Annotated in this window: 47 protein-coding genes and 2 pseudogenes; 19 read left to right on the top strand and 30 right to left on the bottom strand. The window is 38.3% G+C overall.

Translation table 11 applies throughout. The annotated features are described in order from the left end of the window. Positions 1-261 precede the first annotated feature (261 nt). Positions 262-516 carry a hypothetical protein gene (locus tag HL290_RS18725; RefSeq protein WP_227602322.1) on the bottom strand — a complete coding sequence of 85 codons (255 nt, stop codon included), beginning with the start codon at positions 514-516 and terminating at the stop codon, positions 262-264. Positions 517-674: 158 nt separating this feature from the next. Then, positions 675-1907 carry a tyrosine--tRNA ligase gene (gene tyrS, locus HL290_RS17815; RefSeq protein ID WP_017387717.1) on the bottom strand — a complete coding sequence of 411 codons (1233 nt, stop codon included), beginning with the start codon at positions 1905-1907 and terminating at the stop codon, positions 675-677. A gap of 61 nt (positions 1908-1968) precedes the next feature. On the opposite strand from tyrS, the gene HL290_RS17810 reads away from it, so the two are divergent. Beyond that, complete coding sequence (locus HL290_RS17810) at positions 1969-3096, top strand: anhydro-N-acetylmuramic acid kinase (protein WP_004640222.1); 1128 nt, start codon at positions 1969-1971, stop codon at positions 3094-3096. Between the two features lie 128 nt (positions 3097-3224). Further along, positions 3225-4067 carry an alpha/beta fold hydrolase gene (locus HL290_RS17805; RefSeq protein ID WP_198497159.1) on the top strand — a complete coding sequence of 281 codons (843 nt, stop codon included), beginning with the start codon at positions 3225-3227 and terminating at the stop codon, positions 4065-4067. 59 nt (positions 4068-4126) lie between these two features. Here the strand turns inward: HL290_RS17805 and erpA are convergent, their stop codons facing one another. The 4 genes from erpA to HL290_RS17785 form a co-directional block, all read right to left on the bottom strand. Continuing rightward, the gene (gene erpA, locus HL290_RS17800; RefSeq protein WP_003656048.1) at positions 4127-4462 is read right to left on the bottom strand and encodes an iron-sulfur cluster insertion protein ErpA; all 336 of its coding nucleotides are present in this window, start codon (positions 4460-4462) and stop codon (positions 4127-4129) included. Positions 4463-4586: 124 nt separating this feature from the next. Next, complete coding sequence (locus tag HL290_RS17795; protein ID WP_198497158.1) at positions 4587-5591, bottom strand: putative solute-binding protein; 1005 nt, start codon at positions 5589-5591, stop codon at positions 4587-4589. A 351-nt stretch (positions 5592-5942) separates the two neighbouring features. Then, a complete protein-coding gene (locus HL290_RS17790; protein ID WP_003656045.1) occupies positions 5943-6950 on the bottom strand; it encodes a putative solute-binding protein in 1008 nt (335 codons plus the stop codon). 254 nt (positions 6951-7204) lie between these two features. Continuing rightward, on the bottom strand, positions 7205-8209 hold the full coding sequence (locus HL290_RS17785) for a putative solute-binding protein (protein WP_198497157.1): 1005 nt from the start codon (positions 8207-8209) through the stop codon (positions 7205-7207). A 253-nt stretch (positions 8210-8462) separates the two neighbouring features. On the opposite strand from HL290_RS17785, the gene HL290_RS17780 reads away from it, so the two are divergent. Then, positions 8463-10391: an ATP-binding cassette domain-containing protein gene (locus HL290_RS17780; protein ID WP_005045347.1), complete on the top strand. Its 1929-nt coding sequence runs from the start codon at positions 8463-8465 to the stop codon at positions 10389-10391. Positions 10392-10441: 50 nt separating this feature from the next. Here the strand turns inward: HL290_RS17780 and HL290_RS17775 are convergent, their stop codons facing one another. The 6 genes from HL290_RS17775 to dnaA form a co-directional block, all read right to left on the bottom strand. Continuing rightward, entirely contained in the window at positions 10442-11368 is a 927-nt protein-coding gene (locus HL290_RS17775; RefSeq protein WP_198497156.1) for a hypothetical protein, read from the bottom strand. A 126-nt stretch (positions 11369-11494) separates the two neighbouring features. Further along, positions 11495-11887, bottom strand: coding sequence for a cytochrome b562 (gene cybC / locus HL290_RS17770; RefSeq protein ID WP_198497155.1), 393 nt, complete (start codon positions 11885-11887; stop codon positions 11495-11497). A gap of 37 nt (positions 11888-11924) precedes the next feature. Continuing rightward, on the bottom strand, positions 11925-14393 hold the full coding sequence (gene gyrB / locus HL290_RS17765; RefSeq protein ID WP_003656037.1) for a DNA topoisomerase (ATP-hydrolyzing) subunit B: 2469 nt from the start codon (positions 14391-14393) through the stop codon (positions 11925-11927). Between the two features lie 52 nt (positions 14394-14445). After that, on the bottom strand, positions 14446-15528 hold the full coding sequence (gene recF, locus HL290_RS17760; protein WP_198497154.1) for a DNA replication/repair protein RecF: 1083 nt from the start codon (positions 15526-15528) through the stop codon (positions 14446-14448). Positions 15529-15542: 14 nt separating this feature from the next. Beyond that, positions 15543-16691, bottom strand: a complete 1149-nt coding sequence (gene dnaN / locus HL290_RS17755; protein WP_005045339.1) for a DNA polymerase III subunit beta — start codon at positions 16689-16691, stop codon at positions 15543-15545. A 97-nt stretch (positions 16692-16788) separates the two neighbouring features. Beyond that, entirely contained in the window at positions 16789-18195 is a 1407-nt protein-coding gene (gene dnaA, locus HL290_RS17750) for a chromosomal replication initiator protein DnaA (RefSeq protein ID WP_004640242.1), read from the bottom strand. Between the two features lie 682 nt (positions 18196-18877). Here dnaA and rpmH point away from each other — a divergent pair. The 5 genes from rpmH to mnmE all read left to right on the top strand — a co-directional run bounded on the left by rpmH (position 18878) and on the right by mnmE (position 22978). Next, positions 18878-19012: a 50S ribosomal protein L34 gene (rpmH, locus tag HL290_RS17745; RefSeq protein ID WP_000831329.1), complete on the top strand. Its 135-nt coding sequence runs from the start codon at positions 18878-18880 to the stop codon at positions 19010-19012. A 30-nt stretch (positions 19013-19042) separates the two neighbouring features. Next, complete coding sequence (rnpA, locus tag HL290_RS17740; RefSeq protein WP_004640245.1) at positions 19043-19435, top strand: ribonuclease P protein component; 393 nt, start codon at positions 19043-19045, stop codon at positions 19433-19435. A 10-nt stretch (positions 19436-19445) separates the two neighbouring features. Further along, positions 19446-19766 carry a membrane protein insertion efficiency factor YidD gene (gene yidD / locus HL290_RS17735; RefSeq protein WP_151745251.1) on the top strand — a complete coding sequence of 107 codons (321 nt, stop codon included), beginning with the start codon at positions 19446-19448 and terminating at the stop codon, positions 19764-19766. Between the two features lie 5 nt (positions 19767-19771). Further along, positions 19772-21532 (top strand): membrane protein insertase YidC, encoded by a 1761-nt coding sequence (yidC, locus tag HL290_RS17730; protein WP_017391213.1) that lies wholly within the window; start codon positions 19772-19774, stop codon positions 21530-21532. A gap of 90 nt (positions 21533-21622) precedes the next feature. Next, the gene (mnmE, locus tag HL290_RS17725) at positions 21623-22978 is read left to right on the top strand and encodes a tRNA uridine-5-carboxymethylaminomethyl(34) synthesis GTPase MnmE (RefSeq protein ID WP_056484364.1); all 1356 of its coding nucleotides are present in this window, start codon (positions 21623-21625) and stop codon (positions 22976-22978) included. A 48-nt stretch (positions 22979-23026) separates the two neighbouring features. On the opposite strand, the gene HL290_RS17720 is transcribed toward mnmE, so the two are convergent. Further along, positions 23027-23290, bottom strand: coding sequence for a metal/formaldehyde-sensitive transcriptional repressor (locus HL290_RS17720; protein WP_198497153.1), 264 nt, complete (start codon positions 23288-23290; stop codon positions 23027-23029). 57 nt (positions 23291-23347) lie between these two features. On the opposite strand from HL290_RS17720, the gene dmeF reads away from it, so the two are divergent. Further along, the gene (gene dmeF / locus HL290_RS17715) at positions 23348-24283 is read left to right on the top strand and encodes a CDF family Co(II)/Ni(II) efflux transporter DmeF (RefSeq protein ID WP_198497152.1); all 936 of its coding nucleotides are present in this window, start codon (positions 23348-23350) and stop codon (positions 24281-24283) included. Positions 24284-24378: 95 nt separating this feature from the next. After that, positions 24379-25077, top strand: coding sequence for a DsbC family protein (locus HL290_RS17710; protein WP_198497151.1), 699 nt, complete (start codon positions 24379-24381; stop codon positions 25075-25077). A gap of 49 nt (positions 25078-25126) precedes the next feature. Here HL290_RS17710 and HL290_RS17705 read toward each other — a convergent pair whose 3' ends face one another. The 8 genes from HL290_RS17705 to HL290_RS17670 all read right to left on the bottom strand — a co-directional run bounded on the left by HL290_RS17705 (position 25127) and on the right by HL290_RS17670 (position 32625). Continuing rightward, positions 25127-25378 carry a GlsB/YeaQ/YmgE family stress response membrane protein gene (locus HL290_RS17705; protein ID WP_045437771.1) on the bottom strand — a complete coding sequence of 84 codons (252 nt, stop codon included), beginning with the start codon at positions 25376-25378 and terminating at the stop codon, positions 25127-25129. A gap of 172 nt (positions 25379-25550) precedes the next feature. Then, positions 25551-26078, bottom strand: coding sequence for a hypoxanthine phosphoribosyltransferase (hpt, locus tag HL290_RS17700; protein WP_151745247.1), 528 nt, complete (start codon positions 26076-26078; stop codon positions 25551-25553). Positions 26079-26295: 217 nt separating this feature from the next. Next, entirely contained in the window at positions 26296-27618 is a 1323-nt protein-coding gene (gene guaD, locus HL290_RS17695; RefSeq protein WP_198497150.1) for a guanine deaminase, read from the bottom strand. A gap of 56 nt (positions 27619-27674) precedes the next feature. Continuing rightward, a complete protein-coding gene (locus HL290_RS17690) occupies positions 27675-28730 on the bottom strand; it encodes an aromatic ring-hydroxylating oxygenase subunit alpha (RefSeq protein WP_198497149.1) in 1056 nt (351 codons plus the stop codon). A gap of 293 nt (positions 28731-29023) precedes the next feature. Next, the gene (locus HL290_RS17685) at positions 29024-30184 is read right to left on the bottom strand and encodes a glutathionylspermidine synthase family protein (protein ID WP_198497148.1); all 1161 of its coding nucleotides are present in this window, start codon (positions 30182-30184) and stop codon (positions 29024-29026) included. Between the two features lie 21 nt (positions 30185-30205). Beyond that, the gene (locus tag HL290_RS17680) at positions 30206-30565 is read right to left on the bottom strand and encodes a hypothetical protein (protein ID WP_198497147.1); all 360 of its coding nucleotides are present in this window, start codon (positions 30563-30565) and stop codon (positions 30206-30208) included. A gap of 188 nt (positions 30566-30753) precedes the next feature. Then, the gene (locus tag HL290_RS17675; RefSeq protein ID WP_003656014.1) at positions 30754-31710 is read right to left on the bottom strand and encodes a TerC family protein; all 957 of its coding nucleotides are present in this window, start codon (positions 31708-31710) and stop codon (positions 30754-30756) included. A 318-nt stretch (positions 31711-32028) separates the two neighbouring features. Next, a complete protein-coding gene (locus tag HL290_RS17670; RefSeq protein ID WP_045437741.1) occupies positions 32029-32625 on the bottom strand; it encodes a phosphatase PAP2 family protein in 597 nt (198 codons plus the stop codon). A gap of 135 nt (positions 32626-32760) precedes the next feature. Between HL290_RS17670 and HL290_RS17665 the strand changes: the two genes are divergently transcribed. Beyond that, positions 32761-34011, top strand: coding sequence for a low temperature requirement protein A (locus tag HL290_RS17665; protein ID WP_198497146.1), 1251 nt, complete (start codon positions 32761-32763; stop codon positions 34009-34011). A gap of 65 nt (positions 34012-34076) precedes the next feature. Here the strand turns inward: HL290_RS17665 and mpl are convergent, their stop codons facing one another. Further along, the gene (gene mpl, locus HL290_RS17660) at positions 34077-35450 is read right to left on the bottom strand and encodes a UDP-N-acetylmuramate:L-alanyl-gamma-D-glutamyl-meso-diaminopimelate ligase (RefSeq protein ID WP_198497145.1); all 1374 of its coding nucleotides are present in this window, start codon (positions 35448-35450) and stop codon (positions 34077-34079) included. A 241-nt stretch (positions 35451-35691) separates the two neighbouring features. On the opposite strand from mpl, the gene HL290_RS17655 reads away from it, so the two are divergent. Continuing rightward, positions 35692-36054, top strand: coding sequence for a DMT family protein (locus HL290_RS17655; RefSeq protein ID WP_080547845.1), 363 nt, complete (start codon positions 35692-35694; stop codon positions 36052-36054). Positions 36055-36115: 61 nt separating this feature from the next. Here HL290_RS17655 and HL290_RS17650 read toward each other — a convergent pair whose 3' ends face one another. Continuing rightward, positions 36116-36574 carry a hypothetical protein gene (locus tag HL290_RS17650; RefSeq protein WP_198497144.1) on the bottom strand — a complete coding sequence of 153 codons (459 nt, stop codon included), beginning with the start codon at positions 36572-36574 and terminating at the stop codon, positions 36116-36118. A 228-nt stretch (positions 36575-36802) separates the two neighbouring features. Here HL290_RS17650 and purE point away from each other — a divergent pair, with 228 nt between their 5' ends. The 3 genes from purE to HL290_RS17635 all read left to right on the top strand — a co-directional run bounded on the left by purE (position 36803) and on the right by HL290_RS17635 (position 40471). Next, a complete protein-coding gene (gene purE / locus HL290_RS17645) occupies positions 36803-37318 on the top strand; it encodes a 5-(carboxyamino)imidazole ribonucleotide mutase (RefSeq protein ID WP_002115451.1) in 516 nt (171 codons plus the stop codon). Between the two features lie 9 nt (positions 37319-37327). Continuing rightward, positions 37328-38449, top strand: a complete 1122-nt coding sequence (locus HL290_RS17640) for a 5-(carboxyamino)imidazole ribonucleotide synthase (RefSeq protein WP_092710927.1) — start codon at positions 37328-37330, stop codon at positions 38447-38449. Between the two features lie 729 nt (positions 38450-39178). Beyond that, complete coding sequence (locus tag HL290_RS17635) at positions 39179-40471, top strand: lytic murein transglycosylase (RefSeq protein ID WP_198497143.1); 1293 nt, start codon at positions 39179-39181, stop codon at positions 40469-40471. 62 nt (positions 40472-40533) lie between these two features. On the opposite strand, the gene HL290_RS17630 is transcribed toward HL290_RS17635, so the two are convergent. From HL290_RS17630 to HL290_RS17605, 6 genes and pseudogenes are all read right to left on the bottom strand, one after another. Beyond that, positions 40534-40908: a hypothetical protein gene (locus tag HL290_RS17630; protein ID WP_003656007.1), complete on the bottom strand. Its 375-nt coding sequence runs from the start codon at positions 40906-40908 to the stop codon at positions 40534-40536. A gap of 101 nt (positions 40909-41009) precedes the next feature. Next, positions 41010-41991, bottom strand: a pseudogene (locus tag HL290_RS17625) (M57 family metalloprotease). Positions 41992-42102: 111 nt separating this feature from the next. After that, positions 42103-43020, bottom strand: coding sequence for a matrixin family metalloprotease (locus tag HL290_RS17620; RefSeq protein WP_198497141.1), 918 nt, complete (start codon positions 43018-43020; stop codon positions 42103-42105). Between the two features lie 329 nt (positions 43021-43349). After that, on the bottom strand, positions 43350-45290 hold the full coding sequence (dnaK, locus tag HL290_RS17615; protein ID WP_003656004.1) for a molecular chaperone DnaK: 1941 nt from the start codon (positions 45288-45290) through the stop codon (positions 43350-43352). A gap of 118 nt (positions 45291-45408) precedes the next feature. After that, on the bottom strand, positions 45409-45963 hold the full coding sequence (gene grpE, locus HL290_RS17610) for a nucleotide exchange factor GrpE (protein ID WP_003656003.1): 555 nt from the start codon (positions 45961-45963) through the stop codon (positions 45409-45411). A 128-nt stretch (positions 45964-46091) separates the two neighbouring features. Then, positions 46092-47020: pseudogene (locus tag HL290_RS17605) on the bottom strand (LysR family transcriptional regulator). A 107-nt stretch (positions 47021-47127) separates the two neighbouring features. Here HL290_RS17605 and HL290_RS17600 point away from each other — a divergent pair. Then, on the top strand, positions 47128-47994 hold the full coding sequence (locus HL290_RS17600; protein WP_005037716.1) for an MBL fold metallo-hydrolase: 867 nt from the start codon (positions 47128-47130) through the stop codon (positions 47992-47994). A gap of 391 nt (positions 47995-48385) precedes the next feature. Continuing rightward, entirely contained in the window at positions 48386-48616 is a 231-nt protein-coding gene (locus HL290_RS17595) for a hypothetical protein (RefSeq protein WP_000733015.1), read from the top strand. Between the two features lie 166 nt (positions 48617-48782). Here HL290_RS17595 and HL290_RS17590 read toward each other — a convergent pair whose 3' ends face one another. Beyond that, positions 48783-49145 carry a hypothetical protein gene (locus HL290_RS17590; protein ID WP_198497140.1) on the bottom strand — a complete coding sequence of 121 codons (363 nt, stop codon included), beginning with the start codon at positions 49143-49145 and terminating at the stop codon, positions 48783-48785. 211 nt (positions 49146-49356) lie between these two features. Between HL290_RS17590 and HL290_RS17585 the strand changes: the two genes are divergently transcribed. After that, entirely contained in the window at positions 49357-50427 is a 1071-nt protein-coding gene (locus HL290_RS17585; RefSeq protein WP_198497139.1) for an alpha/beta hydrolase, read from the top strand. Positions 50428-50584: 157 nt separating this feature from the next. Next, positions 50585-51136, top strand: a complete 552-nt coding sequence (locus tag HL290_RS17580; protein ID WP_198497138.1) for a peptidylprolyl isomerase — start codon at positions 50585-50587, stop codon at positions 51134-51136. The last annotated feature ends 371 nt before the right edge of the window (positions 51137-51507 follow it).

The following is a 51507-nucleotide window of genomic DNA, read 5'->3' as shown; positions in this document are numbered from 1 at the left end:
TTTTAAAACTTATTCTCAAAACCAACTTCTTATCAAATCCACTGCTCAAAGCAATCAACCCAATTCCAAGTAACTGTTTTTCAACAAGTTCTTATCTGCATCACCGCCGATGGATGTGCATTATAGAGGATTAAGATCCCTTTGCAAGGGGTATTTCAGCCTTTTTCTTTTGAGTGCCGATTTTTTCTACTATTTTACGAAAAAAGTGATGTATGTGCTTTTTTTTTAGGCATTTTTACTGCTTTTTCTTAATTCTTATATTCAGAAATGTAGGTTATCGTGAGTTTTAATATGTCTTCTATAGAGCTTAGAGGCATATATAGCTTCTTCTAATCCAAAGATTCCAAAGATTCCAAAGATTCCAAAGATTCCAAAGATTCCAAAGATTCCAAAGATTCCAAAGATTCCAAAGATTCCAAAGATTCCAAAGATTCCAAAGATTCCAAAGATTCCAAAGATTCCAAAGATTCCAAAGATTCCAAAGATTCCAAAGATTCCAAAGAAATAATAGAGCAAATACTCTACCCCACTCTATATTTCTTCTTATTTTTAATTTACTTCTTTTATTATTACTGATCTTTAGATTGTTCCACGTGGAACGCTGAATTGTTTTTATGATCCTTAAATAAAAAAAAAGCAGGATTACTCCTGCTTTTTATGACTATACAACTTTCTTAGTCAGTGAACGTTACACGAGCAATTGCTTTCTTACCTGACTGAATAATGAAAGTACCGTTTTCTTTTACAGAGAAACTTGCATCAACAGCATTCCAGTCAACTTTTACTGCTCCGCGAGCTACAGCATCTTTTGCAGCTGCTGCATTCGGATTTAGGCCAGCTAAACGTAGAATCGTAGCAATAAAGATTTCTCCACCAAACTCACCACGTGAAATAGTCACCTCTGGGGTGTCTTCGGGTACTTCACCTTCTGTAATAAGGTTACCAGCACTTTTATGTGCATTAGCTGCAGCTTCTGCATCATGGAAACGTTCAACCAGTTCAAGTGCAAGAATACGTTTTACTTCTTGTGGATTACGGCCAGCAGCAATTTCATCTAATAAAGTTTTGATCTCATCTAGAGATTTAAAGCTGAGTAAATCGAAATAGCGTTCGATTAAAGAGTCTGGCATTGATAAAACTTTTTGGTACATTGCACCTGGCGTATCAAATACACCAATGTAGTTACCCAAAGATTTAGACATTTTATTTACGCCATCTAAACCTTCTAGAATCGGAACAGTGATACACACTTGTGATTCTTGACCATAACGACTTTGTAAAGTACGACCCATAAGTAAGTTAAAGGTCTGGTCTGTACCACCTAACTCAACGTCAGCTTCAAGTGCAATAGAGTCATAGCCTTGAACTAAAGGATATAAAAACTCGTGAATTGCAATCGGCTGATGGTTGCTATAACGCTTTGTAAAATCGTCACGCTCTAACATACGAGATACGGTTTGTTGACTTGCTAGCTGAATAAGGTCAGCAGCAGACTTCTGATTAAACCATTCTGAGTTAAAACGTACTTTTGTTTTATTCGGATCTAATATTTTGAAAACTTGTTCTTGATAAGTTTTAGCGTTGGCTTCTACTTGTTCGCGTGACAACGGCGGACGGGTTGCGCTTTTACCAGTTGGGTCACCAATCATGGCAGTATAGTCACCAATCAAGAAGGTCACTTCATGACCCAAATCTTGGAACGTTTTTAATTTATTAATAAGAACAGTATGTCCTAAATGTAAATCTGGTGCTGTAGGGTCAAAACCAGCTTTAATTTTAAGGGGACGGTTCTCTTTGAGCTTTTTCAGTAAATCTTCTTCTGAAATAATTTCGTGCGTGCCTCGTTGGATGAGGGCAAGCTGTTCTTCGGCGGGCAAGAAATTTGACATCACAAAACCTAAACACATCAGTTATTCAATTTGTGCGATATACTAACATTTTTTCAGCGTCTTGCAGGGGAAGTTGCATATGAGCGCAATCTATATCGGCGTAATGACTGGCACTAGTATGGATGGTGTGGATATTGTTGCGGCTTCATTTGAGCCACTACAGCTTCATGCCACTCTTACAGTTCCATTTGAACCCGAGTTACGTGATGAGCTTATGGCATTAACTTTACCTGATGACAATGAAATTGACCGCATGGGTAAAGCTGATGTTGCTCTGGCCCAAATGATTGGTCACGGGATTAATACTCTCATTGAAAAGCATCAATTAGATCGTAGTCAAATTAAAGCGATTGGTTCGCATGGGCAGACAATTCGTCACCGTCCAGAACATGGGTTTACGCTACAAATTGGCGATCCCAATATCATTACCGAAATCACTCAAATTCCGGTTGTTTCAGATTTCCGTCGTAGAGATATGGCAGCGGGTGGTCAAGGTGCACCATTAGTGCCTGCTTTCCATCAGGCATTATTTCAACATCCAAGTATCCATCGTGTGATTTTAAATTTGGGCGGTATTGCTAATGTGAGTATGCTGCCTGCCAACAATGCAGACGGCGTATTTGGTTTTGATACGGGTCCTGCAAATATTTTGATGGATGCGTGGTGTCATCGTCATACTGGTCATCCATATGATGAAAATGGTGATTGGGCAGCTTATGGGCACCCTATCCGCTCTTTACTCGACCGTCTTCATGCACATGAATATTTCTCTAAAGAACCACCGAAAAGTACAGGACGTGAAGATTTCAATATTGACTGGTTAGATGATCAGTTAATCGATTGGCGAAACGATTTAACTTATGATGAGTTAGAAGACACACCTGAAAACGTCCAAGCCACCTTATTAAAACTCACTGTGCGTGCTATTCAAAAAGCGATTTATCGCTCAGAGATGGAAACAGGTGAAGTATATGTTTGTGGTGGCGGTGCTTATAACTCTTATTTATTAGAACAATTGCGCTGGCGTTTACGTAAGCATAATTGGTCAGTTCAACCTACCGATGTTTTAGGACTCTCCCCTACTTGGGTTGAGGCTACAGCATTTGCATGGTTAGCAATGCGTTTTGTAAATGGTTTAAGTGGTAATTTACCAGCGGTAACAGGTGCGTCGGATTTTAGAATTCTAGGTACGATCACGGCGGTATAAAACTACATATCGATTTGATTGGTCAGATTCGACCTCATAGCACATTTACTGACCCGAAATGCTGTTATTTAAATGAGCATAAAAACTCATGATAAGTGCCAACAAAAATAATTTGAGGCACTTTCATCATGGATCTAACCAAACGTATCCATCAGTACACCCGTGGCGACTGGACATTCGATGTGATTGATTCAGGCCCTATTGATGGCCCACTCGTTGTTTTATTGCATGGTTTTCCAGAAACTGCTCATAGTTGGGGGCAAACCTCGGAATTATTGCATCAGCACCAATTTAGAACGCTTGCAATTCATCAACGGGGTTATAGTTTAAATGCTAGACCTCAAAGCCGATTTCAATATTCACTGAGTGAACTGGTAGAAGACGTTGCAATTTTTATTAAGCAACTCGGTCAACCAGTCTATTTAATAGGGCACGACTGGGGATCTGCAATCGCGTCGGGCGTTGCAATGAAGTATCCACAATATATTCAACATCTCACTTTAGTTTCTGTACCACATCAAGCTGCTTTTTTAAAAGCCTGCTTAAGCAGCAAACAACTTTTTAAATCTTATTATTTTGCAGTTTTTCAGCTTCCTCTTCTTCCTGAAGTTCTATTTAAAAAGATGCCTAAATTAGGTCGTAAATTTCTTCAGTCATCTGGCATGACCGAGCAGCAAATTGAAACATTCGAGACCGAGTTTATAAAGGAAAATAGATTAGGTACGGCGTTGAATTGGTATCGTGGCTTTTTTTGGGACAAGCCTCAAAATCCGTTTAAAGCAATAGATGTTCCTACTCTTTTCATTTGGGGTAAACATGATATTGCCGTTACAGAAAAAAGTGCCAAGTTAAACTCCGGTTATTTTAAAAATAGTTATCGTGCAGTTTTTATGGATGCTTCGCATTGGATTCCATATCAAAATGCCCCAGAACTTGTGCAATATTTTTTAGAATCTACCCGTGAAAAGTAATGATCTGATCAATAAAAAACCTCTCAAAATAGAGAGGTTTTTAAATTTTAAAATTCTTTTTAAATCGAGAATGAAGAACCACAACCGCATGTTGTTGTTGCATTCGGGTTTTGGATAATAAAACGTGAACCTTCAAGGCCTTCTACATAATCAACCACTGAGCCAATTAAATACTGATAGCTGAGTGAGTCAACAAGCATTTTTACATCGCCATTAACAAATTCTGCATCATCTTCATTTACGCTTTCAGCAAAATTAAAGCCATATGAAAACCCTGAACACCCGCCTCCCGTTACATATACACGTAACATGAGATCGTCATTCCCTTCACTATCACGGAGTTGGCGTACCTTATTGGCAGCATTATCTGTCAAAACTAGAGCTTGGGCATTCATGATGATTGTTCCTCGGATTTTGCTGTGCCTTTCAAAATAAAAAAGACCCTATATTGAGTATAGCATAATCAATATAGGGTCTGTCTTCGAAGTTTAAAGCGAATCTTGAGTATTTTTATCAAGATTATTTGTAATTCTCGTCTTGTAAGCCACATTCGAAGTTTTTAGCATCTTGCTTACAACGGAATTGCCATAATAGTTTCATCATACGTTTATCGTATACACCACGTTGTGTAAGGCTAATTCGTGACTCACGCATGAGCTTTTGGTAACCCGGTTTATCTGCTGGTGGAACATCCATCCAGTATTTTTGTGGAATATCAGCTTTCATTTTACCCAAGATCGTAAAGGCACGTGGTAACTGACCCGAAACCCACTCTCTAGATTTCTGACCAAAACCTGCTGGGAACTTATCATGACGGATAATAATATTTCCTGTCACCTGTAAGATCGGATAGTTTACGATCGCCCCTTTTGTTCCTAAACCTTTTTGTAGCTCTAAAGGTTTAAATGCTGCCGCAGGTGCACCAATAATGTCTACCTGATGGTTATTAAATTTAGCACCGAAATTCGTTATATCGGCACTAACAGCTTGCGCGCCTACCTGCTGAACCATAATTTTTTGCGCTTCATCATAGTCAAGAACTGCAATTTTTTTACCTGCAGCTTTCGCTACTGTATTGATGCTGCGATCATTTACTAAAAGATAAGCATCGCCAACTGGAATAACACCTACAACTTCATAGCGGCCGTTAACCATATATTTACTAAAAGTCGGACTCGCTAAACCCTGCATTACCTTTACAGCAAGCTTGAGGTCAGGAATGGCGCCTATTGCGTCTAATGACCCTGTAAACGAGTTAAATTGGCGACCACGCATGCCTGACACACTAATGCCATCACATTTGCCTGCTTTAAAATCTTCAGCAATAACGGCTTCATTCTGGTTTACTTTCAGTTCGATATCAGCTCCCCAGGTTTTAGCGGCAAGTTGATAATCCTTCATCAGCGCATAGACATCGCCATTTTTACCAACGAAGTCAAAAACACATACTGTTTGTTTAGCCTGAGCTGCAAAAGAAACTGTGGTCAGTCCCATCGCAAGTAATAGCATTTTGGAAAATTGCATATTCTTTTTCCTTTCCTTGTGGAGTTTTTTGTTTTTCGATACCAAGAAATTTCACACCGAAATGGTATGAGTCGGATAGGCTTCATATAAAAAATCATGTTGAAGATATTTTTACGAATCCATTTTGCTTTTATGATTTTATTTCCATCAAAAATAGATAATCGTCTATCTATTAGCAATTATTTTAATCACAGAAGTCCTTGATCCATTTTTATACCTTCATGTTTCCTTATGAAGTTTTTATCTAAATTTAGCTTAACGTCTTTCTAGTTATCCACAATGGCAGAATTGACAGCATATACAAAACAAAAAGCCTAGAACTAAGTCTAGGCTTTTTTAGAGAAATTAAGATTATTCACCAGGCATTGAACATTCAAAGTTAGCCTTGTCTACAGAACAACGTGCTTTTTTCAATACAGACATCATACCTGCATCGTAAACACCGCGTTTAGTTAAGTCCATACGGCCATCACGCAACATTTTTTGATATTTAAGTTTATCTTCTGCACTTAAATTCATTTTGTATTTGCCAGGAATCTGAGCTTCTAAACGGTTGATCATTGCAAAGTTCTTAGGCAACTGTTTAACAAACCAGTCACGAGATTTTTGACCAAAACCAGCTGGGAATTTATCAGAACGTAATACTAGATCAGCTGTAACGTGTAATACAGGGAAGTTCCACATTACACCGTTTGCACCCAAACCTTTATTTAATTCTAATGGTTTGTAAGCATAAGCAGGCGCACCTACCATATCTACTTGGCCATTATTAAATTTCGCAGCAAAGTTTGAAATATCAGAAAGAACTGCTTGAGCACCTACACGCTGCACCATAATTTTTTGTGCATCGTCATAACCCAATACAGCGAATTTTTTACCCGCAGCTTTTTCAACAGAGTTGATGTTTTTGTCACGCACGAAAATGAATGCTGAACCTAGCGGAGAAATACCAGCTACTTCGTATTTTTTACCACCCATATTAGTGGTCATTTTTGCTGCATTACGCGCATCTAATACATAGGTAATTGCACGTTGAGCGATTTGGTTATTTGGAACACCGCCAAGTGAGTCGATAGATCCTGCGAATTTGTTATATTGGCGTGCACGCATTGCTGTCATTGCTACAGCATCACATTTACCCGCTTTAAAATCATTATCAGCAACAGCCTCGTCCTGACGAGGTACCAAGTTAATTTCAGTACCCCAGCCTTTTGCAGCTAGAGCCCATTCTTCCATCATTTTATATGAGTCGCCTGCTTTTCCTAAGAGGTCGAATACACACACGGTACTCGCTGCTTGCGCTGAAGCAGAAAAACCAACAACAGAAGCGGCAGCCATAGCAAGTACGATTTTTTTCATTTTCTTCATCCTTCCACGGAACAGATTTTTTGTTTGAAGTTTCCTTTCAAAGACAGATATTAATCATGTTTTTTAGAAAAAAATAGAGCATTTACTCAATTTTTTTATCTGATTGAACCATTGTTTGTTCAATTTAAATTATTTATTAGTAGTAAAAATCACTAAGTTTCCGTAAGTTACTTTTTATATTCACAATTTTCATACCCATATTCAGTATGGAAATATATGTAGGGTTTTTGTGATGAAAAAATAATCTACTCTCCATTAAGCGTACATTCAAAATTTGTCCGTTCGACTGTACAGCGAGCACGCTTAAGTACACTCATCATGATCGCATCATATACACCCTGTTTGGTTAAGTTGAGTCGCCCATCTCGCAAAAGTTTTTGATATTTGATTTTATCGTCTGCTGAAAAATTCATTCTAATTTTTGATGGTACACCCATTTCTAACCGCTTTATCATGGCAAAGTTTTGAGGTAATTTTTGTATAAACCAATCACGTGATTTTATGCCAAAATCTGTAGGGAACTTATCAGTTCTCGCAATTAAATCTCCAGTAACATTCACCACTGGAAAATTAAACATGGCCCCTTTGGTGCCAATACCTTTGCCAATCTCTAGTGGTTTATAAGCATAAGCAGGCGCAGCAATTGCATCGACTTGTCCAGTATTAAACTTTTTCACAAAATCATTAATTTCAGAAGGAATGGGCTGCGCCCCTACACTTTCTACCATAATTTTTTGAGCAAGGTCATAATGCAAAATAGCGAATTTTTTACCGCGAACTTTTTCAATGGAATTCAGATTTTTGTCTCTTACAAATAAATATGCCAGACCAATCTGAACAATACCGACAACCTCATAATTTGCTCCATTCTGAGCAGTCACCATGCGATGTTTATTGCGTTTATCTAAAACGTAGCTAATCGCTTTTTGCGCAATAGCATTACTGGTTACCCCACCAATCGCATCGATAGAACCTGCAAATTTATTATAGTTTCGTGCCCGCATGGAGGTCATATAAGCAGCATCACATTTGCCTTCACGCAGTCTACGGTCAACCAAACCTTCATCTTGAAATGGAATTAAGGTGACATCAGCTTGCCACTCTTTCGCTGCAAGCGCCCACTCTTCCATCAATTTATAAGATTCACCTGACTTCCCTAATAAATCAAATACACACACATTTTGTCCCGCATGTGCTGTTCCCATAGCGCAGCAAAATACTGCACTAATTATCCCCAATCTTTTTTTCATTTGACTTTCCTTAGTCTAGTTTTATTAGTAGCTCATTAATCAACCAAACTTTAAACTGTTTTTATTTTAGTCATTTTTTTAAAAAAGTGTTCTATCTTGTTCAATATTGAAGACATTTCGGATGAATAGCTGAACCTAGAATATTTCGATGTATACAATTGTTGTCCGCTTCTAACTAAAATCCGGAAAGTTTTGTTTTCATCGGCAGTTCTCTTTAAAATACGGCATTCCTCACTCACCTCGATACAATAAGATGATTCAATTTGACCAAGTTTCTTTACGCCGCGGTGGACGTATTCTATTTCAAAAAGCGTCTATGCAATTACACCCAGGTTGGAAAATTGGTCTGACTGGGGTCAATGGTGCAGGTAAATCAACCTTATTTGCAGCGTTACTAGGTAGCTTAGGTGCAGATGAAGGTTCACTTACTCGTCCTTCAGGCTGGATTGTGGCGCATATGGCGCAAGAAATAAAAGCACTAGACATGCCTGCAATTGATTTTGTTCTCTCAGGTGATGAAGAGTTTTGGGATATTCAAAATAAGCTTGCTCAACCAGATCAACTGAGTGACTTTGAATTAGCTAAATTGCATGGCCGCTTTGATGAAATTCATGGTTATTCAGCGCCATCTAAAGCAGCTCAGCTTATGGCTGGTCTTGGTTTTCTAGAAAATCAATTGCGTTTAAACGTTGAGAGTTTCTCAGGTGGATGGCGTATGCGTTTAAATTTGGCGCGTACCCTAATGAGCCGTTCAGATTTATTATTACTAGACGAACCAACCAACCACTTAGACTTAGATGCAATTTTGTGGTTAGAAGATTGGCTTAAAGCCTATGAAGGTACACTCATTCTAATTTCGCATGACCGCGACTTTTTAGATGCGATTACAGATCATATTCTGCATATTGAAAATCAGGAGCTCACGCTTTACACCGGAAATTACTCTACATTTGAAACCACGCGTAGTGAACGTCTTGCTCAGCAGCAACAAGCTTTTGAGAAGCAACAAGAAACACGTGCTCACCTACAAAAATTTATTGACCGTTTTAAAGCAAAAGCGACTAAAGCTCGTCAGGCACAAAGTCGAATTAAACAACTTGAACGCATGCAAGAGCTCGCTCCAGCTCATATTGATACACCTTTTACGTTTAGTTTCCGTGAACCAACCAAAATGAGTTCGCCGTTACTGACTTTAGACAATGCCAGCATTGGTTATGGCGATAAACAAATCGCCGAAAAAATCAGATTACAAATTACACCAACCTCTCGTATTGGTTTACTTGGTATGAACGGCGCAGGTAAATCGACCTTAATTAAGAGCTTAGTGGGTGATTTACCGCTCTTAGCTGGTGAACGCAAGGCATCAGAGTTACTTAATATTGGTTACTTTGCACAGCACCAAATGGATGCTTTAGATGGCCATGCTACTCCAATGTTACAAATTGCCCGTTTAGCAGGTAAACAAATTAGTGAAGCGACCTTACGTTCTTTTTTAGGTAGTTTTGGCTTTAGTGGTGAACGCATGGATACTCCATGTGAAACCTTTTCTGGTGGAGAGCGTGCTCGTTTGGCCCTCGCACTGATTGTATGGCAGCGTCCAAATGTTTTGATTCTGGATGAACCGACGAACCATTTAGATCTTGATATGCGTCATGCATTGAGCATGGCATTACAAGATTTTGAAGGCGCTGTCGTATTGGTTTCCCACGAACGTCAACTCATTGCAAGTGTTTGTGACGAGCTTCTTTTGGTACACGGCGGTAAATGTACCGAGTTCGAAGGTGATTTACAGGATTATGCAAAATGGCTACGTGAAGCACGTCAGCAACTCATAAATGCTCAGACTGCTGTAGCACAGAATAATTCTTCCTCTGCCGCTCCAACTCCCACTAAAGTCGATAAAGAAGCACAGCGTAAAGAAGCAGCTCGCCGTCGTGAACAAACCAGACCTATTCGTAAAAATATCGAAAAAATTGAATCTCAGATTGAGAAACTTCAACCACAACTTGCCAAAATTGAAGAGTCTTTAGCAGATACATCTTTATATGATGCAGCACGTAAGGATGATCTACTCAAGCTTATGAATGAACAGACTGAGCTGAAAGCTAAACTTGAGCAATATGAAGAACAGCTTTTAGAACTCATGATGGAATTAGAAGAGATGGAAGCCTCTTTTGATTAATCTATTTTTCAAAATAAAAAAGCCGATTTCTTAATCGGCTTTTTTATTAATTAATAAGGGGTATAAAAAGCCCCTAATTCATTTAAATTGGTATTGATTGGCAAAGGCCAAACATTGCTTGATAAACTATCTGCAATATATAAATCATAACCGCCACGGCTTCCTGTCTGCCCCGCTAGAGAAACCACCATATACCGCTGGTCTAAAGGTGCCGGATCTGATGTATTTACGACTGTACTATTAAAAGGCAAACGAGTGGTTTGTTTGGTGGTCGTATCATAAACATAGATCTGATCATGAGCATTTGTTGGGCTATACCAACGCACATATAAAAACTGGCTTCCCTTCCACCATACTGGATAATATGAGGCAATATTGGTTAGCTGTGTATCATATGCACCCGACTGATCAATACTAAAAATTCTAGAATTACTACTTGCACCTTTGGCATATAAGATTTGCGTAGTATTGACCATTGGATAAGGCATTGACTCTTCGATATCCCAACCATTTTGAGTGACAGAAGTAATCGTGCGATCAATCATTTTAACGATTTTTAAATCGCCATTTTGCTTAAAAATAATACGTTGGTTATCTAGAAATTTAGGATCTTCATCCCGCTTGTTATTCCCTTGGGTTAAATTGATTGGTAATTCCGTGCTCCCCACTCTCCAAGCATAAACATCCCATGCATCACCATAATGCTGTCCAGAATTAACTCCCATAAAAGTGAGCCATTTTCCATCTGGAGAAAAATGACCATTCATCATGTGGTCAATTTTCCAGTTTGTGCCCAGTAATGTGGTTTGCTGCGTTGTGAAATTATAAAGATAAAGCTTACTGTCCCATGCGTCATAATCACTATAACGATGAAATACTAATTTTCCGTAAAAAGTGGGTACTGTGGCAGCATGCAGTTGAAATAAGCAATTAAAAAATAAGATTACAATGTATAAAAGTTTTTGTGTGTTTTTCAAAATTATATTCTCTTGTAATAAATGAGTATCCAAGAGAATAGCAGTTTACAAATTTATTTTTCTTATAAAACAAAAGACTTTGTTTAAAATTAAACAAAGTCTTTTGTTAAATCATCATAAAAAAGATTATCTAAATTTTTTATGATTTTCATTTCGAATTTTAACTAAATTCATTGCTTCAGTTTTTGCTTGATCTAACTGTCCGTGCTCAACCAATGCAGTTACTTTATCAATCTCAGCAACAAGCTGATCTAAACCAGCTTGGTACTCTTTTACCTCCACATTTCCTGAAGGTAAACCTTCGAGTTTATGCGGCAAATATTGCTTAGAAGAAACTGCTGCTTCACGCATTACAACAAGCTGTTGTTTCGCATTAGCAGCATCTTTCGCTTCAGCAAATGTTTTAGTGCTCTTAGCTAAAGTTTTCATATTCGTTTCTAAATCAGCCGCCCAAACAGCAGAGCTTCCTAAAAAAACACATGAGATTAACAAGCTAGCTAACAATTTCTGACCCATCATCTTCTCTCCCTAGACTGATTTAGAATCATGTTATGAATTAAGCATCAATATCAGCATTTAAAGCATTCTCTTCAATGAATGCACGACGTGGTTCCACATCATCACCCATTAAGCAAGAGAACATACGATCTGCTTCAATCGCATCGTCAATGGTTACCTGTAACATATGACGGTTTTCAGGGTCCATTGTCGTTTCCCAAAGCTGCTCAGCATTCATCTCACCAAGACCTTTATAGCGTTGGATCATCATACCGCGGCGCGAATCTTGCAAAATATGCTGCCAAACTTGATGGAAGTTAGCCACTTGAATACGGCGATCACCTTTTTGTAAATAAGCACCATCTTCAAGCAAACTGAACCAACTCTTCGAGTTTTTCAGCAAACGAGCATACTCAGCTGAGTTCAATAAACCTGCATCAAGCAAATATGCATGTGGAAGGTTATGAACATATACCGTAATACGCGGCCAATAATGCGCAGATTTTTCACCCTGAGCATTTTCACGCTCAAATGACTCTAGCGTAATTTCCGGACGTAAACTTGGCTGTAATCTTGTAATGATATCTTTTACTTGATCAGCCCATTGTTGTACATAAGCTTCATCATGATTTTGATCGCTCTTGAATGCCTCTATTTCAAGTAAAGCATCTAGTAAGCTAGCTGGGTAACGTAACGTTAAGCGCTGTAAGCTCTTTTGCGAAACTTGATAATCCTGAATGACTTTAGCAAGTGCTTCACCTGTAATTGATGGTGCTTCAGCATTGGTATGCAAAGATAGCTCATCTATCGCATTTGAAATTAAATAATTTTCCAATGCATCATTATCTTTGATGTATTGTTCCTGCTTACCTTTTTTCAATTTGTATAAAGGTGGCTGTGCAATATAGATATACCCACGCTCAACCAATTCTGGCATTTGACGGAAGAAGAACGTTAACAACAAAGTTCGAATATGCGAACCATCAACGTCAGCATCGGTCATGATAATGATTTTATGATAGCGTAGCTTGTCAGGATTATATTCTTCACGACCAATACCACAGCCGAGAGCAGTAATTAAAGTACCCACTTCCTGACTAGAAATCATTTTGTCAAAGCGTGCACGTTCAACGTTCAGGATTTTACCTTTCAACGGCAAAATAGCCTGCATTTTACGGTTACGGCCTTGCTTGGCACTACCACCCGCAGAGTCACCCTCGACAAGATATAATTCAGAAAGTGCTGGATCTTTTTCCTGACAATCTGCCAATTTTCCTGGTAAACCAGCAATATCAAGTGCGCTCTTACGACGCGTCATTTCACGCGCTTTACGTGCAGCATCACGCGCACGTGCAGCATCAATAATCTTACCAGCAATTGACTTTGCAGCTTGCGGGTTTTCAAGTAAGTAAGCAGAGAACTCTTTGTTCATTGCTTGCTCAACAGCAGGTTTTACTTCACTCGATACCAGTTTTTCTTTGGTTTGAGATGAGAATTTTGGATCAGGTACTTTTACCGAAATAATAGCGGTTAAACCTTCACGTGCATCGTCGCCCGTTACATTGACTTTTTCTTTCTTGAGAATATTTTCATTTTCAAGATATTGGTTTAAACCACGCGTCAAAGCTGCACGGAAACCAGCTAAATGGCTACCGCCATCTTTTTGAGGAATGTTATTGGTAAAACAACGAACGTTTTCTTGATAACTTTCATTCCACTGCAAGGCTACTTCTACACCAATACCGCTATCTGTATCCGCAGTAAAATGGAAAATCTCATTTAGATGAGTTTTACCTTCGTTAATGTATTTTACAAACTCAGATAATCCACCTTCGTAGTCATATACATGTTCAAGGTTAATACGTTCATCGCGTAATACAATACGTACGCCCGCGTTTAAGAATGAAAGCTCACGTAAACGGCGTGCTAGAATTTCTACGTTAAAAATGGTTTGGGTAAATGTTAATTCACTTGGCCAAAAACGTACTGTTGTACCACTCTTATCCGTCTCACCAATCACACGTAATGGATATTGCGGATCACCGTGTTGATATTCTTGCTCATGCACTTGACCAGCACGAGAAATCATTAAATGTAATTTACTCGAAAGTGCATTTACTACAGAAACACCTACACCGTGTAAACCACCTGAAACCTTATAGCTGTTGTCATCAAACTTACCGCCTGCGTGCAGAATGGTAAGAATTACTTCCGCAGCAGAAACACCTTCTTCAGGGTGAATATCGGTTGGAATACCACGACCATTATCAGAAACACTCACCGATTCATCTTCATGAATAGTGACAATAATTTCATCACAATGCCCAGCTAAAGCTTCATCGATTGCGTTATCGACTACCTCGAATACCATATGGTGTAAACCGGTACCGTCGTCTGTATCCCCAATATACATACCCGGACGTTTACGAACTGCATCTAATCCACGTAATACTTTAATACTAGAGGAATCATAAGCCTTTTCATTGGTTTGTTCTGTTTGAGAGGCTGATTGAGACTCTGAACTCATGGTTTCTCCCTAGCAAATATAGGTTTATTCAAAGATGGGTAACATCAAAAAATTATGGTGAAGCAAGACTAACTTGACCGGATTCAACATTGAATAATTGATATGAAATAGACAAATCATGTAAATGTTTTTTTACCGATGCATGATCTAAAGTTGTCATAAAAACCTGGCTACCAAGTTGGCTTAATCGTTCAATTAAACGTTGTTGTGCGGTTAAGTCTAATTCTGCTGTCAGATCATCTAATAATACCACAGTTTCCTTATTACTCGCATGCAACATTGCAATTTGTGACAGTTTTAAGGCAATAATCAGCAGTTTTTTCTGACCTCTTGATAAAACCACATCAGCATGTCCATAAGGGGTTTTTAAGCGCAAATCGGCTCGATGTGGACCATATTCGGTATAACGTCGTTCGATGTCTTTTTGGTGTTGATTAAGCAGGTCTTGCATGAGTCCCTGCTCCGTATGAAAACCTGGACTGTATTCCAGTTCTATTTCAAGATCAGGGAGTAATTGACTCAAATCATTTTGAAAAAAGATATTCCATTGTTCCACAATACCCAACCGCTGAGAGTGCAAAATTTCGCCATAGTCACTCAGCATTTTGTTCCAAGGCTCTAAATCAGCCAAAGACAAATTTCTTCGGGTTTTAAGTAAAGTATTACGTTGTTTTAATGCACGCGAGTAATATTGCCATGCAAAATAAAACTCAGGTTCCACGTGGAACATCAGCCAATCCAAAAGTTGGCGTCGTGGTTTTGCCCCATGGTCAATAATATCTGTACTTTGTGGATCAAGGTGTTGCAAAGGAAGTAATTTAGCAAGTTGGCCTTGGGTAGCCACGGTGTCGCCATTGACTTTCATCAACTGCTCACCAGAAGCCAACTTTTGCATGCCAATTTTCTCAGTACTAGACTGTGCAAAGACAATCGCATCTTCGGCCGCATACTGAATATAATTTTTAGGAATATGAGTGCGGAACGATCGCCCTGTTGCAAGCAAATGAATTGCTTCCAGAATTGAGGTTTTTCCTGAACCATTAGCGCCATAAAATATATTAAACGGTTGCAACTCTTGGAGTGCAACCGTTTTTAAATTACGCACACGTTCAATATTTAAGCGCGTAAGATGCATATTAGATAGCCAGACTATACACGCATCGGCATAACTACATAAGTTTGATCAGTATGTGCTGGGTCTTGAACCAAAACAGACTGATTCGCCTCACTCATACTCATATTTACGTCATCGCCATCAAGCACACCCAATACTTCAAGTAAATATTGCGCATTAAATGACATTTCGAGTGGTATATTTTGATATTGAATAGCTAAATCTTCAATAGCCTCATCTTGCTCAGGGTTATTCGCACGAAGCTGTAAAGAATCCTGATTAAAATTCAAGAAAACACCACGCAACTTTTCATTACTCAAAATTGCGACACGTTGTAATGATTGCTTAAATACATCATGGCTAATTAATACATGTTTATCGCCACCACGTGGAATCACGCGACGATAATCAGGGAATTTTCCATCAATCAATTTTGTAGTAAAACGAACAGTAATATTGCCTTGTTCTTTATCACGACTTGGTGTATTGATGGTTACATTTAACAATTCACGACCAATCAACAATGTTAATTGTTCATCTTCAATACTCAGTAAACGCTGTAATTCACCAACAGCTTTACGAGGTACAATAGCCTGCACCAATTGAGCTGATGTAGAAGACGCTGTAATTTCACAAAGTGCTAAACGGTGACCATCTGTTGTTACTGCACGTAATTGATTTTCATCAATTTCCAATAAAGTACCCGTTAAATAGAAACGTACATCTTGTACAGCCATCGCAAAAGCAGTTTTTTCAAATAAACGCTTTAACTCACGTTGGGTTACTTGTACTTGAGTACCCTGACTATTTTCAGTCGTCAATAATGGATAATCTTCTGCGGGTAAAGTCCCTAATACAAAACGGCTATTACCAGACTTTAAGATACATCTTTGATCTTCAGTAATTTGTAAATCAATTAATGCAGCTGTAGGCAATGATTTACAAATTTCCATTAACTTACGAGCAGGGACTGTTGTTTCCCCTGCTTCAAGGCATGCCCCTTCTGATAAAACAGTGCTCGCAACCAGCTCGACTTCTAGATCAGAACCAGTAATGGTGAGCGCCTGAGCATTAGTCTGAATTTTGACGTTTGAAAGAATATTCAATGTATGACGACGTTCTACCGCACCGACAACATGCGATAAAACATTGAGTAAACTTTCTTTAGCGATTTTCAAACGCACGATTCATTCCTCTAGCAACTTGGAGCAAATATTTCATTTTTTAGCTGTGTACTATGCTGCACTTACGTAGACTTTGCAACAAGGTCTTATCATTTCATTAACTCTGAAGTAGACGCAGTAGATTTTTATAATCTTCGTCAAAAATTGGATCTTCTTCTCGCAGACTGGCTACTTTTTCACAAGCATGCATCACTGTACTGTGATCGCGTCCACCAAAAGCCATCCCAATTTCTGGAAAACTATCACCGGTCAACTCACGAGCTAGTCCCATTGCCAACTGACGTGGTCGAGCATAAATTCGTGTACGTTTTGGCCCTACTAATTCTTTTAATGGGATACGGAAATATTCACTAACCACACGCTGGATATTTTCTACACTAATTGTTCGTGCACGGATCGCCAACACATCTTTTAAAGACTCACGAACCACATCAAGATCGATTGGTGCACCTTTAAAACGGGAAATTGCAACGACTTTATTAAGTGCCCCTTCAAGTTCACGCACGTTCGCAACAACTTGTTGTGCAATAAATAAGGCACAATTTCGAGGTAAATCAACGCCGCTATTTTCCGCTTTCTTTAATAAAATTTCGATACGAGTTTCAATATCTGGTGGTTCAACACCTACTGAAAGTCCCCAAGAAAAACGGGAAACCAAACGCGGATCTAACTCTGTTAACTCTTTTGGATAACGGTCTGAAGTTAAAATAATTTGTTTAGATTCATCAAGTAAAGCATTAAATGTATAGAAGAATTCAACTAGACTCGCCTCTTTACCTGCTAAGAGATGAATATCATCGACCAATAATAAATCTAAAGAACGGCAGTTTTTCTTAAACTCTTCTACTTTGCCTTTTTGTAAAGAACTCACAAAATCCTGAACAAAACTTTCAGAAGTCATATACATCACACGGGCATTAGGTTTGGCTTGTAGTAAAGCATTGCCAACTGCCTGCATTAAGTGAGTCTTACCTAGCCCTGTGGGGCCATATAAAAACAAAGGGTTATGCTGTGAAGCACCTAATTGAGTTAACACTTTTCTACATGTTTCAGCAGCCATCTGGTTCGAACGGCCTTCAACAAATAAAGAAAAAGTAAACTGAGGATTGAGTAGCTTTTTTTTCGCTGTTTTAGGGTTGACCACACTATTCGTATGAGGACTAGAAACAGACTCGGGCTCTTTTTTTACTTTAATACTTTGTGGTGGCGCAGATTGCAAAGCAGCAGTAGTGGTTGCTGGTTGTTCTGCAGATGACAAAATACTCCCAGGACGAGAATCAACTAAAATCTCAACCTGACGGACACGCCCTTCTGACAACTGCTCAGCCAATATAGAAATTAATTCTAAATGGTTCTCTTGAATGTAACGCGTCCAATAAGGGTTAGGAGCATAGAGACGTAGTATTCCTTCTACTTCTTCAGCAACTAATGGGCGAATCCACATCGCAAAGACGTTATCAGAGAGCTCTTGTCGCAAGCGAGTTAAGCAGTCTGTCCAAAGCATGTGTATCCCCTATTTCTGCATTTTTAAATTCAAATAATCTAAAGATTAACCCTTCCTGATAAGAAGGGGTCGCCATTCTAACCAAGTTATCCACATCTGTCATGACGAATTCGACTGATTTTGCCTAAAAAGAAATCTCTTGTGAATAAATTTAAATTCAAAACCACTTGTGTATAACTTTTTGCACAACCTGTGGATAAATTATCACATAAACTTATCCACAATCCATAAATATAATAGAAACAGAGTTATCAACAACCCAAACACATGTTTTTTAAATTTAAAAGTGCGAAATCCACAGGAAAAGTAGCTCCTAATAAGAATAAATATAAATTTTAAAATTTGAATTTATTTAATAGGGGTGCGATCTTTTGTGGATAACTACAAAATATGAATTTAAATTCAAATGCAGTAAATCAAAGCCAAGATGATATCTTGTTTTGTTGATAAGTATGTATATAAGGTGTGTATATAATAAAAGCTCTAATAAAAATAGACAATTACTTTGTGTATAACTTTAAAAACTATATATTGCACTGAATTATGAAAATCATAAAAAGGAAGTAGAGAGATTAAAAATTTGGGTTAAATACAAAACTTTCTTGGTTTTTCATTGACAGCGTAAACATTGCACAATAAAATCGCGGACCTTTATAGAAAGATCATTTTTGGGAGTTTCGATATGAAACGTACTTTCCAGCCATCTGAATTAAAGCGTAAACGCGTTCATGGTTTCCGCGCTCGTATGGCAACTAAAGCTGGTCGTCAAGTATTAGCTCGTCGTCGTGCAAAAGGTCGTCATAGCTTAACTGTTTAATTACTGTTACGCTGACCAGACTTGGGTGTGATGACACTTTACAATTTCAGCACAGATGTGCGAATACGCTGTGCTGCAGATTATAAAAGTGTATTCGATGGTGCGCTTTTTAAAGTGCATCAACCCCATTTTTTATTTCTTGCAAAATTAACCGAACAGCCTAATAGCCGTTTGGGTATTGTTGTTGCTAAGAAAAAAGTGCGCCGTGCACATGAAAGAAATCGAATAAAACGTCTTGCTCGTGAGAGCTTTCGTCTACATCAGCCGAATTTTGGATCAGACATAGATATTGTGGTAATGCCGAAAGTTGGTATAGAAACGATTACGAATGCTGAGCTATATCAACAATTAGATTTTGCTTGGCAAAAATTACAGCGCTTAGCAAAAAAACATTCTAAAGTTGGCACAACCTCGCAGAATTAAGAGATAGCCAATGGTTCGTTTTCTACGTTGGTTGATTCGACTGTATCAAATTGCGATTAGTCCGCTTCTTGGACCCCGTTGTCGTTATATCCCGACTTGTTCCCAATATGCGATAGAAGCATTGCAAACTCATGGTGCGATAAGAGGCGTTTGGTTATCTTCTAAACGGATTTGTCGTTGTCATCCGTGGGGAGGATCTGGATATGATCCGGTACCGCCAAAAGCAATTCGTTTTATTTCGTTTCATCAAATAGATTCTCAAACGCATCATGTTGCTGTACCCTTTCGTGATCGTTTACTGAAGCAAAATCTCTCTAACCATTTGGGGTAATAGATATGCAACAATGGGCCAGGTTTGCAATTCTCGGGGCCATGTTTGTCACCGCATATTTGCTCATTTTGGCTTGGCAAAAAGATTATGGAAATGCTGCAACTGCACCGCAAAAACAAGCGGCGGCTGTAAGTTCACATGAAGTATCTGCTGATTTGCCAAATGCTAAAAATGCAACAGTGGCTTCCGATGTGCCACAAGCAAATATTGCGCAGTCACAAACCACAGATGCAACTGCACCTGTGAATCAACAGCTTATTTCAGTACAAACTGACCTTTACCATATTTGGATCAATCCAAAAGGTGGTGATATTGTTCGTATTGAATTACTCTCACACGACAAAAGCAAAGACAGCGATCAGCCATTTGTTATGCTTGAAAATGATGCCAAGCGTACATATGTTGCTCAATCTGGCTTAATTGGTTTGAATGGACCAGATAGTAGTCGTGGTGGTCGTCCATTATATGCTGTTGAAAAAACATCATATACTTTGGCTGATGCTAAGGGTGTGCAGGATCAAAAGGGGCAATCTGAAAAAGTTTTAAACGTTCCAATGGTATTTAAGACACCTGAAGGCGTTGAAATTATTAAAACTTTTACTTTCACCCAAGGGCAATATCCAATTGTTGTAAGACATCAAGTTATTAACCGTAGCCAACAAAGCTGGCAAGGTCAGATGTTTGGACAATTAAAGCGTGATAACTCTGACGATCCTGGTAAATCTTCTCAAGGTATTTTCACTCTAGGAACTTTCTTAGGTGGAGCTTGGGGGACGCCTGAGTCACATTACAATAAGCTGAAGTTTGCTAATTTCTCAGAAGAAAAAGTAAGCACTGAAGCGAAAGGTGGATGGGTTGCGATTGTTCAGCATTATTTTGTAAGTGCTTGGATTCCTGGGAATCTTAAACTGACTCAAGCGAATGGTCAGCCTTATGTAGCTAAACTTGAATCTCGTCAATCTGCTGATCATATGAATATCATTGGTTTTACCTCACCAGTGATTAATGTTCCAGCAGGCACTTCAATGGAAGTGGACGCAAAACTTTATTCAGGTCCTAAAGTTCAAGCTGAATTAAAAGATTTAGCGGTTGGTTTGAATCAGACTGTTGATTATGGCTGGTTATGGCCGATTGCCAAGTTATTGTTCTTAGGTCTTCAATTCTTCCATAGCATTGTGGGCAACTGGGGATGGTCGATCATCTTACTTACCGTTATGGTGAAGATGATTTTGTGGCCTTTATCTTCAAAAAGTTATCGTTCTATGGCGAAAATGCGTGTGATTGCACCAGAAATGCAACGCATGAAAGAAGAGTTCGGTGAAGACCGTATGCGCTTCTCGCAAGAAATGATGGCTTTATACAAACGTGAACAAGTGAATCCGCTTTCAGGTTGTTTACCATTGTTGCTACAAATGCCAATTTTCCTTGCCTTGTACTGGGTACTCATGGAAAGTGTGGAATTACGTCATGCACCATGGTTAGGCTGGATTCAAGACTTGTCAGCAATGGATCCTTGGTTCATCTTGCCGTTAATCATGGGTGCTACCATGTTTGCACAGCAAATGTTGAACCCACAACCAGCTGACCCAATGCAGGCAAAAGTGTTCCGCATTATGCCGATTATGTTCACGGTATTTATGCTGTTCTTCCCTGCAGGTCTCGTGTTGTACTGGATTGTGAACAACAGTATTACTATTTTACAGCAGTCGTTTATTAATAAGAGCGTTGAGAAAAGTCGTTTAAGTAAGACTGAATCAGCATCTTAATCGTTGAACTTTTGCTGAATAAATCCGCTTAAGATGGTAATCTTAGGCGGATTTTTCTTTGGCTGGATTTTAGGTTTTTAGGTGAATAATATGCAAAGTCAAACCACGATTGCCGCAATTGCAACGCCACCAGGGCGTGGTGGTGTGGGCGTGATTCGCCTATCGGGACCTAAGGCTTATGAAATTGCTCAAAACCTGACACAAAAAAACTTGCCTGAAGCACGTATGGCGGGGTTCCGGAAGTTTTATGATGCTGATGGAAGCATTATGGATGAAGGGATTGTCCTATGTTTTCCAAATCCTCATTCGTTTACAGGTGAAGATGTTGTAGAGCTACAAGGGCATGGCGGTCCAGTCATTCAGAATGCCTTACTTGGTCGTCTATTTGAGCTTGGTGCAATCGCGGCAAAAGCTGGTGAATTTTCCATGCGAGCTTTTGAAAATGGCAAGATGGACTTGGTTCAAGCAGAAGCCATTGCCGATTTGATTGATGCGACATCGCAAGCTGCCGCACGTTCTGCTGTTCGCTCTTTGCAAGGTGCTTTTTCGACCAAAATTAATACCGTTTTAGAAAAACTGATTCATTTGCGTTTACATGTAGAAGCCGCAATTGATTTTCCTGAAGAAGAAATCGATTTCTTGGCAGATGGTAAAATTTTAGCTTTACTTGAAGACGTACAACAATCGGTAAAATCCGTTCAAACATCTGCACGACAAGGTCAATTATTACGTGAAGGTTTGCAAGTCGTTATTGCTGGTAAACCAAATGCGGGTAAATCGAGCTTGTTGAATGCGCTTGCTGGTGTTGAGCGTGCAATTGTGACCGATATTGCTGGTACAACTCGTGATGTTTTGCATGAAAAAATTAGCTTAAATGGCTTACCAATCACCTTAACAGACACTGCGGGCCTTCGTGAGACGGGTGATATCGTTGAAAAAGAAGGGATTCGCAGAGCAATCAAAGAAATTGAACAAGCTGATTTGTTATTGCTGGTTTATGACCTAAATCAAGGTGATGATCCATTAAAACTCGCTCAAGAATATTTTGCTGAACATATTGAGCCGCGTCGTTTAATGTTAATTGGTAATAAATGCGATTTAACTGGTCAGTTAGCTGAAATAAGTGATTTTCAAGGATTCCGTCATATTACCGTTTCTGCAAAACAAGAGATGGGTGTTCAAGGCCTCGTAGAAGCGATTACAGCGCATGCAGGCTTCCATCCTGAGGAAGACACCTTTATTGCGAGAACGCGTCATTTAGACGCAATGAAGCGCACACAGCTCTATCTATCAGAGGCACATGAGCAACTTGTTGTATTTAATGCAGGTGAACTCGTTGCTGAATCATTACGTCTTGCTCAGAATGCTTTAGGTGAAATTACCGGTGACTTTAGCGCTGATGACCTGTTAGGCAAAATCTTTGGTTCATTTTGTATTGGAAAATAATTAAAAAATTCTGAATGATGCAGATGGCTGTGTCATTCAGTCATCTCGTTAACCGTATCTTTTTAGAACCTTTAAAAACTCATCTAGCTCATTTTGATCAACTTGTGCTTCTTTGAGCACATGGTGATGTAAGTGCTGTTCCATCAATTCACTCATCAAACCGTTTATCGCACCTTTAATTGCGGCAACTTGTTGCAGTATTTCTATGCATGAAAGATCCGACTTTTCAACGGCATGCTCGATACTGTTAATTTGCCCTTTTAGTCGTTTTACACGATTAAGTATTTTTTTATCCTGACCAATGTGACTCATCTATGTTCTCTTGTATAATTCAATATACTGGTAGGGAGTATATTGGGTTTAAATTTTATGCAGGATCATAGTGTATCACGTCATCATCAACATCAGTTTGATGAAGGAAATCCACTTGCACAAAAACGTATTTTGATTGCAACCATTTTAACGGCTTCCATGATGGTGTTAGAAGTATTTGGTGGGTGGTTCTTTAACTCAATGGCATTATTAGCTGATGGTTGGCATATGAGTTCGCACATGTTGGCACTCGGTTTAGCCTACTTTGCCTATCGTGCGGCCCGTCATTATTCTAAAGATCACCGTTTTAGCTTTGGAACTTGGAAAATCGAGATTTTAGCGGGTTATAGCAGCGCAATTTTGCTTATGGTTGTAGCTATTTTTATGACATTTCAGTCGGTTCAGCGTTTATTTAATCCGGTTGAGATTTTTTATAATGAAGCTATTCCGATTGCAATTTTAGGTTTAGTAATTAACTTGATTTGTGCGTGGTTACTTCATGATGATGGTCACCATCACCATCACCATCACCATCACGATTTAAACCAAAAAGCTGCATTTTTACATGTGGTTGCAGATGCTGTGACCTCTGTTTTTGCAATTATTGCGCTTTGTGCGGGTAAATATTTTGGCTGGGACTTTTTAGATGCACTTTTAGGAATTTTAGGTGCTATTTTGGTTGCAAAATGGTCTCTTGGGTTAATCAAAGAGACAGGAAAAACCCTTCTTGATGCAGAAATGGATCATCCTGTGGTTGAAGAAATTCGAGAAGTGATTGCTGAGTTTCCTAAACACATTGAAATTACAGATATTCATGTCTGGAAAGTCGCAAAAGGCAAGTTTTCTTGTATTTTGGTGCTCGAAACTGATGATATTTCCTTAACAGCAGACCAGATTCGTCATGCTTTATCGATTCATGATGAAATCGTCCATATTTCGGTAGAAATTAACGATTTAAAACCTGTTTATGTTCCACGTGAAACATTGGCATAACTGAGTGGGAGTTTGGTTATAACTCGGTAATCAGTTCTGTTTTAATCATCTGAACTGATTAAAATAAACTTCTCTCTTACCTATGAGTTGGTTTTATGCTTAAAAAATTAGGAATATTGGCATTATTTAGCTTAACGGCGAGTTTAAGTTTCGCTAATGTAGACTCGGTCAGAGAAAATATTAAAAAACAATATCCTAATTTAAAAGTTAGCAATATTCAGAAAACCGAAATGCCTGGGCTATATAGCGCTAATCTGGATCAACAAATCATCTATGTGGGCGAAGATGGTCAGCATATGTTTGTTGGTTCTATGATTCGGTTAAAAGATCAGAAGAATTTGACTAAAGATCTAGTTCTAGGACAGAACTCAATTGACTGGAAACAGCTTCCTTTAAAAGATGCAATTAAAACGGTTAAAGGTAATGGACAGCATGTTTTAGCAGTATTTTCTGACCCCAACTGTCCTTATTGTAAGCAGCTCGAACCTGAACTGGACAAGCTGAAAGATGTGACAATTTATACGTTTATTTATCCTTTAAAGCCTCAGTCTATTGTGGTTTCTAGGCAAGTTTGGTGTGCGCCAAATCAATCCTATTCATGGAAAAAACTGATTCAGCAAGGCGTTAGACCAACAGTTGCGAGCTGTGCTAATCCAATTGACCGTAATTTAGAGCTTGGAAAGAGATTAGGTTTTAATGGTACCCCTACCTTGATTTTTGAAAATGGTTTTAAACTGGTAGGTGCTCGTTCTGCAGAAGAAATTCAAGCTGTTTGGAAAGAGTTAGGTTTATAAAACAAATTAAAAAAGCACCATTCGGTGCTTTTTTATTGCCTGAAAGTAATTAACTTTTTCGTGCGATTAAATTGTAAATAAAGAGAATAAGCACTGCGCCAATAACAGATGCGATAAAGCCCGCCGCTGAATTTTCTCCGTAAAGCCCCAGTAATCGTCCGCCATAGGTAGCTAGAAGTGAACCTGCAATACCGATGAGGGTTGTTACGATAAAACCTGCTTTATCATCGCCAGGATGTAAGGCACGAGCGATTAAACCAGCAAAGAAACCAACCACAATAGCAACAATAAGTGACCACATATTTGTTCTCCAGTTGTTTTTTTGATGAAGTTAATGATTTTGCTTCATATTCTATCGTGCTTCAGAGCCTGCTAGTTTGTCTGTAGCAGATTGCGAATTTTTGTGTCTTTTTTGTTCAAAACTAAAACGTTATATAAAAAAATAGCACCTTTCAGTGCTATTTTTTTGAAATTTATAAACCAATTTCACCAATAAATGGTAAGTGGCGATATTTTTGGTCGTAGTCTAAGCCGTAACCAACAATAAACTTATCTTCAACTTCAAAACCTAAAAATTTAACTTCAAGATCAATTTCACGGCGAGATGGTTTACTCACCAATGTGCACAATTGAATTGAATTTGGATCTCGAGTTTGCAACATTTCCATAACTTTGCTTAAGGTATTACCTGAGTCGATAATATCTTCAACTACCAACACATCTTTACCGCGAATTTCACCATCAAGATCTTTTAAGATTTTAACATCTCGACTTGAAGTTGTACCGCCGCCGTAGCTAGACACTGTCATAAAGTCGAGTTCATGCGGTTTGTTAATCGTGCGGCATAAGTCTGCCATGAAAATAACAGAACCACGCAGTAGCCCAATCAGGACCAACTCTTTGTCACTATTTGCATAGTGAGCGTTAATTTGCTCGCCGAGCTCTTTGACTTTTGCTTGAATTTCTTCGGTTGAAATCATGATGCTCATTGCAACAGTCATGTCAGATTCCTACAAGATATAAAAGAAAAAATAAAAAAGGTGTTGACCTGCAACACCTCTAAAATCTGAGTTAATGGTAAAATTTTAAAGCAAAATGACTTTTCATGCACCCTTTGATAAGCCAGAAATTTTATCATTTTGAGCAATATGTCGATCACGCTTTAATGCTAGTGCACATATTCCAAATAATAACAAAAACTTAACAGCACGATTTTGTTTAGGCTTTTTCTTTTTGATAAGCACGTTTTCCATAAATATAAGTCGCCTCAATATTTCGGTCATCACCTAACGTGAATAATGCAAACAGTGAATCTTCAACAGATTTGGATTTAGACTGGCGCAGTTGCTGTAATGCTGTTGGTTTAAGATTCAAGACAACAAAATCTGCTTCTTTACCGATGTTGAAGTTTCCTAGTTGATCTTGCAGGTCAAGCGCTTTTGCTCCACCTAAAGTTGCATGATAGAGCGCTTCATAAGCTGAAAGTTTATCGCCTTGTAATTGCTGAACCTTATAAGCTTCGTTAACAGTTTGCAGCAAACTAAAGGATGTACCAGCACCGATATCTGTACCCAAGCCCACTTTCACTTGCTTTTCCCACGTTTTTTTCAATGGAAATAAACCACTACCTAAGAACAGGTTTGACGTTGGACAAAATGCGATAGCAGATTGAGTATCATGCATACATTGCCACTCTTCATCTTCTAGGTGAACGCAATGAGCAAACACGGAGCGCTTACCAGTGAGGCCATAATGTTGATAAACATCTAAGTAACCTGTTTGTTCTGGAAATAAAGATTTCACCCATGCGATTTCATCTTTGTTTTCACTTAAATGCGTATGTACATAAACATCAGGAAATTCTTGCTTTAACTGCCCTGCTCTTTCTAATTGCTCAGGTGTAGAAGTTGGCGCAAAACGTGGTGTAATGGCATACAGCGCACGGCCCTTGCCATGCCATTTTTCAATGAGTGCTTTTGTGTCGCTGTAAGCCGTTTCTGGCGTGTCACACAGCGCTTCAGGTGCATGACGGTCCATGAGAACCTTACCAGCAATTAAACGCATCTGAACGTGTTCTGCGGCTTCAAATAAAGCATCAACAGACTCAGGGTGAACTGTACAGAAAACGAGAGCGGTGGTTGTACCGTGTTTTAAGAGTTCTTGAATAAAGAACTGGGCAATTTCACTTGCATATGCTTTGTCTTGAAACTGGATTTCAGTTGGAAAGGTATAAGTATTGAGCCAGCTTAAAAGTTGTTCGCCGTATGCTCCCACCATTTCGGTTTGCGGGAAGTGGATATGGGTATCAATAAAGCCGGGTACAATCAATTGTTCTGGGTAATGTTGAACTTCAACCCCAGCAGGAAGATGCTGTTGAGCTTCATCCCATGCACCAAACCATTTGATTTTTCCATGTTCACTAATCAATACACCATCTTCCAAATAACGTACTTGATTTGGAATATCAGTTGGCTCAGAGACAGTTTGCTGAATATCTAAAAAACGACCACGCACAACGGTGGTATTTGCGATCAATGACATGGAAAGCCTTTATATTTTCACTTTTTTCGGTTGATTGTACCCCAGTTAACCAAGATTTAAACGGTATAACGTTTACTTAGTCCCCATTCAGCTAAGATCCGACGATAAGTCGTTGATGAACGGTCAGCCTCAAAATGAGCTTCCATCATTAAATCTAGCGGTAGTTCTTCTGGCTTTTGTGATTCGACCATGTCTTGGTCTTCAGCAAAAATTTGAGCATTAAATGCATATACGTTTTCTAAATCGCCTGTTTGATCAAAGTTACGTGTTAATGGAACAAATAAACGAGTTTTATTACTTGAGATAGGACAACAGGCGTTCAAGATTTTTAAAACACCGTCTTCTGGAAAATCGACCGTAAGCACGGCTGAAAAAGGTGGATAGACATCAAAGGTACGCTTCCACAAAAAGCCTTCTGGTTCGAGATGTTTTAATTCATGCGGATAGTTACTAACATTACTGATATAGACCGTTTTTAAGCCGTAGTTGGTACGTTCAGTGTGATATTTAGGGACGATGGGATTATCGCGATTTGCAAAGGCATTGTGATGTACCCAAGCAAAATGAGCGACATCGATAAAACCTTCAAGTTGACGTCCGCTAGAACCGCCAATATCGACAAATGGTGGCAAAATTGCTTGATGCTCTGTCTGATCCCAAGTATCTAATACTGGAATATTGGCTTGAGCAACATCATGACCATGAATACTGGTCCAAATGAGGCCATAACGTTGAACAACTGGAAATTTGGTCAGAGAAAAACGATCAGAGATCTTGGTTAGTTCGGGTTGAGCTGGTATTTGGGTACATTTCCCTTCGGTGTTATAGCGTAGACCATGATAAGGACAAACAATTTCCTCACCGTCTACCCATCCTTTGGTTAAAGGAACACCACGATGGGGGCAAATATCTCGGACCAGATGAATTTCACTACTTTCTGTCTCATACAGGGCCATATTCACGTCTAATAGTGTCACTCGCTGGGGTGCAGTAGAGACGTCTTGAATACGAGCAACCGGATACCAGTGAGTAGATAAAATTTCCCAATCTTTTGCATCAAAACTGCTGTTACATGGCATAGCAAGTGGCGTTAAAGTTGGGATAGCATTCATGGCATTACTCCTTAAAAAAATTAGGGCTCTCACGAGCCCTTAAAATCTAGGCTTTTTTCTTTTTAGGAGATGCAAAGAGCTTGCCAATATGAGTTTTTAATATAAAAAATTGAATAAAATTTTTAAATTACATAAGGTTGAAAGACTATATTTTTGAATATTTGTTCTAATTTATCTTTAGAAGCTTGAATTGGTTTTTCAAGATGAACCTAAAACGCACTCTATGAGAGCAAATGAGGCACATTAAAAAAGCTCTATTTAAGAGCTCTTTTACATATGCTTAATGGGGTTGATTACTCTACAAAGTAGTGCGCTGCAAAATGAGCATCATTACCGATAATGTCGTAGCAATCTTCACGAATAGACATGCCTGCACATTGATGTCCAACCATCCATAAACCGAGTGTAGGGAGTTGTCCTGAAAATAATGGGGTCTCTACCCATTTTTGTACGACATACCCATATTTGTCATAGTCATCAAAATAGAAACTACCAGAAGCTGCACCTTGGTCATGGCCATCTTGTAAAACCCGAATATTAGCCCCTTCCCTTGCCAAAATCGGTTTTTTCACCCATTTGCCAGCCAATGTTCGCTGTGGGTCATAAGTATGGGTTTCGATTAATAATGGATGGTTTGGGTAACGTTTCCAAAGCTCAACCAGAATTGCTTTATTTGAAAGTAGCATTTTCCAACAAGGTTCAATCCACTGTGTTTGTGGGGGGATATATTGAGAAAATGCTTCTTCCCAGATCCATTCCCATGGATAGAGCTTGAACAGGTTTTGAATGGGGCGGTTATTAAGATCAACAAAATCTTGTCCATTCCAGCCAATATTTTCCATAGAGAGTTCAGAAACTTGTAGATGAGCTTGGTAAGCTGTATCCATCAAATACTCTAAATTGCCCCAATCTTCTCGTCCCGCTTCCTGACAGGCAGCAAAATGCACATGACTACCACGTGGTAAAATCGTCTTCCAGCGTTTAATCAGGTCTTCATGAATGCTATTGAACTGGTCTCGGTTCGCAATGCCTGAGACTTGTTCTATCCACAGCCACTGCGCTACAGATGCTTCTAGTAAGCCGGTAGGTGTATCGGCGTTGTATTCCAGCATTTTGATATTTCGCCCATGGTAGGCGAAATCAAAGCGACCATAGAGCATTGGTGCATTTTGTTTCCATGAGCTTTCAATATGGCTTAGGGCTACTTCGGGAATTTGAAAATAAGCTGGATAGTCACCCCGTTGAATGAGTTCTCCTACAACAGATAAACACATTTGATGCAGTTCATTTGCTGCGTCTTCAAGTTGTTCAATCTGCTTAAGGGTAAACTCGTAAGCAACTCCTTCAGACCAGTAAATTGAGCCATCGAGAGAAGGTAAATTAAAGTAATCAAAACCAATATTTTGATGCTCCACTTGCCAGTCTGGGCGTGGAGTAAAGATTTTTCTTTTCATCTTATGTTAATGCCTGAAGACTTAGCCGCCGAAAGAAAAACCGCTACGACCAAATCCACCTCGAATTGGCGATGAAAAAGACGAGCTTTTCGCCGTGGTTGAAATGATGGGGCGGCCAGCACTCAAGTTGCTATAAGGATGTAAGGTATTGCCGCGAAAAGAAACTTCTCGGTTATTTCGATAATACGCAGGTCCTAAATAATGGCCTGAACCAGAACTATGTCCACTTGAGCTATTTTCTTCTTCACAAGTTTCAGTATTCCAGTCGCGAGCACAGTCATATTGGTTGTTATATACATCTTGTACTAAAGGACCATCATTATGACTACATGCCGTGAGTAATAAAGGCACCACGACAAGATTAATTTTTTTAGAACGCATGAGCTCCCACACATTTTAATAAGTATGTTCGACATACAATGTCGAATAGATATTGTCTATTATGTTTCTGATTAGGAAAGATAAATTTTAAGTTGGCATATAATATAAATCTGTTTTTTTAAAGTACAGCTTATTTTTAAAATTTAAAGCACAAGGCATCTCGTTTGTAGATGCCTTGTTTTGATGAATTAAGACTGTAACTGCTTTTTGTTGTGTCGTAAGGATAGATAAGCAGTAATTGCTAACACTATTACGATAAAGCTTAACGAGATCCAGATTGGCATGTGGAATACATCAAGCAGCAACATTTTCGCACCAATGAACAATAAGATAATGCCTAAGCCGTATGGTAAGTAATGCAATTTGGTTGCAGCGCCAGCAAGTAAGAAGAACATTGCGCGTAAACCTAAAATTGCCATTAAGTTCGCTGTTAAAACAATAAACGGATCGCTGGTTACCGCGAAAATAGCAGGAATAGAATCTACTGCGAAAATCACGTCAGAAGCTTCAACCAAAATCAAAACTAGAAATAACGGCGTTGCCCACAATAAACCATTTTGACGGACAAAGAATTTGTCACCTTCAAGCTGCGGCGTAATACGCATGTGCTTACGTAACCATTTTAGAGCTTTGATGTCTTCAATATTGGTTTCTTCTTCTTGGCCTTTTAAGAACTTAAAGCCTGTGTATACCAAGAACGCACCGAAAATATAAAGCACCCACGAGAACTCTTGAACGAACCATGCACCAATAAAGATAAAGAGAGTACGCAGTACGATTGCGCCTAATACGCCGTAGAGCAAAATTTTACGTTGTAGTGCAGCAGGAATAGCAAACGCTGCGAAAATCATTAACCAGACGAAAACGTTGTCAATTGCGAGCGACTTTTCAAGCAAGTAACCAGCAAAGTATTCCATGGTTTTTTGATTTGCTAAGGTCACACCAGCAGTTTGCTGTAGATATAGCCATAAACCACCACCAAATAACGCTGCGACACTCACCCACGCCACGCTCCAGTAAGCAGCTTGCTTAATTGAAACATCCTGACCTTGCTTTTGCTTAAAGCCTAAAAAGTCTATCAGGAGCATGACAATGACAATGCCAAAGAACGCTACATACAGCCATAAATTGCCGATCGATTCCATAAAACCTCCACATCCGGCAATTGGGCATAAAAAAACCTTGACCCGTTGCCAGATGAATTAAACATCTGTGCCAACATGATCAAGGTCTTGCCTACATCATGAATTTCATGATGCTCAGATACCGACTTTTTAATAAAAGTGTATTGACGATATCTGACACATAACATTGCTGTTATGTTTGGAGGAGGCTACTCCCCTTGTCAAACTAAATTCTGTTTTGGATAAAACATATCCAAGTACACATAGAATGGCAGATTTTTTAGGATTACGCAACTGAACTTAATTTCGTGGTTTTTAACACTAAAAGGGCTCTAGAGGTTATTTAATTAAACCTCGATCTAAAAGCGGTTTGCATATGATCTGGTAAAGGTGAATAAAGAATGCGGTTAAGCGCGTGCCGTAGGCATTCCAGAAGTAATATCCGGCTGTATTTACCAATAGCGCTACAATAAAAGCGCCCAACATATCTAAAGGGAAATGTACACCTAAATAAATACGTGACCATGCCACGACAAATGACAAGGATAGAAGAATTATTCCAATCAGTTTGCGCTGAGCAAATAAATAAGACAGAGCGATGGTGCTGAAAATCAGCATATGATTACTTGGAAAAGATGCCGTTGGTGCATGTTCGATAAAAGTAGTACCAACACCCATCACAAACGGTCTTGCGTGATGGTAAAACAGAGAAATAACATAGCCTACTAAAAGCGACACGCAGGTCAAAAAGACAGATTTAACAACCCTATTTTTTAAATCTTGGTCGCCATAGAACCATAAAAATGTAAGGATGAATAAAAGAATATAGAGGAGATCATTAGCAAAAAAGATAGCAAGACGAATGATAAATTGACTCGCATCCTGAGCCCCATTAATAACATGGAATAAGCTAAGGTTGAGTGTTTCTAAAGACATTCATATTCCAAACGAGAACAAAAACGTGAGCTATGATAAAGAATTAAGCTTAATGTCTTGATAAAGAATTGTCACAAAAATGAAATATAGTTTGTTTGTGAGTAAAGATTAAACAGCTTAGAACGATAATTTTTAATGCGTGATCTAAGCGTTGATATTAAAGTGCTAACGTGTTGGCATTTTATTCGAGAACGTTATTTTATGACTACTCAAGAAAAACAGAAAAAATTAAGTTTGAGGCCTTTATCTCCAAGAGATCCAAAACAGCCGCATAGAGCAGCGACTCCCCTCGAATTATTGTTCGATTTAATTTTTGTGGTCGCGATTGCAACAGCTGGTCAGCAGTTACATCACGCCATTATTGAAAATCATCTATGGCATGCGTTACCAAGCTACTTGATGGTATTTTTTGCGCTGTGGTGGGCATGGATGAATTTTTCATGGTTTGCTTCGGCTTACGATAACGACGATGCGTTGTATCGATGCCTCACCTTTGTACAAATTGTGGGTTCATTGGTGATGGCAGCAGGCATTCCTGATGTATTTCATAGTCAGGATTTTGACGTAATGATCATCGGTTATGTCATCATGCGAATGGCGTTAGTGACCCAGTGGTTGCGTGCAGCAAAATACGATCCTGCTCGGCGTATTACGGCTTATCGCTATGCAATAGGGATTGTACTGGTACAGATTGGTTGGTTAGTTGCCAATTTTACCCATGTACTTTCGGCTCCTTTATTTCTATTTCTGGCTGCTATGGAGTTATTTGTTCCCTACTATGCAGAAAAATATTCACCTACGCCGTGGCATCCACATCATATTGTAGAGCGTTATGCCCTGCTTACGATTATTGTGTTGGGTGAATCAATTATTGGTAGCTTTAATGCAATCCGCGATGCGCTGACTGCTCAATCTATTAATATTCCTGCCGTTTTCTTAATGATCGGTGGCTTAATGCTTATGTTCGCGATGTGGTGGGCTTATTTTGACCGTAGTGAACAGCATCACCATTTGAAAGGTGTGCGCCCGTTTGTATGGGGGTATGGTCATTACTTTGTTTTTGTGAGTATTGCTACGGTGGGCGCTGCGCTTGCTGCTGCTGTGGATGTCACAACCCATCATGCCCATATTTCCGATTTATATATGGGAATAGTCGTTGCGGTGAGTGTAGTGCTGTATACGACCTGTATTTGGGGACTATACGAATTTGAATGTTTAGCAGGAATCAGCAAATGGTTTTACCCTATTACGGCCCTCATCATTTTATGTATTCCGTTTATTTGTAATAACGTGGGATATAGCGTTTTTGCGATGGGTATTGTCTATAGTTTACGTTTAATGGTTTCTAATAAATTTATAGAAAATATAGAGCCAGAGAAGGTTTAAAATGGCTGAATAAAAAACGGGTTTCAATTTGAAACCCGTTTTTTATTGAATTATCTAAAGTGAAGTTAGGCAGCTTTTGCTTTTAATGCATTCATTAATTTTTGATGTAATCCACCAAAGCCACCATTAGACATAATCACGACGGCATCACCCTCACCTGCTTCATTGACAATACGTTCAATAATTTCATCAAGTGAACGGCTAACTTGAGCATGGTTAGACGCAGCTTTAATCACGGGTTGTAAATCCCAATCTAAACCTTCTGGCTGATACCAGATGACTTCGTCTGCTAAGCGTGCTGAGTGTGCTAAGCCATCTTTATGGCTTCCCATACGCATTGTGTTTGAACGTGGTTCGATAATGGCCCATAAACGGCGTTCGCCTAAGCGTTTACGTGCGCCATCTAAAGTCGTGTCAATTGCAGTTGGATGGTGAGCAAAGTCATCATAAACCTCAATACCATTGACTGTACCGAGTAACTCCATACGACGTTTCACACCGCCAAAGTTAGACAAAGCTTCACAAGCTTGTTCAAGCGCCACACCCACATGCTGAGCGGCTGCAATCGTTGCCAAAGCATTAGCTACGCTATGTTGCCCTGTCATGCTCCAATTCACTTCACCAACGACATTACCATTTTCAAGTACTTTAAAATGGCTGCCATCAATTGAAATGAGTTCGGCAGACAAAGCAGCTTTTTCATTCGCTTCTAGACTTGTACGAATGACTGGTGTCCAGCAGCCCATTTCAAGTACTTCATCAATATGAGTTTCAGTAATTGGCGCAATAATGCGACCTTCACTTGGAATGGTGCGAACAAGATGATGAAATTGCTTTTGAATAGCCGCTAGGTCATCAAAAATATCGGCGTGGTCAAATTCAAGGTTGTTTAAAATCGCCGTTTTTGGGTGATAGTGAACAAACTTAGAGCGCTTATCAAAGAAAGCTGAGTCATATTCATCGGCTTCAACGCAGAAGTATTTGCCGCCACCTAAACGAGCGCTTTCACTAAAACCAAGTGGAACACCACCAATTAAAAAGCCTGGATTTAAACCCGCCTGATCAAGTACCCAAGCCAGCATGGTTGTAGTCGTGGTTTTACCGTGAGTACCAGCTACACCAAGTACATGTTTACCTTGTAAAACATGGTCAGCAAGGAACTGTGGACCAGAAATATATGGCAGACCTTCGTTAAGCATATATTCCACAGCATCAATACCACGTTTCATGGCATTTCCGACAATCACTAAATCTGGATGAGGCTGCAAATGACTACGGTCATAGCCTTGCATGAGGGTAATACCTGCATTTTCTAACTGGGTAGACATTGGCGGGTAAACGTTTAAATCGGAACCGGTTACCTTATGCCCTAAATCACGAGCTAAAAGTGCTAAAGAGCCCATAAAAGTGCCACAAATACCCAAGATATGCAGATGCATTGCTCGCCTTCTCCACTGCTTTTGTACACAACATTGAAATGAATTGCTGTGTGTGCATTATTGATAAATTTGCCAGCAACGATAGCAAGGCTAAACTGGAAAAGATAGTCAAAAATCGTTGTTGTTCTATGTGTTTGAGGCACTTATAAAAGTACAGCTTTATTTTTTGTATTTAAGCTGAATTACAGTTTTATCTTTTATAATGTTTTGTATCTTTAATAATACTTAAATCATCGTGATGATGAGGGATGTGCCTTTGAGCCCAACGGTTTTAGCTTTTACGCTATTAATTATTTCTAACTGTTTTATGACACTTGCATGGTATGGGCACCTCAAATTTTTGCACCATGCTCCACTCTGGCAAGCGATCTTATTCGGTTGGATTATTGCCTTGCTTGAATACAGTTTTATGATTCCTGCTACTCGTATGCTGAGTGCACAAGGTTGGTTACTCGGTGAAATGAAGATCACGCAGGAAGTGGTTACGCTAATTGTGTTTGTACCGTTTATGATTTTCTTGTTTAAACAGCCATTTAAACTAGATTACTTGTGGGCGATGTTATGTCTATTTGGTTGCGTTTATTTCGTATTTAGAAGCCAATAATTTGCAATAGCTTGTATTGAATAATTGATTCTATACAAGCTATTATTTTCTAAATACCGGATTATCTTGCTGGGTGTTTACACGCTTTTTTTAGAATTTTAGAAAATTGTTGATCTCTTGGCGTTGGGTCTTCATAGTCAAAAGCATAATTACTGTCTGTTGTGGTTGTACTCAAAGCGCCGTCCGGCTCAAAATTAGACATAGCATAACCATAGGTCTGATCGTCACAGTAAATTCGATATTCAGTAATTGAATATACATTTCCTGCCTCAGTTGTACCAAGATAATAACCAGTCATAAGAACTGGTTCTCTCTCATCAGTAGCAGATGTTCCTGTGACGATAAATTTCTCTTGGACTTTGCCAGTTAATGCTCCACTTTTGATTTCTCCGTTATAACCTTTTTCTTTATTTAAAGTTTTAATGGTTTTTTGAAATTCACCGATGTTTAAATTTACTAAGGCCGCGTAACTCGTTGTTGTGCAAAGTGTGAGTGTTACGACTCCAAGAAATTTTTTCATTATTAAGCTCTTATTGATTTCATTAAGCGCGCTATATTAATAAAATTTAAGAATGTGTCACTGTTAAACCATGACATTTTTTGATGATATTAAAAATATTCGCAGAGCTGGTCAGTTAAATTTTCGTGAGATGAAAAATCAGTCTATAATAATGGGCTTCCGAACCATTTAAAACTTGGCTCTCGTCGAGATTTATCTTCTTTTACTTTTGTCTCTGGAACATTAGCAATGAATGCGGCCGCAGCACAAGACGCTCAACCTCTCGTTGGAATTATTATGGGTTCTCAATCTGATTGGGCAACTCTCGAAAACACAGCCAATATGCTTAAACAGCTTGGTGTCCCATTTGAAGCGGAAGTGGTATCTGCTCATCGTACTCCAGATCGTTTATTTGAATATGCAGAAACTGCACGTGATCGTGGTATTCAAGTGATTATTGCTGGTGCTGGTGGTGCAGCGCATTTACCTGGAATGTGTGCCGCAAAAACTGATTTACCAGTTTTAGGTGTGCCAGTTAAATCATCAATTTTAAATGGCGTAGATTCTTTGCTTTCAATCGTACAAATGCCAGCTGGTATCGCAGTAGGTACTTTAGCGATTGGTCCAGCAGGTGCGACGAATGCAGCAATTATGGCGGCACAAATCTTAGGTTTAACTCGTCCTGAAATCGCAAAAAATGTTGCTGATTTCCGCGCTGCGCAAACTGATAAAGTTGCAAGCAAAAATATTCCGGGTCAGGTTTAAGAGGCTGAGATGGATAAAACTATCGGTATTTTTGGTGGTGGGCAACTGGGCCGAATGATGGCTCAAGCGGCGTTACCATTAAATATTCAGTGTACTTTTTTTGAAGCAAATACAGATTGTCCAGCAGGTGTTTTAGGCCAAGTCTTTTCTAGCCAAGATGAGCAAGGTTTAAAGCAGTTTATTGAAAGTGCTGATGTTTTTAGTCTTGAGTTTGAAAATACACCAGTTGAAGATGTTGATGTTTTAACACAAACCAAAGCATTGCACCCTCCCCGTGTTGCTTTAGCGACTGCGCAAAATCGCTTGTCAGAAAAAGCATTGTTTGATGAACTTACTATTCCTGTTGCGCCGTATCGTGCTGTAGATAGCTTAGAAAGTTTGAAAAAGGCTGTTGCTGAGCTTGGTTTGCCGATTGTGCTTAAGACTGCAACTGGTGGATATGATGGTAAAGGTCAGTTTGTACTTCGTTCAGAAGACCAGATTGACACCGCGTGGGCTGAACTTGGTCCTGCAAAAAGTCTAGTTGCCGAAAGCTTTGTTAAATTCTCTCGCGAAGTTTCAATTATTGCGGTGCGCGGCCAAAATGGTGAAGTAAAAACTTGGCCATTGGCTGAAAATCACCACCATAATGGCATTTTATCGCATTCAATTGTTCCAGCACCGAATAGTGAAGCTTTACAGCCTGTTGCTCAAGACTACATTACACGGTTGTTGAATCACCTCAACTATGTTGGTGTGTTGACTCTAGAGCTGTTTGTGACTGAACAAGGTTTGTGTGCAAATGAGATGGCACCACGTGTGCATAACTCAGGTCACTGGTCAATTGAAGGCGCTGTCTGTTCTCAGTTTGAAAACCATATTCGAGCTGTTGCAGGTCTTCCATTAGGTTCAACAGATGTTGTTCGCCCAACGGTTATGATCAATATTATTGGTCAGCATCCTAAAACTGAAGATGTACTTGCCTTAAATGGCGCCCATCTACATCTTTATAACAAGTCTGAACGTGCTGGCCGTAAGTTAGGCCATATCACTTTAATGCCTGTGGATAGTAATGAATTGACGGCCTTATGCCGTCAATTGGCGAAAATTTTGCCAGAACCACTCGCTCTAACAGCAGATATGACCCTCTAAATACTTTTGATTTTGCAAAAAAGCGATCTTCGGATCGCTTTTTTTATCTTTTAAATTTAAAAAATAATAAATCATAATTATTGGGGGGTGTGGATAACTTTTTATGTGAATTTTTGAATTTAAATATGATGCTAACTTTTAAATTCAAAAATTGAATCAGATACAAATAGGTGGTTTTGAATTTAAAGTTAGTTATCCACAAGAGAGTTTGATTTATAATAGGTGGCGGAGGCTATATTTTTTGAATTCAAAACTAATGATGTTTGTTGAAGTGTTTTAAATTCAAAATAACGTGGCAAGTTTGAATTTAAAACATGGGTCGATTTTTGAATTTAAAAATACAGATTGTTTGGTTGATCGGATTTGCTGTGTCATAAAGAATGATGAAATATAGAATAGAATCAATAAATAGTACTGTTTTTGCTTGGTTGTGGATAAGTTTATCCACAGAAACACCTCTTTTATAGTTTAAATTTAAAATAAGGTTTTTGAATTTAAACCATACGCTATTATTTTGAATTCAAAACTGGTGGTGCGCACTGGTCGAAGTTTTAAATTCAAAATAAAGTGGAAAATTTGAATTTAAAACACGGGAAATGAATTTAAAACACGGGAAATGAATTTAAAGAAGAGATTATGAATTTAAATTTACGTTTTCTCTCTGAAATTTTAGACTCATAATGGTATGGTACTTAAAAATTTAAATTCAAAAATTGAAACTGGGATAATATGCGACGTTTTTCTTGTATTGTTGGCTCTGTATTTTTAGCAATGACTCAGGCTCAAGCAGAGCTCGTAATTAATGGTTCTACAATATCTAGCAATGCCACTGTTCCGGCAGTGACTAACGAAAATTATACGCCTAATAATAATTTCCAAAGTTGTTTGGCAAATTTACGCTCTCAAGCGATTGCTGCCGGAGTCTCTGGTACAACGTATGATCGTTATACTCAAAACTTAACTCCAGATTATTCGGTTATTGATAAATTAAATTATCAACCAGAATTTTCAACGCCTATTTGGGATTATCTTTCTGGATTGGTAGATGAAGAACGTGTTGAGCTTGGAAAACAAAAACTGGCGCAATATCGCGATGTTTTAAATCGTGCTTCTCAAACCTACGGCGTGCCACCAGAAACAATTGTGGCAGTGTGGGGCGTTGAAAGTAATTTTGGTGATATTTCTGGAAAATATCCTTTATTACAAGCACTCGGAACTTTAAGTTGTGAAGGTCGCCGACAAAGTTATTTCCGTACTGAATTTTTTGCCACCATGCGTATTTTACAGCGTGGCGACTTAACCGAAGATCAACTGAAAGGTTCATGGGCTGGGGCATTTGGACATACGCAATTTATGCCATCGACCTATGAACGTTTAGCTGTTGATTTTGATGGAGATGGTCGTCGCGATTTGGTGTCTAGTACAGTTGATGCATTGGCTTCAACGGCTAATTTCTTAAATAAAGCGGGTTGGCAAGCAGGAATGCCATGGGGTTTTGAAGTAAAAGTTCCCCAAGGTATGTCAATTGATGGAGAAGGGCGACGCTCAAAGAAAGCTTTAAGTAGCTGGAGTGCGCGAGGTGTTACTCGGATTGATGGTTCTCCACTTGTCCAAGGGGCTTTATCTAGCAGTACTTCGGCAGGTTTAATGGCACCAGCAGGCGTAAATGGTCCAGTATTCTTAGTATTTAAGAATTTTGATGCTATCTATAGTTATAACGCTGCGGAAAGTTATGGTCTTGCAATTGCTCATCTATCTGATCGTTTAAAAGGCGCTCGTCCTTTTGCGACATCTTGGCCAACTGATGATCCAGGAACTTCACGTGCAGAACGTCGTGAAATCCAACAGTTTTTGATTAATCGTGGCTACGATATTGGTGCGGTTGATGGTCTTATTGGGGATAAAACCCGTGTGGCTATTCGTCAGGAGCAAACTCGTTTAGGTTTAAATCCAACTGGACGAGCAGGGCAACAAATCTTACGTGCATTCCGTCAAGAACAAGCCCAAAAAATGATGCAATAAACTGAAAATAAGAAAAAGGTCTGCACATGCAGACCTTTTTTATAAGTACTTGTATAAGATTGCTAATCTAATTTAACCGCTTCCAATATATCAAAAATAACTGAAGTGACATCTTGGCTTAAATCTCGATCATTAAAGATTTCATACGCAGTGATCGTAACATCTGTATCACTTGGTAATTGCTTTTGTTCTTCTTCAATTAAATGTTCAATCGGTAGCAGAGTCTGTTTCACTTCAAGATGCAAAATATCTTTGTATTCAATATTTTCATCTTCAAGCTCGATTTCATGCTCATTGAAAAAGGGGATTAGAATAGAATGAAGATACGGTTTGATTTCAATAATATCAAACAGTTCAATATCGCGTGTTTGTTCAATTGTGCTGATATGATCATTTACTTCAATCAGGATATGATAGTAACTCATCTTGATCTCCATTCTATTTTCGTTAGCTCTTATGACCACAATAACATGACTTTGATATGAATTTCGATGTATCTATCTAGAAATAGATACATCATTTTATATCAAGTTCTTAATTATTGAGGTAAAGCACTCAATAGATCACGATCAGCATCGGTAAGACCAGTGACTTTTCTGTCACCATCTTTACGTACTGAGTACATCAATGCATTTGGCTGATCACTGTGTTTTAAGCCAAGCGCATGTCCTAGCTCGTGAGCAATCGTTAAACGTAAATCATCAATAGACTTAAACTCATAAATCACGATTTGTTTGCCGTTGTAGATACCTTTTTTAAAGACATCTGCTTGAGCATTTTGCTTAAATTCGTTTAATGATTCATTAAACTTATTATTAATCTGATTAAAATGAGTAACTTTGACATTTAAATCTTTAGCTTGCTCATTATATGCAGCAATTTCTTTCTTTAAAGCAACGGTTTGCTTTTGCAAATCTTTCTGGGTTTTAGCCAAAGATTTAGCACTATATTCAGGTGCTAATTTGCCTTGGTTAAGTTGCATCATTTGCTGGTCAAGATTTTTTAATTTGCCATTCAAAATCTGTTTTTTATTTTCAAGGTCAGATTGAGTTTGACCAAGGGTTTGCTTCAATTGCTTAATTTGTTGCTGTTCATCAATTACACGTTGCTGTTCTTGCTGGAACTGAGCTGCAATTTTTTGACGTTGTTCAGAACGACTTTGACCATTATCGTAAACTAAACGAATTTCTAACTTTGCATTTGGATCATAAGTAAAATAATCCTGCCCAGTGCCTTGTTTCCAAATATCTGCAGCTTGTTGGCTAATCTGAATCAATTGATCTTGGCTCAAACCAAAACGTGGATCAATTTCAGCAATTTTATAAGTCAGGTGCTGACCCGCTTTTTGCTGAATTTGAGTATGAGCTGGAGTGGCAAGATTAGCATTAGCCTGAAAATTAGAAAAAGCAAAGGCTACGCCTAGTAACAAAGATGTTAAACGCATAATAGAAGAGGGGGAGATTTTAAAAAAAACGTATTATAAGAATATAAAGTGAAAAATCAATCAAAAAACATACAATTCAGATAAATAAATGCGACTTTAGTCTCATTAGTTTTTACCAAATGCAAAATTATTTTTTAGATAAAATTCAATATGTTTAGTTTTATTTAGTTTTTTTAATTATTTAACTTTAATGATTTTCCTTAATTGAACTATAAATTGAGCTTAATAACTCTAAATCTGAATTCGTTAATTTGAAATTATGAATATCTTGCTCTTTTAAACGGGGGTACATTAAAGATTTGGGATCAGTAGTATGTTTTAGTCCTAAAGCATGGCCAAACTCATGAGCAAGGGTCAAACGTAAATCATTTAAAGAAGCATAACCGTAAATTTGAATTTGGTTTTGACTGAATAAGCCTTTATGAAAGGTCTGAATACTGGTTTTTTGTTCTAGCTTAAATTGTGTCATTAACGTTGTTAAATCGCTTTGCTCTTGATTTAGTTCTTTAATTTTTTTGTTAAGCATTTGAATTCTAAAATTTAAATTATTTGATTCATTTTGCAAATTTCCAGATATTTGCTGGAGTTGATTCTGCCGCTCTTTTAATTCGTCGGCAAGATAGTATCGATGTTCCCCTTGGTTAAAGTGTGTTACGTCTCGTTGATAGTGTTCAAATTCAGCTTTTAGACTGATCTTTTTTTTGTTCAAATCAGATGATAGCTGATCAATTTCTTGTTTGTTTAAAATAATCTCTTCATTTTTAATGCGCCATTGTTCCTGCTTTTGTAAAAGAGCATTTAAATTTTCTTGCTGTTCACTTTTAATAATTTGATGATCATCATAAATTAAGTTAATTGTTAACTGCGCTTCTGAATCATAAGAAAAATAGGTTTTTCCCGTCTCTTTGTGCCAGATTTCAGCAGCTTGTTGGCATACTTCAATAAGTTGTTCTTTAGTGAGCTGAAACCGTGGGTCAATAAAAGCAATTCGATACTTTAACGGTTGATTAGACGAAGCAATTGGTAGATTACTTTGAGCAAAGCTCGTCGTTTGTAAGCCTATGCATAAACACAAGCTAAGTCCCCACCATAGAAATTTTTTCATGGCAAAATAAAAAATATAAATAAATCTTATTGTTAGCTACTTAATTAATTTCGTCAAAATGATAAAAAATGCAGGAGAGTGGGGGAATTTGTGATCTGGCTATAAAAATTTAAAAAGATGTTTTTATACTTGGCAATAATGGAATAATTAATGTAATAAGTAACAATGTCTTTTCGTTTATAAAATCTTTTTTATAATTAATAGATTAGTTTTTATCATTGATCTTTTTGACATTAAGATAATTAAAAATCTCCTTTAAAAAGCTATTGTTATTTTTTGTAACCAATAAAAAACCGCGCCTAAGCGCGGTTTTTTATTAAAGAAACAAATTATTTTTTGTCATCTTTAACTTCAGTAAACTCTGCATCTACAACGCCATCGTCAGCTTTTTGTTGACCTGCATCGCCACCTTGGAATGCATTTGGATCAAAGCCTTCTGCACCACCAGCTTGTTGTGCTTGTTCATAAGCACGTTGAGTGATAGGCATTAAGATATTTTGTAAAGCTTCAGTTTTAGCTTTGATATCTTCAACATCATTTTCTTTTGTTGCTAATTCAAGTTCAGAAACCGCAGTACTTACAGCTGTTTTTTCATCTTCAGTAACTTTATCACCAAGATCTTTTACAGCTTTGTTCGAGCTTGAAATTAATGCATCAGCTTCGTTACGAGCTTTTGCAAGTTCTTCAAACTTACGATCTTCTTCAGCATTCGCTTCAGCATCTTTAATCATTGCTTCGATTTCAGCATCAGACAAACCTGAGTTTGCTTTAATCTGGATTGATTGCTCTTTACCAGTGCTCTTATCTTTAGCAGATACTTTCAAGATACCATCAGCATTGATGTCGAAAGATACTTCAATTTGTGGCACACCACGTGGAGCAGGTGGAATGTCGCCTAATTGGAAGTTACCCAACAATTTGTTTTGTTGAGCCATCTTACGTTCACCTTGGTAAACAGAAATGTCTACAGCAGGCTGGTTGTCAGCAGCAGTAGAGAACACTTGTGATTTCTTCGCAGGAATCGTCGTGTTTTTCTCAATGATTGGTGTTAATACACCACCCATTGTTTCAATACCTAAAGTTAATGGTGTTACGTCTAATAAAAGAACGTCAGTTTTGTCACCAGACAATACCGCACCTTGAATCGCAGCACCAATTGCAACTGCTTCATCAGGGTTTACGTCTTTACGTGGCTCTTTACCAAAGAATTCTTGTACTTTTTGTTGTACAAGTGGCATACGAGACTGACCACCAACCAAGATCACGTCAGAGATGTCAGAAGTCGAAAGACCAGCATCTTTAAGCGCGATACGGCAAGGCTCAATGGTACGAGCAACTAAATCAGCAACTAAACCTTCAAGTTTTGCACGTGTTACATTGATCACTAAGTGTTTAGGACCAGTTGCATCAGCAGTGATGTATGGAAGGTTGATTTCAGTTGCATTTGATGAAGAAAGCTCGATTTTTGCTTTTTCAGCAGCTTCTTTCAAACGTTGTAACGCAAGTGGGTCATTTTTCAAGTTCACACTTTGTTCTTTCTTAAATTCTTCAACCAAGAATTCAATTAACGCGTTATCAAAGTCTTCACCACCAAGGAAAGTATCACCATTTGTTGATAACACTTCGATTTGTTGGTCGCCATCAAGGTCTGCGATTTCAATGATTGATACGTCAAAAGTACCACCACCTAAGTCGTAAACAGCAATTTTACGATCGCCTTCTTTTTTGTCCATACCGAACGCAAGTGCAGCAGCAGTTGGTTCGTTAATGATACGTTTAACGTCTAAACCAGCGATTTTACCCGCATCTTTAGTTGCTTGACGTTGAGCATCGTTAAAGTAAGCAGGAACAGTAATAACTGCTTCTGTAACTGTTTCACCTAAATAGTCTTCTGCAGTTTTCTTCATCTTTTTCAAGATTTCAGCAGAGATCTGTTGAGGCGCTAATTTTTTATCGTTTACTTCTACCCAAGCATCACCATTGTCAGCTTTGATGATTTTATAAGGTACAAGGCCGATGTCTTTTTGTACCGCTTGATCTTCATAACGACGACCAATTAAACGCTTAATAGCGAATAATGTATTTTTCGGGTTAGTTACTGCCTGACGCTTAGCACTTTGACCCACTAAGATCTCGCCATCTTTATAAGCAATGATCGATGGAGTTGTACGTGTGCCTTCAGCGTTTTCGATTACTTTTACTTTATCGCCTTCAAGTACAGCAACGCATGAGTTGGTAGTACCTAAGTCAATACCAATAATTTTTGCCATGTGACGTTTTCCTCAAAAATTCTTTTGCAATGTTTTTGCTTGTTATCCGATATGAGAGTGAATCTATTTTTTTCAAGCGTTTTAGCGAAAAAAAATCTAAAAACTCTCAAATTTTTATTTATTGACCAACCATAACCATAGCAGGGCGCAATAAGCGACCATTTAAGGTATAGCCTTTTTGTAAAACGGTACCGATTTCATTCGCTTTAGCGTCTGGGGCAATGCCCACTGCTTGATGTAAATCTGCGTTGAAACCATTTTGAGTGTCGGCTTCTACAACACCAAATTTTTCCAGTGTAGTTAATAGTGACTTCAAGGTTAACTTAATACCCTCAAGTACAGGAGTTTCTTCATCACCCGCTGCTTGAATCGCACGCTCTAGATTGTCTACAGAATCCAGCAATTCTTTTGCAAATTTTTCAAGCACAGTTTCCTTATGCTTCTCAGACTCACGTTGAATACGCTCTACACTTTTTTGTGCTTCGTAAACAGCATTCGCTGTACGTGCTTTTTCAAGTTTAAGACTTTCTTCTAATTTAGTGATTTGCGCTTGTAAAGATTCAACGGTAACGTCGTTTGCTTGCTCTCCACCTTCAGCCTGAGTTTGCTCATTAGATTGCTCTGCTTGCTCGTGTTGAATGTCTTGAGCTTGCTCATTTTGCTCATTAGCCATTGATGATCTCCGTTTAAATGGGTTTTTAAACATGTACAGTCCTTTTTGGCATCAGTATTTACTGTGTAAAACCTGAACTGCCATGCATATGCTGTAATTCATTAATAGGTATGAAGTATGGGCACTGCCTAAAAATTCAAGCGTACACGACGATTTAAAGCTTTTAATTTTGCGGTTTTAAGTAAAAATCTAAATTTTCGATCATAAAAGCAATAAATTCCTGAGTTATTTTGGGTAAATGCTGCCTAGATGCATATACCACTGACAGACTTAGCTCTGGCGCTGAAAAGTTTTTAAATAAAGGAACTAGTCGTTTTTCTTTTAAATCTTTTTTAACTAATAGTGAAGGCAACATAGCTACACCCTGAGCATGTAGACACATATCATAAACAGCATTTACATCATTACTTTTAAAGGTAACGTTTAAAGGATAATTCTGTGGTTGTTGCTCTTCATCAAAAAGAGTCCAGTATTGATGCTGGCTATGGTGAGCTAAACATTCGTATTGAATAAGTTGTCTTGGGTGAGAGAGGGGGCTGTGCTGTTTTAAATAATCTGGATGAGCACAAAATACCGATTCGATCTGGCAGACTGGTCTGGCAATTAATCCATCTGCAACTTTTTGCGTTATACGCAAAGCTAAATCGACTTGTGCATCAATCAAGTCAATTGTATTTTCAGTAAGATATACGTCAAATTGAATATGTGGATGTTGCTTTTTAAATTGACGAATACATTCGCCAACACCTAATTGAAATAAAAATAAACCACAAGTAAAACGAATCGTACCGTTATGTTGTTCGGGTGCTGCTAGCTCTTGTAAAAGTTGTTGTTGTTGTAAAATATTTTCGCAATAGAGAAGGGCTTTTTCACCGGCTGGAGTGAGAGATATTTTTCGGGTATTCCGCTGAAATAGGCGAGTTGAGAATGTATGCTCTAGGTGTTCAAGATAGCGAGAAACCATGGCACGGGAATAATTAAGATGTTCTGCGGCTTTGGTTAAATTGCCATGCTGAGCAATAGAAACAAAGACTTGTATGGCTTTTAATGTGTCCATATGCTTTATCATTATTACAATTTATGCAACAGTTTATCTTAGTTTAGTGCATTTACCTTACAGAAATTGCAATTTAAAGTATTCCTTATGAAATTGGAGAATACATAATGAAATTTTTTAAATTAACTGCTTCGGCTCTAGCAACTGCTACAGCTTTGACGATGGCTTCCTCAACTTTTGCACAAGATCTAAAAATCCAAAGTTTTCTGGCTAAACCAGAACATTTTGGGGTGACTTCTACTTTAATTGAAGGTGATAAAGAAGTTCTATTGGTTAATGCGCAATTCTCAAAATCTGAAGCATTACGTATTGCTGCCGATATTCTCGATAGCGGTAAAACGCTAAAGACAATTTTCGTAAGTTATGGTGATCCGGACTATTACTTTGGTTTAGATGTATTTAAACAGTACTTCCCAAACGTACAAATCATCGCAACTCCAGAAACTGTTAAACATATTCAAGATACTCAAGCACTTAAAGTGAAATATTGGGGTCCGCAAATGGGTGCAAATGCGCCTAGCCAAATTATTGTGCCTCAAGCCTACACTGCTAAAACTTTAAAATTAGAGAATGAGTCAATTGAAATTAAAGGTAAGAAAGAACTCACTTATTTATGGATTCCTTCTTCAAAAGCAGTAGTAGGTGGTATCCCTGTATCTTCAGGTATTCATTTATGGATGGCAGATACACCAAAAGTTAAAGACCGTAATGAAGTAATTCAAACTTTAGAAAGCATTAAAGCACTACAGCCTCAAACAGTTGTTCCAGCACATATGGTTGAGGGAGCCCCACAAGGTTTGGATGCAGTTAACTTTTCAATCGACTATCTCAAGAGCTATGAGAAAGCGGCTAAAGTAAGTAAAAATGCTAGCGAATTGAGTCAGCTCATGCAAAAACAATATCCAACATTAAAAAGTGTGGATAGCCTAGAGCTAGGTGCAAAAGTTGTAAAAGGCGAGATGCAATGGCCGTAATTTAAATCGGAATATAATAATTTTTTAGAGAAGCCGTGGTCTATACCCGGCTTTTTTAATGCGAAAAGGAATTTTTAATCAAAAAACCTCTGTAACATTCTACGCACCTTATATAGTGTTTCTATAAAGAGAATTTTTTTGAGTAGAGCAAAAGGCTCAGATAAAAATTAAAAATTGATAAAATTAAACAAAAGCTTAAGTTGCTACTTTTATATAAAAGGTAGAGATGAAGCTAAGGAAGAGAATTTAATAAAAAATTGCACAATTTGTACTTCTATTACTACAAAAGACAACCAATGATACGCACGCCAGAAAAAAAAATTGTGAATTATAGGCAGCGCAAAGATGATCTTTGCATTTAAGTGTTTGTCGTAATGAAAGGAAAGCGATTATGAAAAAATTAGGTCTTATCTCTGTAGTACTTGCTGGTGTTGCTTTTACAGCTGTTGGTTGTGCATCTGAAGCTGGTTTAAACGCATCAGGTTCTGCTCAAACAAGTGCTAGCCCATCTGGCGTACAAGCTGGTGTAGGTGTTGATGCAGGTGTTTCTGGCCAAGCACAACCAGGTCAAGTTGATGCTGGTGCTTCTGGTTCTGTTTCAGGTTCTGCAACAGCTCAGTAATTCTTAGTGATAAGAATAGTTAAAAGATTATAGAGTCATATATTTAAGATGCCGATTTATGTATGAAGTGAGCTGCTACTCATTACTCTATAATTAAGAGAGTTTAGAATTCTCAAAAAAGCCCCAAAAGACGTAGCTTATTGGGGCTTTTTATATAGTAATGAATTTAGTCATCATGACGAGAATCTCGACGATTATGATCTCGATCTTCTACTCGTTTTTTATCCCACTCGTGGCGTTTTTTATCGTCATCACGGTGTTTTTTATCCTCGTCATGGCGTCTTTTATCCCACTCATGGCGGTTTCGGTCTTGTTCGCGAGCGTCTCTCCGTTGTTGTTCATATAGTCTTTTACGCTCTTCCCAACGCTTCCGTTCCCAATCACTATATCGACGTCCATCATTGCGATCATAGCGATTAGTATCATGGTAACCATAGCCACCACGATAAGAAGGGTCATCCGTATAAGCAACACAGCCTACAGTTAAGAGACTGGTTGCTAATAAAGTAACAACTAATTTTGTTGACATAATCTTACCTCTTTTTGTCTGTTAACAATAATTGGCAAAAAACTCCTGCTTGAAACGACAGATTTGTTAATGACATTTGCTTTAAATCAGATTAGCGTAATTTAGTTTTTACCTTTGTATCTTGATTACATGAGTTGTATGCGAATATAGTCAAACAGCAACAGAATTCTGTAGAAAATATGAAGGATAAGAGGAATTCATGGAGATAGGCATGACAGCATTTAATCAAAAAATTCAAACATTGCTAGATAAGGGCCAAGGGCCCGCTGCTCGAGCTCTTGATAAGTTACCTCGATTAGCTCAAGAATCACTTGCCAAAATTCTTGGGTATTCTTACCAATATCCAGATCTGGACTCATTTACTAAATGTCTGATGGCCGTACAAATTAAGCAGGGGCGTATCGGTTTTATTGGTCCAGATCCAATTGAATCCAGAAGGCAGTTTGATACGCAAATGCTGGCTATACGCCAGAAATCAACAGAGATTGATTCAGTAGAAGATATTCGGTTACCTCTTCAAAGTGGAACCGTTTTCGCGAGACACTATCATCCAGCACCTAATAAAAAATTACCTCTTCTTGTTTTTTATCACGGAGGGGGATTTGTTGTGGGTGGATTAGATACTCATGATGAGGCGTGTCGTATATTGGCAAAATATGCAAAAGTACAAGTACTCAGTATCGATTATCCTCTTGCGCCTGAGGTTTCTCCTCAACATTTAATCCAATCCTGTGAAGATGCTTTGGCTTGGGTATATCAAAATCGTAGACAATTAAAAATATTAAAAGGTCGAATTGCGGTAGCGGGTGATAGTGCAGGTGGAAACATTAGTACAGTCGTGGCTCAAAGATCAGTAAATAAACCTTATGCTCCACAGGCCCAACTTCTTATTTACCCTGCAGTCGATTTCAAGAGTCGACATCCATCCTTCTATGCCTATAACGAAGGATTGGTTTTGACAGATAAAGATATCAATAATGTCACTCAATATTATGCAACCCAGCATAACGTAGAATTAGATGATCCTATTATTTCTCCAACCTATGGAAACTTTAAGAAGAATCCACCGGCTTTTGTGATTACTGCTGGGCATGACGTATTACATGATGAAGGGAAAATCTATAGCTATAAGCTACGCCAAAATGGCGTCAAAATGCATTATGAAGAATATTCAGATCAAACGCATGGTTTTATAAATTTGACGCCTATTTCTAAAAAGGCCAAACGTAACACCATTGAGTTCAGTAAAAACTTTAGAAAATTTTGGGATAAAAATAGCTAAATAAAAGTTTGGTCCATGTTTCACGTGGAACGTGGACTCATACTAAAATCTAAAATATAAGGCTTTAAATAAAAGATAATAAATACTCACTAGAATTCTTTTATATAGACGATTAAATTTAACCTTTATTAAGTTTTGCATTTTACTGTAGGAAGATATGAAAAAATTATTAATGCTATGTTGCTTGGGTTTAAGCAGTCATTCAGTCTGGGCTGACACTTTAGTTGAAATGCAAACAAATTTAGGCAACATAGAAATACAACTTTATGATGAGAAAGCCCCAATCAGCGTGAAGAATTTTAAAAGCTATATAAAGTCGAACTTTTATAAAGATACGATATTCCACCGAGTAATTCCTGGTTTCATGGTACAGGGTGGTGGGCTTACTGCAAATATGCAGGAAAAGACCACTCGAGGACCAATCAAAAATGAAGCTGGAAATGGGATTGCTAACACACGCGGAACCTTAGCGATGGCTCGTACCGCAAATCCTGACTCTGCTACTAGCCAGTTCTTTATTAATGTCGCAGATAATAGTTTTCTAAATCGCTCTGCTGGTAATGCTGGTTATGCAGTTTTCGGAAAAGTGATTAAAGGAATGGATGTGGTTGACCGTATTGTAAAAGTACCGACAATCACTGATGGAATGCATCAGAACGTTCCTAAACAACCTATTAAGATAATAGAAGTGAAAATCAAAAAAGAATGAAAATAAAATATTTTAATATTTATTGTTTATTATCAATAATTTAAACTGATATTTTTGCTTTTTTTGATTTTGGTTGGGTGAAAAAGAATCGATCAAACACATATATTTAGAAAAGTGCTTGCGTACCATTTTTTTTCCCCTATAATGCACTCATCCCGACGCGATACATGAGAATATCTTAGCTTACAGGGTTAAGATGAAAAACTTAGTATTGTGTTGAATTCTGTCTCTGACGAAGAGCAGAAAGATCATTAAGAGATTATGAAGAACAACTTGTGTGGATTTTTACTGATTGATTGATCGAAATATTATCATTGATTGATTGGTTTAAATTACTCGAAGTTTATTTGAGCGAAATTTAAGTCAGAAAA

The sequence above is a fragment of the Acinetobacter sp. AC1-2 genome, assembly GCF_016124155.1.
In the GTDB taxonomy this organism is placed as follows: domain Bacteria; phylum Pseudomonadota; class Gammaproteobacteria; order Pseudomonadales; family Moraxellaceae; genus Acinetobacter; species Acinetobacter calcoaceticus.
Note: the sequence above shows the minus strand (reverse complement) of the source record. Positions and strands in the feature narration are given on the sequence as shown.

Excerpts from the sequence above, each read along its gene's own strand:
- tyrS (WP_017387717.1), bottom strand. The coding sequence starts at position 1,907 with ATGTGTTTAGGTTTTGTGATGTCAAATTTCTTGCCCGCCGAAGAACAG.
- HL290_RS17810 (WP_004640222.1), top strand. The coding sequence starts at position 1,969 with ATGAGCGCAATCTATATCGGCGTAATGACTGGCACTAGTATGGATGGT.
- HL290_RS17805 (WP_198497159.1), top strand. The coding sequence starts at position 3,225 with ATGGATCTAACCAAACGTATCCATCAGTACACCCGTGGCGACTGGACA.
- erpA (WP_003656048.1), bottom strand. The coding sequence starts at position 4,462 with ATGAATGCCCAAGCTCTAGTTTTGACAGATAATGCTGCCAATAAGGTA.
- HL290_RS17795 (WP_198497158.1), bottom strand. The coding sequence starts at position 5,591 with ATGCAATTTTCCAAAATGCTATTACTTGCGATGGGACTGACCACAGTT.
- HL290_RS17790 (WP_003656045.1), bottom strand. The coding sequence starts at position 6,950 with ATGAAAAAAATCGTACTTGCTATGGCTGCCGCTTCTGTTGTTGGTTTT.
- HL290_RS17785 (WP_198497157.1), bottom strand. The coding sequence starts at position 8,209 with ATGAAAAAAAGATTGGGGATAATTAGTGCAGTATTTTGCTGCGCTATG.
- HL290_RS17780 (WP_005045347.1), top strand. The coding sequence starts at position 8,463 with ATGATTCAATTTGACCAAGTTTCTTTACGCCGCGGTGGACGTATTCTA.
- cybC (WP_198497155.1), bottom strand. The coding sequence starts at position 11,887 with ATGATGGGTCAGAAATTGTTAGCTAGCTTGTTAATCTCATGTGTTTTT.
- gyrB (WP_003656037.1), bottom strand. The coding sequence starts at position 14,393 with ATGAGTTCAGAGTCTCAATCAGCCTCTCAAACAGAACAAACCAATGAA.
- recF (WP_198497154.1), bottom strand. The coding sequence starts at position 15,528 with ATGCATCTTACGCGCTTAAATATTGAACGTGTGCGTAATTTAAAAACG.
- dnaA (WP_004640242.1), bottom strand. The coding sequence starts at position 18,195 with ATGCTTTGGACAGACTGCTTAACTCGCTTGCGACAAGAGCTCTCTGAT.
- rpmH (WP_000831329.1), top strand. The coding sequence starts at position 18,878 with ATGAAACGTACTTTCCAGCCATCTGAATTAAAGCGTAAACGCGTTCAT.
- rnpA (WP_004640245.1), top strand. The coding sequence starts at position 19,043 with ATGACACTTTACAATTTCAGCACAGATGTGCGAATACGCTGTGCTGCA.
- yidD (WP_151745251.1), top strand. The coding sequence starts at position 19,446 with ATGGTTCGTTTTCTACGTTGGTTGATTCGACTGTATCAAATTGCGATT.
- yidC (WP_017391213.1), top strand. The coding sequence starts at position 19,772 with ATGCAACAATGGGCCAGGTTTGCAATTCTCGGGGCCATGTTTGTCACC.
- mnmE (WP_056484364.1), top strand. The coding sequence starts at position 21,623 with ATGCAAAGTCAAACCACGATTGCCGCAATTGCAACGCCACCAGGGCGT.
- HL290_RS17720 (WP_198497153.1), bottom strand. The coding sequence starts at position 23,290 with ATGAGTCACATTGGTCAGGATAAAAAAATACTTAATCGTGTAAAACGA.
- dmeF (WP_198497152.1), top strand. The coding sequence starts at position 23,348 with ATGCAGGATCATAGTGTATCACGTCATCATCAACATCAGTTTGATGAA.
- HL290_RS17710 (WP_198497151.1), top strand. The coding sequence starts at position 24,379 with ATGCTTAAAAAATTAGGAATATTGGCATTATTTAGCTTAACGGCGAGT.
- HL290_RS17705 (WP_045437771.1), bottom strand. The coding sequence starts at position 25,378 with ATGTGGTCACTTATTGTTGCTATTGTGGTTGGTTTCTTTGCTGGTTTA.
- hpt (WP_151745247.1), bottom strand. The coding sequence starts at position 26,078 with ATGACTGTTGCAATGAGCATCATGATTTCAACCGAAGAAATTCAAGCA.
- guaD (WP_198497150.1), bottom strand. The coding sequence starts at position 27,618 with ATGTCATTGATCGCAAATACCACCGTTGTGCGTGGTCGTTTTTTAGAT.
- HL290_RS17690 (WP_198497149.1), bottom strand. The coding sequence starts at position 28,730 with ATGAATGCTATCCCAACTTTAACGCCACTTGCTATGCCATGTAACAGC.
- HL290_RS17685 (WP_198497148.1), bottom strand. The coding sequence starts at position 30,184 with ATGAAAAGAAAAATCTTTACTCCACGCCCAGACTGGCAAGTGGAGCAT.
- HL290_RS17680 (WP_198497147.1), bottom strand. The coding sequence starts at position 30,565 with ATGCGTTCTAAAAAAATTAATCTTGTCGTGGTGCCTTTATTACTCACG.
- HL290_RS17675 (WP_003656014.1), bottom strand. The coding sequence starts at position 31,710 with ATGGAATCGATCGGCAATTTATGGCTGTATGTAGCGTTCTTTGGCATT.
- HL290_RS17670 (WP_045437741.1), bottom strand. The coding sequence starts at position 32,625 with ATGTCTTTAGAAACACTCAACCTTAGCTTATTCCATGTTATTAATGGG.
- HL290_RS17665 (WP_198497146.1), top strand. The coding sequence starts at position 32,761 with ATGCGTGATCTAAGCGTTGATATTAAAGTGCTAACGTGTTGGCATTTT.
- mpl (WP_198497145.1), bottom strand. The coding sequence starts at position 35,450 with ATGCATCTGCATATCTTGGGTATTTGTGGCACTTTTATGGGCTCTTTA.
- HL290_RS17655 (WP_080547845.1), top strand. The coding sequence starts at position 35,692 with ATGAGGGATGTGCCTTTGAGCCCAACGGTTTTAGCTTTTACGCTATTA.
- HL290_RS17650 (WP_198497144.1), bottom strand. The coding sequence starts at position 36,574 with ATGAAAAAATTTCTTGGAGTCGTAACACTCACACTTTGCACAACAACG.
- purE (WP_002115451.1), top strand. The coding sequence starts at position 36,803 with ATGAATGCGGCCGCAGCACAAGACGCTCAACCTCTCGTTGGAATTATT.
- HL290_RS17640 (WP_092710927.1), top strand. The coding sequence starts at position 37,328 with ATGGATAAAACTATCGGTATTTTTGGTGGTGGGCAACTGGGCCGAATG.
- HL290_RS17635 (WP_198497143.1), top strand. The coding sequence starts at position 39,179 with ATGCGACGTTTTTCTTGTATTGTTGGCTCTGTATTTTTAGCAATGACT.
- HL290_RS17630 (WP_003656007.1), bottom strand. The coding sequence starts at position 40,908 with ATGGAGATCAAGATGAGTTACTATCATATCCTGATTGAAGTAAATGAT.
- HL290_RS17620 (WP_198497141.1), bottom strand. The coding sequence starts at position 43,020 with ATGAAAAAATTTCTATGGTGGGGACTTAGCTTGTGTTTATGCATAGGC.
- dnaK (WP_003656004.1), bottom strand. The coding sequence starts at position 45,290 with ATGGCAAAAATTATTGGTATTGACTTAGGTACTACCAACTCATGCGTT.
- grpE (WP_003656003.1), bottom strand. The coding sequence starts at position 45,963 with ATGGCTAATGAGCAAAATGAGCAAGCTCAAGACATTCAACACGAGCAA.
- HL290_RS17600 (WP_005037716.1), top strand. The coding sequence starts at position 47,128 with ATGAAATTTTTTAAATTAACTGCTTCGGCTCTAGCAACTGCTACAGCT.
- HL290_RS17595 (WP_000733015.1), top strand. The coding sequence starts at position 48,386 with ATGAAAAAATTAGGTCTTATCTCTGTAGTACTTGCTGGTGTTGCTTTT.
- HL290_RS17590 (WP_198497140.1), bottom strand. The coding sequence starts at position 49,145 with ATGTCAACAAAATTAGTTGTTACTTTATTAGCAACCAGTCTCTTAACT.
- HL290_RS17585 (WP_198497139.1), top strand. The coding sequence starts at position 49,357 with ATGACAGCATTTAATCAAAAAATTCAAACATTGCTAGATAAGGGCCAA.
- HL290_RS17580 (WP_198497138.1), top strand. The coding sequence starts at position 50,585 with ATGAAAAAATTATTAATGCTATGTTGCTTGGGTTTAAGCAGTCATTCA.